General features: G+C 68.1%; 53 protein-coding genes and 1 tRNA gene (2 of these 54 only partly in view). 25 read left to right on the forward strand and 29 right to left on the reverse strand.

Annotation, left to right across the window (positions count from 1 at the left end; all coding sequences use genetic code 11):
- Positions 1–368 carry the 3' end of a selenide, water dikinase SelD gene (gene selD, locus AAEX57_RS00975; RefSeq protein WP_342090356.1) on the forward strand. It extends 643 nt beyond the left edge of the window, so 368 of the gene's 1,011 nt are visible here — the last part of the coding sequence; its start codon lies off the left edge, out of view; its stop codon occupies positions 366–368.
- 33 nt (positions 369–401) lie between these two features.
- Here selD and nrfD read toward each other — a convergent pair whose 3' ends face one another.
- From nrfD to AAEX57_RS01000, 5 genes are all read right to left on the reverse strand, one after another.
- Positions 402–1,502 (reverse strand): NrfD/PsrC family molybdoenzyme membrane anchor subunit, encoded by a 1,101-nt coding sequence (nrfD, locus tag AAEX57_RS00980; protein ID WP_342090357.1) that lies wholly within the window; start codon positions 1,500–1,502, stop codon positions 402–404.
- Complete coding sequence (locus AAEX57_RS00985) at positions 1,499–2,551, reverse strand: 4Fe-4S dicluster domain-containing protein (RefSeq protein ID WP_342090358.1); 1,053 nt, start codon at positions 2,549–2,551, stop codon at positions 1,499–1,501. The genes nrfD and AAEX57_RS00985 overlap by 4 nt, the downstream gene beginning before the upstream one ends.
- On the reverse strand, positions 2,548–5,934 hold the full coding sequence (gene fdh / locus AAEX57_RS00990; protein ID WP_342090359.1) for a formate dehydrogenase: 3,387 nt from the start codon (positions 5,932–5,934) through the stop codon (positions 2,548–2,550). Before fdh ends, AAEX57_RS00985 begins: the two co-directional genes overlap by 4 nt.
- Positions 5,935–6,222: 288 nt before the next feature.
- The gene (locus AAEX57_RS00995) at positions 6,223–7,185 is read right to left on the reverse strand and encodes an MBL fold metallo-hydrolase (protein WP_342090360.1); all 963 of its coding nucleotides are present in this window, start codon (positions 7,183–7,185) and stop codon (positions 6,223–6,225) included.
- 36 nt (positions 7,186–7,221) lie between these two features.
- Positions 7,222–8,604: an aldehyde dehydrogenase family protein gene (locus AAEX57_RS01000; protein WP_342090361.1), complete on the reverse strand. Its 1,383-nt coding sequence runs from the start codon at positions 8,602–8,604 to the stop codon at positions 7,222–7,224.
- Positions 8,605–8,835: 231 nt separating this feature from the next.
- Here AAEX57_RS01000 and AAEX57_RS01005 point away from each other — a divergent pair, with 231 nt between their 5' ends.
- The 5 genes from AAEX57_RS01005 to AAEX57_RS01025 are packed head-to-tail and all read left to right on the forward strand — an operon-like array spanning position 8,836 to position 14,045.
- A complete protein-coding gene (locus tag AAEX57_RS01005; protein WP_342090362.1) occupies positions 8,836–9,621 on the forward strand; it encodes an SDR family oxidoreductase in 786 nt (261 codons plus the stop codon).
- The gene (locus AAEX57_RS01010; RefSeq protein ID WP_342090363.1) at positions 9,618–10,586 is read left to right on the forward strand and encodes a PDR/VanB family oxidoreductase; all 969 of its coding nucleotides are present in this window, start codon (positions 9,618–9,620) and stop codon (positions 10,584–10,586) included. Before AAEX57_RS01005 ends, AAEX57_RS01010 begins: the two co-directional genes overlap by 4 nt.
- Before the next feature lie 24 nt (positions 10,587–10,610).
- Entirely contained in the window at positions 10,611–11,828 is a 1,218-nt protein-coding gene (locus AAEX57_RS01015) for a cytochrome P450 (protein ID WP_342090364.1), read from the forward strand.
- A 50-nt stretch (positions 11,829–11,878) separates the two neighbouring features.
- Positions 11,879–13,315, forward strand: a complete 1,437-nt coding sequence (locus AAEX57_RS01020; protein WP_342090365.1) for an MFS transporter — start codon at positions 11,879–11,881, stop codon at positions 13,313–13,315.
- Positions 13,316–13,319: 4 nt separating this feature from the next.
- A complete protein-coding gene (locus AAEX57_RS01025; RefSeq protein WP_342097733.1) occupies positions 13,320–14,045 on the forward strand; it encodes an IclR family transcriptional regulator in 726 nt (241 codons plus the stop codon).
- Here the strand turns inward: AAEX57_RS01025 and AAEX57_RS01030 are convergent.
- The 3 genes from AAEX57_RS01030 to AAEX57_RS01040 are packed head-to-tail and all read right to left on the reverse strand — an operon-like array spanning position 14,042 to position 15,614.
- Positions 14,042–14,911 (reverse strand): bile acid:sodium symporter family protein, encoded by an 870-nt coding sequence (locus tag AAEX57_RS01030; RefSeq protein ID WP_342090375.1) that lies wholly within the window; start codon positions 14,909–14,911, stop codon positions 14,042–14,044. The two genes, AAEX57_RS01025 and AAEX57_RS01030, sit on opposite strands and share 4 nt — an antisense overlap.
- Positions 14,908–15,237: a DUF202 domain-containing protein gene (locus AAEX57_RS01035; protein WP_342090376.1), complete on the reverse strand. Its 330-nt coding sequence runs from the start codon at positions 15,235–15,237 to the stop codon at positions 14,908–14,910. Before AAEX57_RS01035 ends, AAEX57_RS01030 begins: the two co-directional genes overlap by 4 nt.
- On the reverse strand, positions 15,234–15,614 hold the full coding sequence (locus AAEX57_RS01040) for a YidH family protein (protein WP_342090377.1): 381 nt from the start codon (positions 15,612–15,614) through the stop codon (positions 15,234–15,236). Before AAEX57_RS01040 ends, AAEX57_RS01035 begins: the two co-directional genes overlap by 4 nt.
- Positions 15,615–15,717: 103 nt before the next feature.
- On the opposite strand from AAEX57_RS01040, the gene AAEX57_RS01045 reads away from it, so the two are divergent.
- Positions 15,718–16,644: a 1,4-dihydroxy-2-naphthoyl-CoA synthase gene (locus tag AAEX57_RS01045; RefSeq protein WP_342090378.1), complete on the forward strand. Its 927-nt coding sequence runs from the start codon at positions 15,718–15,720 to the stop codon at positions 16,642–16,644.
- A 102-nt stretch (positions 16,645–16,746) separates the two neighbouring features.
- Here AAEX57_RS01045 and AAEX57_RS01050 read toward each other — a convergent pair whose 3' ends face one another.
- A complete protein-coding gene (locus AAEX57_RS01050) occupies positions 16,747–17,364 on the reverse strand; it encodes an HAD family hydrolase (protein WP_342090379.1) in 618 nt (205 codons plus the stop codon).
- Positions 17,365–17,426: 62 nt separating this feature from the next.
- The gene (locus tag AAEX57_RS01055) at positions 17,427–18,356 is read right to left on the reverse strand and encodes a LysR family transcriptional regulator (protein WP_342090380.1); all 930 of its coding nucleotides are present in this window, start codon (positions 18,354–18,356) and stop codon (positions 17,427–17,429) included.
- A 136-nt stretch (positions 18,357–18,492) separates the two neighbouring features.
- On the opposite strand from AAEX57_RS01055, the gene AAEX57_RS01060 reads away from it, so the two are divergent.
- The 11 genes from AAEX57_RS01060 to AAEX57_RS01110 all read left to right on the forward strand — a co-directional run bounded on the left by AAEX57_RS01060 (position 18,493) and on the right by AAEX57_RS01110 (position 30,663).
- Positions 18,493–19,761 (forward strand): MFS transporter, encoded by a 1,269-nt coding sequence (locus AAEX57_RS01060; RefSeq protein ID WP_342090381.1) that lies wholly within the window; start codon positions 18,493–18,495, stop codon positions 19,759–19,761.
- Entirely contained in the window at positions 19,758–20,495 is a 738-nt protein-coding gene (locus tag AAEX57_RS01065) for a molybdate ABC transporter substrate-binding protein (protein ID WP_342090382.1), read from the forward strand. Before AAEX57_RS01060 ends, AAEX57_RS01065 begins: the two co-directional genes overlap by 4 nt.
- The gene (locus tag AAEX57_RS01070; RefSeq protein WP_342090383.1) at positions 20,492–21,517 is read left to right on the forward strand and encodes an amidohydrolase family protein; all 1,026 of its coding nucleotides are present in this window, start codon (positions 20,492–20,494) and stop codon (positions 21,515–21,517) included. The genes AAEX57_RS01065 and AAEX57_RS01070 overlap by 4 nt, the downstream gene beginning before the upstream one ends.
- 24 nt (positions 21,518–21,541) lie before the next feature.
- Positions 21,542–22,231 (forward strand): 4-carboxy-4-hydroxy-2-oxoadipate aldolase/oxaloacetate decarboxylase, encoded by a 690-nt coding sequence (ligK, locus tag AAEX57_RS01075; RefSeq protein ID WP_342090384.1) that lies wholly within the window; start codon positions 21,542–21,544, stop codon positions 22,229–22,231.
- A gap of 36 nt (positions 22,232–22,267) precedes the next feature.
- Positions 22,268–23,230 carry a Gfo/Idh/MocA family oxidoreductase gene (locus tag AAEX57_RS01080; protein ID WP_342090385.1) on the forward strand — a complete coding sequence of 321 codons (963 nt, stop codon included), beginning with the start codon at positions 22,268–22,270 and terminating at the stop codon, positions 23,228–23,230.
- Positions 23,227–24,237 (forward strand): aldo/keto reductase, encoded by a 1,011-nt coding sequence (locus tag AAEX57_RS01085; RefSeq protein WP_342090386.1) that lies wholly within the window; start codon positions 23,227–23,229, stop codon positions 24,235–24,237. Before AAEX57_RS01080 ends, AAEX57_RS01085 begins: the two co-directional genes overlap by 4 nt.
- 149 nt (positions 24,238–24,386) lie before the next feature.
- Complete coding sequence (locus AAEX57_RS01090) at positions 24,387–25,598, forward strand: 4-hydroxybenzoate 3-monooxygenase (RefSeq protein WP_342090387.1); 1,212 nt, start codon at positions 24,387–24,389, stop codon at positions 25,596–25,598.
- A 1-nt stretch (position 25,599) separates the two neighbouring features.
- Positions 25,600–26,619: an amidohydrolase family protein gene (locus AAEX57_RS01095; protein WP_342090388.1), complete on the forward strand. Its 1,020-nt coding sequence runs from the start codon at positions 25,600–25,602 to the stop codon at positions 26,617–26,619.
- A 20-nt stretch (positions 26,620–26,639) separates the two neighbouring features.
- Positions 26,640–27,956, forward strand: coding sequence for a protocatechuate 4,5-dioxygenase subunit alpha/beta (locus AAEX57_RS01100; RefSeq protein WP_342090389.1), 1,317 nt, complete (start codon positions 26,640–26,642; stop codon positions 27,954–27,956).
- Between the two features lie 214 nt (positions 27,957–28,170).
- Positions 28,171–29,901, forward strand: coding sequence for an FAD-dependent oxidoreductase (locus AAEX57_RS01105; RefSeq protein ID WP_342090390.1), 1,731 nt, complete (start codon positions 28,171–28,173; stop codon positions 29,899–29,901).
- A 12-nt stretch (positions 29,902–29,913) separates the two neighbouring features.
- Entirely contained in the window at positions 29,914–30,663 is a 750-nt protein-coding gene (locus AAEX57_RS01110; RefSeq protein ID WP_342090391.1) for an IclR family transcriptional regulator, read from the forward strand.
- Positions 30,664–30,673: 10 nt separating this feature from the next.
- Here the strand turns inward: AAEX57_RS01110 and AAEX57_RS01115 are convergent, their stop codons facing one another.
- The 7 genes from AAEX57_RS01115 to AAEX57_RS01145 all read right to left on the reverse strand — a co-directional run bounded on the left by AAEX57_RS01115 (position 30,674) and on the right by AAEX57_RS01145 (position 38,974).
- A complete protein-coding gene (locus AAEX57_RS01115) occupies positions 30,674–31,525 on the reverse strand; it encodes a shikimate dehydrogenase (protein ID WP_342090392.1) in 852 nt (283 codons plus the stop codon).
- Entirely contained in the window at positions 31,522–33,312 is a 1,791-nt protein-coding gene (locus AAEX57_RS01120; protein ID WP_342090393.1) for an FAD-binding protein, read from the reverse strand. Before AAEX57_RS01120 ends, AAEX57_RS01115 begins: the two co-directional genes overlap by 4 nt.
- Entirely contained in the window at positions 33,309–34,115 is an 807-nt protein-coding gene (locus tag AAEX57_RS01125; protein WP_342090394.1) for a sugar phosphate isomerase/epimerase family protein, read from the reverse strand. The genes AAEX57_RS01120 and AAEX57_RS01125 overlap by 4 nt, the downstream gene beginning before the upstream one ends.
- Complete coding sequence (locus AAEX57_RS01130) at positions 34,108–35,895, reverse strand: FAD-dependent oxidoreductase (protein ID WP_342090395.1); 1,788 nt, start codon at positions 35,893–35,895, stop codon at positions 34,108–34,110. The genes AAEX57_RS01125 and AAEX57_RS01130 overlap by 8 nt, the downstream gene beginning before the upstream one ends.
- 62 nt (positions 35,896–35,957) lie before the next feature.
- Positions 35,958–37,310, reverse strand: a complete 1,353-nt coding sequence (locus AAEX57_RS01135; protein WP_342090396.1) for an MFS transporter — start codon at positions 37,308–37,310, stop codon at positions 35,958–35,960.
- 79 nt (positions 37,311–37,389) lie between these two features.
- Positions 37,390–38,316, reverse strand: a complete 927-nt coding sequence (locus AAEX57_RS01140; protein ID WP_342090397.1) for a LysR substrate-binding domain-containing protein — start codon at positions 38,314–38,316, stop codon at positions 37,390–37,392.
- A gap of 4 nt (positions 38,317–38,320) precedes the next feature.
- Entirely contained in the window at positions 38,321–38,974 is a 654-nt protein-coding gene (locus tag AAEX57_RS01145; protein WP_342090398.1) for a hypothetical protein, read from the reverse strand.
- Between the two features lie 148 nt (positions 38,975–39,122).
- Between AAEX57_RS01145 and AAEX57_RS01150 the strand changes: the two genes are divergently transcribed.
- Genes AAEX57_RS01150 through AAEX57_RS01165 form a run of 4 tightly spaced genes read left to right on the forward strand, consistent with a single transcriptional unit; the run spans position 39,123 to position 42,730 of the window.
- On the forward strand, positions 39,123–39,905 hold the full coding sequence (locus AAEX57_RS01150; protein ID WP_342090399.1) for an SDR family NAD(P)-dependent oxidoreductase: 783 nt from the start codon (positions 39,123–39,125) through the stop codon (positions 39,903–39,905).
- Positions 39,906–39,917: 12 nt separating this feature from the next.
- Positions 39,918–41,453, forward strand: a complete 1,536-nt coding sequence (locus AAEX57_RS01155; RefSeq protein ID WP_342090400.1) for an FAD-dependent oxidoreductase — start codon at positions 39,918–39,920, stop codon at positions 41,451–41,453.
- The gene (locus AAEX57_RS01160) at positions 41,450–41,746 is read left to right on the forward strand and encodes a YciI family protein (RefSeq protein WP_342090401.1); all 297 of its coding nucleotides are present in this window, start codon (positions 41,450–41,452) and stop codon (positions 41,744–41,746) included. Before AAEX57_RS01155 ends, AAEX57_RS01160 begins: the two co-directional genes overlap by 4 nt.
- Positions 41,747–41,788: 42 nt before the next feature.
- Complete coding sequence (locus AAEX57_RS01165; protein ID WP_342090402.1) at positions 41,789–42,730, forward strand: NAD(P)-dependent oxidoreductase; 942 nt, start codon at positions 41,789–41,791, stop codon at positions 42,728–42,730.
- A gap of 111 nt (positions 42,731–42,841) precedes the next feature.
- Here the strand turns inward: AAEX57_RS01165 and AAEX57_RS01170 are convergent, their stop codons facing one another.
- The 11 genes from AAEX57_RS01170 to upp all read right to left on the reverse strand — a co-directional run bounded on the left by AAEX57_RS01170 (position 42,842) and on the right by upp (position 54,670).
- Positions 42,842–44,320, reverse strand: coding sequence for an aldehyde dehydrogenase family protein (locus AAEX57_RS01170; RefSeq protein ID WP_342090403.1), 1,479 nt, complete (start codon positions 44,318–44,320; stop codon positions 42,842–42,844).
- Positions 44,317–44,988 (reverse strand): HD domain-containing protein, encoded by a 672-nt coding sequence (locus AAEX57_RS01175; protein WP_342090404.1) that lies wholly within the window; start codon positions 44,986–44,988, stop codon positions 44,317–44,319. The genes AAEX57_RS01170 and AAEX57_RS01175 overlap by 4 nt, the downstream gene beginning before the upstream one ends.
- A 34-nt stretch (positions 44,989–45,022) precedes the next feature.
- A complete protein-coding gene (locus tag AAEX57_RS01180; RefSeq protein ID WP_342090405.1) occupies positions 45,023–46,276 on the reverse strand; it encodes an NAD(P)/FAD-dependent oxidoreductase in 1,254 nt (417 codons plus the stop codon).
- Between the two features lies 1 nt (position 46,277).
- Entirely contained in the window at positions 46,278–46,598 is a 321-nt protein-coding gene (locus AAEX57_RS01185) for a 2Fe-2S iron-sulfur cluster-binding protein (protein WP_342090406.1), read from the reverse strand.
- Positions 46,599–46,654: 56 nt separating this feature from the next.
- Complete coding sequence (locus tag AAEX57_RS01190) at positions 46,655–47,419, reverse strand: SDR family NAD(P)-dependent oxidoreductase (protein WP_342090407.1); 765 nt, start codon at positions 47,417–47,419, stop codon at positions 46,655–46,657.
- A complete protein-coding gene (locus AAEX57_RS01195) occupies positions 47,416–50,292 on the reverse strand; it encodes a PEP/pyruvate-binding domain-containing protein (RefSeq protein ID WP_342090408.1) in 2,877 nt (958 codons plus the stop codon). Before AAEX57_RS01195 ends, AAEX57_RS01190 begins: the two co-directional genes overlap by 4 nt.
- 3 nt (positions 50,293–50,295) lie before the next feature.
- Positions 50,296–51,555 (reverse strand): cytochrome P450, encoded by a 1,260-nt coding sequence (locus tag AAEX57_RS01200; protein WP_342090409.1) that lies wholly within the window; start codon positions 51,553–51,555, stop codon positions 50,296–50,298.
- A 109-nt stretch (positions 51,556–51,664) separates the two neighbouring features.
- Positions 51,665–52,429 (reverse strand): IclR family transcriptional regulator, encoded by a 765-nt coding sequence (locus AAEX57_RS01205; RefSeq protein WP_342090410.1) that lies wholly within the window; start codon positions 52,427–52,429, stop codon positions 51,665–51,667.
- A complete protein-coding gene (locus tag AAEX57_RS01210) occupies positions 52,419–53,138 on the reverse strand; it encodes an HD domain-containing protein (RefSeq protein ID WP_342090411.1) in 720 nt (239 codons plus the stop codon). The genes AAEX57_RS01205 and AAEX57_RS01210 overlap by 11 nt, the downstream gene beginning before the upstream one ends.
- Before the next feature lie 172 nt (positions 53,139–53,310).
- Positions 53,311–53,796, reverse strand: coding sequence for an NUDIX hydrolase (locus AAEX57_RS01215; protein WP_342090412.1), 486 nt, complete (start codon positions 53,794–53,796; stop codon positions 53,311–53,313).
- 232 nt (positions 53,797–54,028) lie between these two features.
- Positions 54,029–54,670 (reverse strand): uracil phosphoribosyltransferase, encoded by a 642-nt coding sequence (upp, locus tag AAEX57_RS01220; RefSeq protein WP_342090413.1) that lies wholly within the window; start codon positions 54,668–54,670, stop codon positions 54,029–54,031.
- Between the two features lie 143 nt (positions 54,671–54,813).
- Between upp and AAEX57_RS01225 the strand changes: the two genes are divergently transcribed.
- From AAEX57_RS01225 to AAEX57_RS01235, 3 genes are all read left to right on the forward strand, one after another.
- Positions 54,814–55,500 carry a tRNA adenosine deaminase-associated protein gene (locus AAEX57_RS01225; RefSeq protein WP_446721045.1) on the forward strand — a complete coding sequence of 229 codons (687 nt, stop codon included), beginning with the start codon at positions 54,814–54,816 and terminating at the stop codon, positions 55,498–55,500.
- A 26-nt stretch (positions 55,501–55,526) separates the two neighbouring features.
- The gene (locus AAEX57_RS01230; protein ID WP_342090414.1) at positions 55,527–55,955 is read left to right on the forward strand and encodes a nucleoside deaminase; all 429 of its coding nucleotides are present in this window, start codon (positions 55,527–55,529) and stop codon (positions 55,953–55,955) included.
- Positions 55,956–56,043: 88 nt separating this feature from the next.
- Positions 56,044–56,128, forward strand: a tRNA-Ser gene (locus AAEX57_RS01235).
- Between the two features lie 70 nt (positions 56,129–56,198).
- Here AAEX57_RS01235 and AAEX57_RS01240 read toward each other — a convergent pair.
- Positions 56,199–56,386: the 3' portion of an oligosaccharide flippase family protein gene (locus AAEX57_RS01240; protein ID WP_342090415.1), read on the reverse strand. 1,384 nt of this gene lie beyond the right edge of the window; only the last 188 of its 1,572 coding nucleotides appear in the window; its start codon lies beyond the right edge, outside the window — the gene reads right to left on this strand; it ends in the stop codon at positions 56,199–56,201.

The raw sequence follows: 56,386 nt of genomic DNA on the forward strand, positions 1-56,386 counted from the left end.
AGGCCTCCCAGGCGGCGCTCGACGCGGGGATCACGGCCGCGACCGACGTCACCGGTTTCGGGCTGCTCGGCCACCTGTTCAAGATGTCGCGCGCCTCCGGCGTGAGCGCCGTGATCGACGCGTCCAAGGTGCCCTACCTGGACGGGGCGCGGCGCAGCATCGACGAGGGTTTCATCCCCGGCGGCAGCCGCCGCAACCTCGACTGGGTGCGCCCGCACCTGTCCGCCGACGGCCTGAGCGAGGAGGAGTTGATCCTGTTGGCCGACGCCCAGACCTCGGGCGGGCTGCTGCTGGCCGGCGAGATCCCCGGCGCCACGGTGATCGGCGAGTTCGTCCCTCAGCAGGAGGCCGCGGTCATCGTGCGCTGACCGGATCTGAGGTCAGGCACTGTTCCCCACCACTCAGGCGGGCCACTCGCCGCCGGGTTGGTCGACGCCCTTGCCCGCGGCGCGCTTGGCCTCGGCGCGACGACGCTGCGGGCGAACCGTGTAGATCGGGTCCTCGGCCGACTGCACCCCGGCATGCCAGAAGGCGTAGCGGGTGCAGAACGAGCCGCCCAGCAGGCACAGGCCCGAGGCGATGTTGAGGGCCTTGTTGTGTCGGGCAACGGCGGAACCCACCAGACCGGCAACGGTCAGCGCCTTCGCCGCCGTGTGGAAACGGCCACCGGCGCCTTCGTGCAGCGGGGTGCCCTCCTCGCCCAGGCGTTCCTCCAGCAGCCGGTCGGCGCCCAGGTCACAGGCGGCGGCGATCACGGCCAGCTGGCGTACCGGGCCGGTCTCCTCCACCGGAGAGGTGATCATCGCCAGGCCAGAGCCGGCCGCCGTCGCGGAGGAGACGAAGATGAAGGGCAGCTCGCGGTAGCTCTCGTGCCACAGGGGAGTGGCGGTGTCAGCCAGCAACACCGCGGTGTAGGCGGCCAGCGGCGGGCTGAAGAAGGCCGATCCGGCCGTGGCAAGGCCATCGGCCCACTTCAGCCACGGCGCGACGGCCTGGTGCAGGTGCAGTTTCTGCCGCACCAGCTCCATCCGCGGGTCCGGATCGCGCAGGATCGCCAGCCCGGTGGCGGCGCCCGTGGTCACCGAGAAACCGGTCAGGATCCAGCTGCCGACACTCATCGGCGAGGTCAACTTGGCGGTGCGCATCATGTTCAGGAAGCGCTCCGGCCGCCCCAGATCCGCGATCAGCGCATTGCCGCCCAGCCCGATCGCCACCAGCGACGAGATCCTGGAACGGCGACGCAGCTTGGCCCGCCCGGTGATCGACGCCCCGGCACCGATCAGCGCCGAACCGGCCGCCAGCCCACCGAGGAAGAGGTAGTCGGCAATCTCGTGCTCCCACGGCGCGGGTTTGACGATGTTGCGGCCGTAGTAGCTGGTGAACTCCGCCTCCGGCACGGTGGCATGCGGGTCGCCGCGGCGCTTGCGTCGTCGCCCCTTGCCGCGCAGCGGATTGCGCGGGAACTGGGCGCCGCGGTCCTCGTCGAGTGCGGTGAATGTCACTGGTACCTCCCGTTGCCGACGAAGACCGACAGGGCGACGCCGATCATCGCGGTGCCCGCAATCCCTGCCATGGTGAACATTCGCGGCAGGTCGGCGGTGGTGACCACCGGGTCCGGCGGCAGGCCATAGGCCTCTGGCTCATCCATCAGCAGGAAGACCGATCCGGTGCCGCCCACCCCGTCGTCGGGATTGGCGCCGTAGAGCCGGGCCTCGCCGTGGCCCTGCTCATGCAGCACTCTCAGCCGTTCGCGGGCCAGCGCCACCATCTCGTCGTGGTTGCCGAACTTGATGCTGGTGGTGGGGCAGGTCTGCGCGCAGGCCGGGGTGAGGCCGTCGGTCAGCCGGTCGTAGCACAACGTGCACTTCTGCGCGATGCCGCCGTTGAGGACGGGCTGGCGGGTGGCGTCGCCCAGCTCGACGGTGCCGTTCTCCCGCTTCCCGATCACCCCGAAGGGGCAGGAGGCGACGCAGTAGCCGCAGCCATTGCACACGTCGGATTGCACGACGACGGTGCCGAACTCGCTGCGGAAGAGCGCGCCGGTGGGGCAGACGTCCAGGCAGCCGGCGTGCGTGCAGTGCTTGCACACGTCGGAGCTCATCAACCAACGCACCGCCTGGATGCCCTGCGGGGAGGCCTCGACGGGCTCGGCCATCGTGGTTGCGTCACCGCCCGTCGTGACTGGCTTCCCGGGCATCTGCGGCATTCCCAGCAGCACCGCGCCCGACTCCTTCGCGGCGATCTGCTGCTGTGGGGTCTGCTCGATGAAAGCGACGTGGCGCCAGGTGTTGGCGCCCAGATGGTTGGAGTTGTCATACGAGTCGCCGGAGAATTCCAGGCCGTGATCCTCCGGGCCGCGGGCCGGCACCCGGTTCCACTCCTTGCAGGCCACCTCACAGGCCTTGCAGCCGATGCAGATGGAGGTGTCGGTGAAGAAACCCTTGCGCCGGTGCTCGCCCTGCCAGTTGGCGTCCTTGATCGGGTCCGTGGCCGAGGCCAGCTGCTGGTCCCAGTAGTCGCTCAGCCGGTTCCACACGTCGAGTGCCTTCACGCCCGGCCTCCCTGCTGCTGATGGTCGGGGTGGTGGGTGTGTTCCTGGGCCTCGGCGGCGCAGAACTCACACTCGTCGTCCAGACGCAGACCGGCGGGCAGCTCCAGCGACAGGTTGTCCACCGCGTCGCTCGACGTGTCCAGGGTCAGGCCAGCGCGTCGCTGGTAGTCGGCGACGAGTTCCAGGTTGGCCGCGCCCTGTGGCCGACGCCCGGGGCGGATGGCGCAGGAGGCCACCTTGCCCTCCTGGATCTGCACATTCGGATCCAGCGCAATGCCCAGCAGGTCGTTCACCGAGTCACCTTCGACGACGGCCCGCTCACCCTTGGCCCAGTGGTACGGCAGGCCAATCTGGTGCACCACCCGGCCGTTGATGGTCAGCGGCGTCACCCGTCGGGTCACCATCACCCGCACCTCGATCGCGGCGCGTGGGGAGATGATCGTCGCCCAGCCGCCGTGCTCCAGACCCTCCGCCTCAGCCAGCTCCGGCGAGATCTCACAGAAGAGTTCGGGCTGCAGTTCGGCCAGGTAGGGCAGGTAGCGGCTCATTCCGCCGGCCGTGTGGTGCTCGGTCAGCCGATAGGTGGTGAAGACGTGCGGGTAGACCTCGGAGCCCGCGCCCGTCCCCGAGACCGCAAACAGGTTGTCCGCGCGACGGAAGATGCTGCGGGTCGGGCTGGACTGCACCGGGTACAGCGGGTTGACGACGGGTGACTCCTGCGCCTCGTAGTGGGTGGGCAGCGGCCCGTCCACCAGGCCCTTCGGCGCGTACAGCCAGGCCTTGCCGTCGGACTGCATGATGAAGGCGTCGGTGCCGTCCAGACCCGCGCCGCCGCCGGTACCGGGTTCGGCGCGGAAGCCGGGGGCCTTGGTGGCCGGGAAGTCCGGCACGTCATCGCCGACCCATTTCTGTTGGTCCTCGTCCCACCAGATGAGCTTCTTGCGCTCGCTCCACGGACGGCCGTCGGCATCGGCCGAGGCCCGGTTGTACAGCACCCGACGATTCGCCGGCCAGGCCCACGCCCACTCCAGATAGGGGGCGGGCTGCTGATCCTTCGGCACCTTGAGTGCTGCCCGGTTCACCCCGCCGGCAAAGATGCCGGAGTAGATCCAGCAGCCGCCCGCGGTGGAGCCGTCCGCCTTCATCTCGCCAAAACCGTTGAGCATCTCGCCGTCGTGCTCACCGCCGACGTGGCAGCCGTTGACCTCGCGCAGCACCGCCTCGGCATCCACCTCGCCGTGTTCGTCGGTGGGATAGTCCCAGGTGAGGTCCAGCAGCGGCCGGTCCCGGGGATCGGTGGAGTCGGCCAGCTTGGCGCGGATCCGCACGCCCAGTTCGTGGAAGAAGTCCAGGTCGCTCTGGGCCTCGCCGGGCGGGTTGGCGCCCTTCTCGCGCCACTGCACCAGCCGGTGGGTCTGGGTGAAGGTGCCGGCCTTCTCCGCATGCGAGGCGGCGGGCAGGAAGAAGACCTCGGTGGCGATGTCCTCGGTCTTCAACTCGCCGGTCTCGATCTCCGGGGAGTCCTGCCAGAAGGTGGCCGACTCGATCATCTGCAGATCCCGTACGACGAGCCACTTCAACTTGGCCATCGCCAGGCGCTGCATCCGGCCATGGGCGGAGGCGACGCCAGGATTCTGGCCCAGCAGGAAGTAGCCGTCCACCTTGCCGTCCAGCATCGCCATCACCGTCTGGTAGGTGCCGTGCGCGCCGGTCAGCTTGGGCAGGTAGTGGTAGGCCCAGTCGTTCTCCTTGGTGGCGTGCTCACCCCACCAGGCCTTCATCAGGTTGACCGTGTAGGTCTCGGCGTCGGCCCAGAATCCCTTCTGCTGCTTGGAAGCAATCGCGTCGACGTACTCGCGGAAGCTGTCGTGCTTGCCGGCCATTGGCATCGGCAGGTAGCCGGGCAGCAGGTTGTACAGCGTCGGGATGTCCGTCGAGCCCTGGATCGACGCGTGCCCGCGCAGCGCCATGATCCCCGAGCCGGGACGGCCCACATTGCCCATCAGCAGCTGCAGGATCGTCGACGTGCGGATCACCTGCGCGCCATTGGTGTGCTGCGTCCAGCCCACGGCGTAGCAGAAGGCGGTGGTGCGCTCCCGGCCCGAATTCTGGACGATGGCATCCGCCAGGTAGTCGAAGTCCGCCCGACTGATACCACAGGCCTGCTCCACCATCTCCGGGGTGTAGCGGGCATAGTGCCGCTTGAGGATGTTCAGCACGCAGTTGGGGTCCTGCAGGGTCGGATCGGTCTTGATCCGAGCGTGCTCCAGCGGCGCACCGCCGGCACCCTGGGTCTCCGACTGGCCCGCCTTGGCTTCGGTCTGGCCGTCATGACCCTGGGGGGAGTCCACCGTGTCGCCACCCTCGGTGGCATAGGCCCAGCTCTTGGTGTCGTAGGCGTGTTTGGCCTCGTCGTAGCCGCTGAAGAGGCCATCGAGGTCCTCGGTGTCCTGGAAGTCGTCGCTGACCACGCTGGCGGCATTGGTGAAGGTGAGCACGTACTCCTTGAACCACAGGTCATTGCTCAGCACGTGGTTGATCAGGGCGCCCAGCAGCACGATGTCGGAGCCGATCCGCAGCGGGATGTGCCGGTCTGCCTGCGCCGAGGTGCGGGTGAAGCGCGGATCGACGTGGATGATCCGGGCGCCCTTCAGCTTGGCCTCGGTGACCCATTGGAAGGCAACCGGATGGCACTCGGCCATGTTGGAACCCTGGATGATGATGCAGTCAGAGTTGGCCAGATCCTGCGTGTACTGGGTGGCGCCGCCGCGCCCAAAGGAGGCTCCCAGACCGGGAACCGTGGCGGAGTGTCATATTCGGGCCTGGTTCTCGATCTGGATGGCGCCCGCCGCGGTGAAGAGCTTCTTGATCAGGTAGTTCTCTTCATTGTCCAGGGCCGCACCGCCCAGCGACGCGATGCCCATGGTGCGACGAAGATCCTTGTGGCCGGCCTCGTCCTGCTCCTGCCACCAGTCGTGCCGGGCCTGCAGGAAACGGTCGGCGATCATGTCGATGGCCGTGTCCCGGTCCAGATCCTCCCAGTCCGTGGCGTACGGGCGACGGTAGCGGACCTTGGTGATCCGACGGGGAGAGCTCACCAGCTCCTTGGAGGCGGCCCCCTTGGGGCACAGCCGGCCGCGGTTGATCGGGGAATCGGGATCGCCCTCGATCTGGATGATCTTGCCGTCCTTGGCAAAGATCTTCTGGCCGCAGCCCACGGCGCAGTAGGGGCAGACGCTGCGGGCGACGTGATCGGCCTGTGCAATCCGCGGCTCGATGTTCACGGTCTTCTCGGAGACAACGGAGGGCCCGCGGCCCAGCACGTCCCCGGAGCCGAGCTGGCGCAGCACCGGCCAGTCGAGCAACTTCTTCGGGCTGACCATGGCACCTCCTGCAGCTGACGTGGTGCACTCAGCATAACCAGCACCTCCGACAGATTTCACTACCCGGGAGATGAACAGCCTGCTCCCCGGCCTGTTGCCTGGCTCCCCGGACCGTGGCCTTGCTCCTCCCGGTGCGGGAATGCGCCGCACCGGCCATGGCAGGGCAGCGGTTCGAGGAGGACAGCCGGAGTTTCGGAAGCGGCGCCGAGTGCTCCGAGACTGCGGGCCGGGTGGTGGATCCACCTTCCACGGGACTGGTTCCGGTTTGGCAGTCACGCCATGGCAAGGTCAGGGGGTGGGTGCAGGCCCGTCATCACCCGGGGCGTGCCCGACACGCAGCACCATCCCGCTCTTGGCGACACGGATCGGGCCCCGATAGGCCGAGGCCGCCTGGTCCACCCACCACGAGTCCTCGGCGCGCCCGGCCAGGTGCGACAGGACCAGCTGACCGACGCCCGACAGACAGGCGACCCGGCCCGCGTCGGCCGGCGTCGTGTGCGACTTCAGCTGGTGGTTCAGGAAGGCGCCGGAGAATCCCTGCTCCCGGTAGAAGTCGACGTTCACGGCCTCGTGTACCAGCAGGTCCGTCCCGCGTGCCAGCTCCACCAGTGCGGGGCAGAAGGTGGTGTCCCCCGAGATCGTGACCGATCCGTGGAGCGTCTCGAAGCGGTAGGCATAGGCAGGCTGCACCGGAGGATGGTCGACGCTGGTTGCCAAGACCCGTACACGACTGTCCTCAAAGACGACGGTGGGTTCGCTGAACGAGTCGTCGAGCTCCCGAACTTCCAGCAGACGCCCCAACTCGGGGCGACCCTCGTCCTGGATCCGGATGTCAAGGTCATAGGAGAAGCCCCGCAGGATCGAGTCCATCAGGCCTCGGGAGCCCGCCAGGGAACCACTGGCGCGCTCCGGGTCGGGGCCCGGGCCGATCACGGGGACCGGCGCCTCCAGCCCGTCCACGGGTTTTCCCCAGTTGAACAGCAGGTAGCCAGGCAGTTCCGCCACGTGGTCCGAGTGCAGGTGGGTGATGAACATGCCAGCCAGGTCCCGACCCCTCAGGCCCGCCTCGTGGGCGGCGCGGGTGCAGCCCAGGCCGAAGTCGACCAAGTAGAAGCGGTCATCGACCACGACGGCAGTGGCGATGCCGTTCTCGGGGCCGCGGATGGCGGGTCCGGCCGCCACGCCGAGGGTGATGACGCTCAGGCCGCGGTGGGTCCCCAGGTCAAGGGTCTCCTGGCAGTCGGGGTGCATGGTCTTCCTAGGGTTCGAGGTGTTCAGGGGGGGCGGTCAGGGTAGACAGTGGGGGCGTTCGTTGACGACCCGGGTCTCCAAGTAGTGCTCCAAGCCCCACACGCCGCGCTCCCGGCCGACACCGGACTGTCGCCAGCCACCGAAGGGGGCGTCGGGCTCCACCTGGGTGTGCTGGTTGATCCACACGGTCCCGGCCTCGATCCGCTCGGCGACGCCGCGGGCCCGTTCCAGGTCCGGGCTCCAGACGGAGGCGCCCAGGCCCCACTCCTGTTCGTTGAGGCGACCGGTGAGCTCGTCAACGTCGTCATAGGTCACCACGGGTAGTGCGGCGCCGAACTGCTCCTCGCGGACCAGGGGTGCCTGGTCGTCGAGGCCGGTGATGATGGTTGGGGCCATGAAGTGGCCGGGCAGGTCACAGCCCCGGCCACCGCCGATGACCCGTCGACCGCCGATCGCCAGGGCCTGGTCCACCATCTCCTGCACGGAGCTCAGCTGGCTGGCATTGTGCATCGGGCCCATCGTGGTCGACGGTTGTAGCCCGGGGCCCACGACGAGACGCTGCGCCTCGGCCACCATCGCGTCGACCACTTCCTGCGCCCGGTCCGCGGGGACGTAAACCCGCTTGACCGCCATGCAGACCTGCCCCGCATTACGGAAGGCCGACCTGACCAGGGCCTGCCCGGTGAATCCGGCATCCGCATCCGGCAGGATGATGGCGGGGTCATTGCCGCCCAGCTCCATCGTCACGCGTTTCACGGTAGGTGCGGCTTGGGCGAGGATCCTGGTGCCCACGTCGGTCGAGCCGGTGAAGGAGATCTTGCGGACCCGCGGGTGCTCGGCAAGAGCCACGTTGACGGTGCGGTCGCTGGACGTGGCGCACTGCAGGACACCGTCCGGCAGATGGGCGGCCATCTTCTCGACGAGGGACATGGTCGACAGCGGGGTGGTGGGCGACGGCTTGGAGACCACGGTGCAGCCGGTGGTCAGGGCGGGCGCCAGCTTGACCAGCAGCAGGGAGATCGGGAAGTTCCACGGGGTGATGGTGCCGGTGACGCCCACGGGTAGGCGGTCCACGCGCACGCTGCGATCCTCGCGGTCGGGCAGCTGCAGGCTGCGCTCCCAGTCGAGGGCAGCGTAGTGATCCAGCATCCCGGCCCCGATGAGGAATTCGCCACGCGCCTCGGCCAGGGGCTTGCCCTGTTCCCGCGACAGCAGGGTGGCCAGCTCCTCGACGTCCCGGCGGATCGCGTCGGCACACTGTCTCAGCGCGTCGACGCGTGCTTCGTGGCTCTGGGCCCAGGAACGCATCCCGGCAGCGGCGCGCGCCACCATCCGGTCGACGTCGGCCGGGGAATGCTCGGGTGCCTGCCCCACCACATCCAATGTGGCCGGGTCCAACACGTCGTAGTGCTGATCCATTGCTCGCCTCCGGTTTCCGCCCGTCGATCAGGTCTTGGCTGGTTCAAGGCTTGCAAACGCCGACGGCGGCGCGAACGGGAATTTCTACTGAGTGGAAGATTCTGATCCACATGGATGTGATGAAGCTCACACTGGAGGAGTTCGCAGGTCCCAGCGCCATCCCCGCGTCGATGCCGACCGGGAGGGGGAGCGGACCCGCCGAGGACCACACAACGAGCGAGGAGAGTGCAGATGCCCAACACAGACCCCAAGCCCTTGGTCATCACCGGGGCCGCCTCGGGAATTGGCGCCGACACCTGGCGTCGCCTGTCGACGGCAGGCCACACGCTGGTGGGCGTCGACCGGACGCCGGTGGAGGACTTCGTCGGGCAGTTCATCGTGGGGGACCTGTCCACCACCGAGGGGATCGACGCGGTCGTCGAACAGCTCCCCGAGCAATTGTCCGGCCTGGTCAACATCGCCGGCGTGCCCGGCACCGCCCCCGTGGAAACGGTGCTCGCCGTCAATGTCTTCGCGGTCCGCGACCTGACATCGGCCTGCCTGCCACGCATCGAGGACGGCGGCTGCGTTGTCAACCTCTCATCCTCGGTCGCCGACGACTGGCGCGCCCATGCGGCCGCAGTCCGGGAGCTCGCCCTCTGCCCCCGCGACGAGCTGGAGCGCGCCCGGCAACTCGTGGCCGATGCCTCCTACCTGTGGTCCAAGCGTGCGGTCCGGTTGCTCACCGAGCACTTCGCCGCGCAGCTGGTGGAGCGCCGTATCCGGGTCACCTCCGTCAGCCCGGGCCCGGTGCAGACCCCGATTCTGGACGACTTCCGTCGCGACCACGGCCAGGACAAGGTCAACGGCGCCGGGCAACTGCTCGGCCGCTTTGGCAGCCCCGAGGACATCTCCGTCGTGGTGGCCTTCCTGGTGGGGGAGCAGGGCCGTTGGGTCAACGGCACCGACATCCGCGTCGACGGTGGTCTGGGTGCCTGGCGCAGCGAGCACGCGGCCCGCTCCGAGGAACAGGCATGAGCACCCCCACCCCGGCCGACGGGCAGCTGGAGGTCCGGGTCCGGCAGTGCGAGGAGCTGGCCAGCGGCGTGCGTCGCCTCACCTTCGAACGCACGGACGGATCCGACTTCCCCGCTTGGGAACCTGGTTCGCACGTCGACGTCGTGATGCCGGACCATGTGCGCCAGTACTCGATCTGCTCCTCGCCGCGCCAGCGTCGACAGCTCCAGGTCAGCGTGCTGCACGTGTCGGACTCCCGGGGTGGCTCAGCCTGGGTGCACGAGCAACTGCGTGAGGGGCAGGTGCTGCGGATCTCCGCCCCCCGCAACAATTTCGTCTTCCAGGACTCCCGCAAATACCTGTTCATCGCAGGCGGGATCGGCATCACCCCGATCATCCCGATGATCGAGCGGGCCGAGGAGCTGGGGCGCGAATGGACCCTGGTCTACGCCGGCCGTTCCCGCTCGACGATGGCCTTCCTGCCCGAGTTGGAGGAGCACCACCCGGACAGGGTCAAGGCCTATCCGGCCCACGAGACGGGCCGGGTCAACCTGGCCGACCACCTCGCCATGCCCCGCGCGAAGATGCTGATCTACGCCTGCGGCCCCACGCGGATGGTCGAGGAGATCGAGGACTGGGCCCGGGGCTGGCCCCCGGGCGTCCTGCACACCGAACGCTTCCAGGCCGCCTCCCTCGATGCCGGCGCCAGCATGGAGGCCTTCGAGGTGGAACTGGCCCGTAGCGGCCGCACCGTGGAGGTGGCCACGGACCAAACCGTCCTGGAGGCGCTCGAGGAGTCCGGCACTCGGATCCTGTCCTCCTGCCGGGCGGGTGTCTGCGGTACCTGCGAGACGGAGGTGCTGTCCGGTGAGGTGGACCATCGCGACGTCGTCCTGTCCCCGGCCGAGCAGGAGGCCAGCCAGACGATGATGGTCTGTGTCTCCCGCGCCGCCAATGGCTGCCACCGCCTGCGCCTCAACCTGTGACCACCGCCCCGTGAGGAGACATCCATGAGCACCAGGACCACTGCCCCCGTGACCGACATCGACCCCTTCTCCCTGGAGTCGATCACCGACCCCCACCCGATGAACGCCCGGCTGCGCGAGCTGGGGCCCGTCTTCTGGGTGGAGAAGTACCAGTGCTTCGGCGTCGCCCGCCATGACTGGGTCTACGAGATCCTCACCGACTTCGAGACCTACATCTCCGGCGGTGGCGCCGGCCCCAATGACATCCGGCAGGACCCCGAGTGGCGTCCCCCGTCGATCCTGGAGTCCGACCCGCCCACGCACACCGCAATGCGCCGCGCCCTGACCGGCGTGATCAACCCGGCCAAGATGCGCCAGCTCCGCGGCGGTTTCGAGGAACATGCCCAGGAGCTCGGCGACAGCCTTCTGGGCCGCGATCGGGTGGATGGCATCAAGGACATCGCCGAGCCCTACCCGCTGAAGGTCTTCCCGGACGCCGTTGGCCTGCGGCCAACTGGCCGCGAGAACCTGCTGCCCTACGGGTCCATGGTCTTCAATGCTTTCGGCGCCGACAACCAGATCCGGCAGGATGCCTTCCGCGAGGGTGAGAAGGTCTCGGCCTGGATCATGGACTCCTGCGCCCGGGAGAACCTGTCGACGACGGGTCTCGGGGCCGAGATCTGGGCCGCGGCGGAGCAGGGCCTGGTCTCACCAGAGCAGGCGACCTTGCTGGTCCGCGCCCTGCTCAGCGCCGGCGTGGACACGACGGTCTTCGGGATCGGCAACACCCTCTACTGCCTGGCCAGCAATCCGGAGCAGTGGGAGGCGCTGCGAGCCGAGCCGCAGCTCGCCAAGTTCGCCGTCGACGAGGCCCTGCGCGTCGAGTCCCCCTTCCAGAAGTTCCATCGGACCGTCGCGGTCGACACCTCGATCGAGGGCGTCGAGCTGCCCGCGGGAGCCAAGGTCCTGGTCTTCCTGGGCGCCGCGAACCATGATCCGGACAAGTGGGGGGCCGATGCCAGCTCCTTCGACCTGCAGCGGTCAGCCTCCGGCCACGTCGCCTTCGGCATGGGCCTGCACCAGTGCGTCGGGCAACCGATCGCCCGCCTGGAGATCGAACTGGTCCTGACGGCGCTGGCCTCCCGCTTCGAGCGGATCGAGCTGGCCGACGAGCCCGTCCCCTGGATCCACAACGTCCTTCGTGGCTGGGAATCCCTGCCGCTGTCACTGACCCCTGCGGCACGAGTCCCGGACCACGCCTGAAGCACCAGCTCCAATCCCCACCAGTTCGAATGCCCAAAAGGAGGCATGTCATGTCCACCACCCACGTCCGTGGCGTCAGCGACGACGCTGCGGCCGACCCGGCGCTCTGGTCACCGGGCAGGCGAAATCGATATGCGTGGATGATCACGCTCCTGCTGACCCTGCTGATGATGCTCAACTGGGCGGACAAGGCCGTGATGGGACTGGCCGCTGTCCCGATCATGAAGGAGATGGGCATCACCCCCGGCCAGTTCGGTCTGGTCAGCTCCGGGATGTTCCTGGCCTTCACGATCTCCCAGTTGCTGGTCGCCCCGCTGTCCACCAAGGTGCCCAGCCGCTGGCTGATCCTGGCCATGTGCGGGATCTGGGCCATCTCCAACCTGCCTGTCGTGATCTTCGCGAGCCTGCCGGCGCTGTGGGTCTCGCGGCTCCTGCTCGGCGCCGGTGAGGGCCCATACGCGCCGTTGTGCATGCACAGCGTCTACAAGTGGTTTCCCACCAAGCGAGGGGCGACCCCCGCCGCCATCGCCTCGTCGGGCGTGACCATCGGGATCGTCGCCTTCGCACCCATCCTCGCCGTGTTGATCAGCTCCTTCGGTTGGAAGGTGGCCTTCCTGAGCCTGTCGGGCGTCGGGCTCGTGTGGGGTCTGGTGTGGATCGTGGTGGGCAAGGACGGTCCCTACACCTCACTGGCCGCGGAACGCGAGATCGAAGGCCCGGATGCCGCCGGGCAGACCGTGCCCTCGCTCGCCGAGGAGCCGGTACCCTTCCTGCGCTCGATCCTCAACCCGACCTGGTTCTTCGCCGTCCTGGTCTCCTTCTTCGGCTACTGGGCTTTCGCGCTGTGCACCTCGTGGGGGCCCGCCTACTTCGAGACGGTGCTGGGCTACTCCCGTCGGGCCGCCGGGAGCATGATCGCCCTGCCCGCCGCCTGGGGCTTCATCTGCACCATCGCGCTGAGTAACCTCACCCAGCGGCTCGACCTCAAGGGCGTGCCGACCCGCTGGGCGCGCGGCCTGGTCGTTGGGCTCGCCGGGCTGCTGGCCGGCACCAGCCTGGCCGTGTCCACCTATGTGGGCAATCCCGTGCTGGCACTGGTCCTGCTATCCGTAGGCTTCGGCACCGCGCCGGCCCTGTTCGCCGTCACCTACCTGATCGTCGGGGAACTGACCACCATCGCGCAGCGCCCGGCCCACCTGAACGTCGCCAATGCCGGGCTGTCGATGGGCGGTGTGGTGGCCCCGTCGGTGGCCGGTTTCCTGATCGGGGCTGCCAGCACGCCCGCCGACGGTTATGTCAGCGCCTTCCGGCTCACCGGCGTCCTGCTCGCGGCCGCTGGCCTTGGCTGCCTGGTCTTCGTGAACCAGCAGCGGGAACAGCGCAAGCTCGGTCTGTTGGCCCATACTGAGGAAACAGACCTCGACGGGCCGATGGAGGGGGAGACCGGTGGCGGGGAACACATCACGGCCGGGCGTCAGCCAGGCTGAACGGGTGGTGCAGCTCCTGCGCACCTTCGACCAGCAGCACCGGCGGCAGACCTTGACCCAGGTCTGCCGCCGGTCCGGCATTCCCCTGGCCACCTGCCACCGGATGCTGCGCGAGATGACGCGACTCGGGCTGGTGGCCCAGCAGCAGAACGGGCAGTTCACGATCGGTCACCTCGTCTGGGAGCTGGGGATGCTCTCCCCGGTCCAGCGGGGGCTGCGGCAGGTGGCTTCCCCCTTCATGCAAGACCTGCTGGCCGCCACCCGGCAGATCGTCAACCTCTTCGTGCTGGACACGGATCGGGCCCTGCTCGTCGAGAGGATGTCCGGCTCCGCAGTGGGGGAGCCATTCGCGGTGCCGGGGGACAGGTTGCCCCTGCACACCAGCGCCGCCGGGAAGGTTTTCCTGGCGCACGGGGCACTGGGCGAGGACCCATTGAGCGTGCTGGCCCTCACCAAGGAGACCGCCCATTCCATCGCCAGCTCATCGCTCCTGCGGGAGGAGCTCGGCCTGATCGGGCGGCGCGGTTGGGCCACCACTGCCGAGGAACAGGTGGACGGGGCCTGGGGTCTGGCGGTCCCCGTCTTCGGGCTTGGCGGTGAGGTGGTGGCGGCGCTGGGCATCGTGACCGTCGCGCCGCTGGAGGACCCGAGTCGCGTCGTGCCCGCTCTCAAGGTCACCTCCGCGGCGATCTCCCGTGCCATGGTCGGTCGGGAGATGCGTGAGAACTAGGGTTCCGCGGCATCCGGGCGCGGTGTGCCTCGTCGCCCCAGCAGCCCGGCCACGGGCAGCAAGACTGCCAGGGCCATGAAGCCGCTCAGCACCACGCAAGTGACTGCGGAGGAGCCCGGCAGGTTGGCCGATGCCACCAGCGTCCCCGCTGCCATGTTGCGTTGTGAGACGGACAGGGCGACGCTCAGCCCCGAGACCCCCAGGAGGCGTCCGAGGAGCCAGCCCGCAAGGCAGGTCAGCACGATCATCCCCGTGATGGCAACGATCGCGACGGTGCTGGCCAGCTCCGCGATCTCCCGGTGGTCCGCGACCGCCTGGTTCACCAGCATCACCACCATGGAGACCCGCGCGATCCGGCCCACCACGGGGGCGCCCACCCCGGCCAGGCGCGGAGCCCTGCTGGCGAGTGCGGAACCGGCCAGCAGGGGGAAGACCATCGTCCAGCAGAGCAGCAGTGCCAGGTCCGCCGCCTGGACGTCCATGCCGGACAGGAGCCGGGGCAGGACGAGGGGCAGGAAGACGGTGGTGGCCACCAGGCTGGTGAGCATCAACCCGGAGGCGACACCCATGCTGGCCCCGGCCAGGGCGGACAGTTGGAGGGAGAAAGGGGCGCCCGCGGCGCAGGCCAGTGTGACCAGCCCGCTGCGTGCCTCGGGGGTGACGGGGAACAGGGCGCACAGTCCCACGGCGAGCAGTGGGGCCACCACGAAGTTGCCCACCATCCCGGCCAGCACCAGCCGCCCCTGCTGCAACGGGGCCAGGATCTGACGGGGGGTGAATCGCAGGCCGACCGACGCGGTGCTGGCGACGGCGAACAGGGGCACGGCGACGGCGGCCACCATCCCGGAAATCTGGTCAAGGGTCATGCCAGGAGCACCCACAGACCACTGAGGCCGAGCAGGAAGGTGGCGCCACCCAGCACGTGCACCTGGGGCAGGCAGTCCGAGCCCGTCACCGCGTCGACACCGCCCAAAGATCGTCGGTGGCTACGCGACAGCGACAGACGCACGGCGACGACGGCGATCCCGGAAAGGACGACCAGGGGCAGGATCATCGGCGGGCCGTGGGTGAGCCAGCGCAGCATCAGACAGGTGACGCCCAGATGGGCGAGCAGGGTGCGTTCCCAGGCGAGGGTGGTCCGCTCCGGTTGCAGGCCGGAATCGGTGCGGGGTGACCACTGCGGGTGGCTCACAGCAGGTGCCCCACAAAGACACCGAGGGCGACCGAGACACCCAGGGCGAGCACGGCCCCGATCCACGGGAGTGGGAGGGGGCGACCGTGCCGCATGGCCCGCTCGATCTGCGCCCAACGAATGGTGGCGCTCGCGGCCAGGAGCATCCCGGTGGCGAGCAGGGCCGCCACCAATGCGGTCCTGATGCCTTCGGGGAAGGCGTCACCTGCGAAGGCCTCCAGCCCCACGCCGCCGGCGAACAGGGCCAGGGAGGTGCGGATCCAGGCGAGGAAGGTGCGCTCATTGGCCAGCGAGAACCGTGGGTCCGGTTCGGTGCCCCCACCTAGAATCAGCTGGGATAATCCCCGTCGCCGTTGGCGGTCATCCTCATGATCCATGCTCTCCAGACTAGGAAGCAGACCGGGGACGTGGGGGTTGGCCTTCCACTCAGCGACAGTGTCGGCAGAGGTGTGTGGTCGGAGGCCCGATAGGCTCCCGTCCATGGTCGACAACCCCTTCAAACCCGAACTGTGGGACGAGGTCCCCGGCTTCGACTTCACCGACATCACCTACCACCGCGCCAAGGACGTGCCGTGCGTTCGCGTGGCCATCAACCGGCCCGAGGTGCGCAATGCCTTCCGGCCGCACACCGTCGACGAGCTCTACACCGCCCTGGAACATGCCCGGACCAGCGCCGACATCGGCTGCGTGCTGATCACCGGCAACGGCCCCAGTGCCAAGGACGGCGGCTGGGCCTTCTGCTCCGGCGGCGACCAGCGGATCCGCGGCAAGGCCGGCTACCTGGCCGAGACCGACGCCGGCGCCGCGGCCAATGACGGCTCCGCCAAGCCGTCGCCGATTGATCAGGCCAAGCTGGGCCGGTTGCACATCCTGGAGGTGCAGCGGCTGATCCGTTTCATGCCCAAGCCGGTGATTGCGCTGGTCAACGGCTGGGCGGCCGGCGGCGGCCACTCGCTGCACGTGGTCTGCGACATGACCCTTGCCTCCGCCGAGCACGCGAAGTTCAAGCAGACCGACGCCGACGTCGGCTCCTTCGACGCCGGATTCGGCTCGGCCTACCTGGCCCGCCAGGTGGGGCAGAAGGTGGCGCGCGAGATCTTCTTCCTGGGCCAGACCTACGATGCGCAGCGCGCCTACGAGATGGGCACCGTCAACAAGGTGGTGCCGCACGCCCAGCTGGAGGACGAGGGGCTCGCCTGGGCCAAGATCATCTGCGGCAAGTCCCCGACGGCCCAGCGGATGCTCAAGTACGCCTTCAACGCGATCGACGACGGCCTGATCGGCCAGCAGATCTTCGCCGGCGAGACCACTCGGCTGGCCTACATGACCGACGAGGCCGTCGAAGGTCGGGACTCCTTCCTGCAGAAGCGTGACCCCGACTGGTCCGACTTCCCGTACTACTACTGAGTTTGCTGGTGGGCCTCGACGGGCTCGGCCATCGTGCATGCGTGGCCTGCGCAGGGACCGGACCACGGTCCCCGAGCATGTCGAGGGCTGCCTGCGCTCGCGTCAGCCCAGCAGACCGGCGTTGCGGATGATCCGGGTCAACGCCTCCACGTTGAAGCGGTCCTCGAGGTACACCGCCTGCAGCCCTGCCGCGCGGGCACCCTCGGCGTTGGCGGCGACGTCGTCGATGAACAGAGCCTCGGCCGGGGCGATCCCCAGGGTGTCGAGGATGTGGGTGAAGAAGTCGGGCGACGGCTTGGCCACCCCCATCTCGTAGCTGTAGAAGGCGCCGTCGGTGTGCTCGGCATAGGGCAGGTTGTCCTTCATGTGCTCGCCGCGGATGGCCTGCTGGTTGGTGGCCAGGTAGACCTTGGTGCCGCGTTCGCGCACCTGGTCCATCAGGTCCAGCACCCCGGGCAGCGGGGTGGTGTCATTCCACAGGTGGAAGACCTCGTCGGCGGTCACGGGCAGCGACAGTTCGGCGAGCAACGCCTCGACCTCTTCGCGCAGCCCGTCGCGGCGCACCAGCAGGGGCTTCTCCCGGGCGAAGAGCTGGACGAAGAAGTCGTCGGAACTGATCGGGTTGCCCAGTTCTTCAAGCCGGGCGGTCATGCCCAGGCGGAACCCGGGATTGGTCTGCAGGACGCCGTCGCAGTCGAGCAGCAGGGTGGTGAGTGGCATGGTGGGCAGCTCCTGGTGGCAGGGGTCGTGGCTCCAGTCTCTCGTGGGGTCCAGGTCACGTGTCAGCGGGGTCTCAACTCTGGCGGTCCGCCACCCGCTGCGGGGTTGACCCCGCTCACCGCGTCGACGATGAGGTCCAGCAGCCAGGACTGCTCCGGGGAGCGGGCGTGCGCGTGCCGGCTCCAGGCGGACAGGGTGACCGGCTTGATCTGCCAGGGCAACGGCAGGCAGCGCAGCCCGCCGCTGCTGGCGAAGGTTTCCGCCACGTATTGCGGGACGATTGCCACCAGTTCGCTGTTGCGCAACAGATTCGGCAGGGCCGAGTAGCGCGGCACCTCCACCCCCACTCGTACTCGACGGTCGCGCTGCTGCCGGGGCGGGGCGGTGTGCCCGATCGCGCCCTGCACCACCACATGCTGCTCCGCCTCGAAGCGATGTCGGGTCAGTTCGGCGTCGATCCGGGGGTGGGTGTCCGAGAGCATCGCGACGTAGTGCTCCTGGAAGAGCTCTCGACGTTCCAACCGTCGGGAGTCGAAGTCTGCGCCGGAGATGAAGCCGTCCAGTTCGCCTCGCAGCACCTGATCTTCCACCTGATCCACGTGCAGTGGCTGGATCTTCAACGTCGACGCGGGGGAGCGGCCGTGCAGCGCCCGCCAGAGCAGCGGCAGCAGGAAGGCCTCGCCGGCATCGGACAGGGCCAGGTGGAAGGTGGTGGCCCGGTCCGGATCAAAGTGGGTGTCGGTCTGGAAGACCGCGTCGATGGCATTGAGCGCCTCGACGAAGACCGGGTAGGCCCGGCGTGCGCGGGCGGTGGGGGTCACGCCGCGTCGTTCGCGCAGGAAGAGCTCGTCGCCCATCTGCCGTCGCAACCGGTTCAGGGCGTGGGTGACGGTGGGTTGGGAGAGTTGTAGTCGTTGGGCGGCGGAGGTGACCGATCCCGTTTCGTAGATCGCGACGAAAGCTCTGGTCAGGTTCAGATCGGCCGATGCCATGCCAAAACAATAGATCAGATCTATGGCAGTTGCGCGTAACTTCGATCCCACTTTTGTTCTCACGGGAGATGCTCTGTGAAATAGTTCACAGCAAGCGCGTGACGATGGAGTCGCGCCGAAACCTTGAGGAGGATCGATGGCGACCACCCAGTTCGCCCCCGCAGCCGGGGGAACTTCCGGTCAGCTTGATCGTTGGCCCGTGGCCCTGTGCTGGCTCACGGTGCTGCTGGACGGTCTTGACCTGGTGATGCTGGGCGCCGTCATTCCCACCCTGCTCAAGACCCAGCACCTGGGCTTCACCGTTGCCGGAGCCACCTCGGTGGCCACCGCCTCGCTGGTCGGTGTGGCGATCGGCGCCGCCCTGGTCGGTTCCCTGGCTGACCGGGTCGGGCGGCGCGTGGTGCTGCTGGGCTCGATCCTGCTCTTCTCGATCTTCACCCTGGCCATCCCGTTCTCCACCTCGGTCGCCATGTTCGCCGGTTTCCGCGCCATTGCCGGCGTCGGTCTGGGCGCCTGCCTGCCGGTCGCGCTCACCTTCATGAGCGAGCACATGCCCGACGAGAACCGCTCGCACGCCAGCACCCTGACCATGACCGGCTATCACGTCGGCGCGGTGATCGCGTCGCTGGTGGCCATCGCCGTCGTGCCCGACTGGCACATCCTGTTCTACCTGGGCGGTGTTGCCGGCCTGCTCCTGCTGCCGCTGGTCTGGTTCAAGCTGCCCGAGTCGCATGCTTTCCTGGCCGCCCAGCAGAAGGACGACGGCCAGAAGGCCAGCATCTTCCACCCGCGGTTGATGCGCGCGAATGTCGGCGTCTGGGTCGGCTGCTTCATGGGCCTGTTGCTGGTCTACGGCCTGAACACCTGGCTGCCGCAGCTGATGCAGAAGGCGGGCTACAGCATGTCTGGCTCGCTGGTGATGCTGTTCATCCTCAACCTGGGTGCCGTGGTGGGCCTGCTGGTGGCCGGCAAACTGGCCGACCGGCGCGGGGTGCGCTCCACCATCCTGATCTGGTTTGCCGCCGCCGCGGTGCTGCTCGCTGCGCTCAGCATCAAGATGTCCAGCACGGTGGCGCTGAACATGGTGGTGCTGGTCACCGGCATCTTCGTCTTCAGCGCCCAGGTGTTGATCTACGCCTACGTCACCCACGCCTTCCCCGCGGAGGTGCGCAGCACCGCGATGGGTCTTGCTGCGGGCATCGGCCGGCTCGGCGCCATCGTCGGGCCGCTGGTCACCGGCGCCCTGGTGAACGCCGGCCTGGCCTACCCGTGGGGCTTCTACTTCTTTGCCGGAGTCGCCGTGCTGGGCCTGCTGGCGATCTTCACCCTGCCGCACGAGCAGGATCTGGCAAGGCTCCACATCAGCGACGACGAGACGCTCACGCATCAGGGAGCGCCGGCATGAGTCACGGCGACGAGGAGATCCAGCTGCGGGGTGTGAGCTCCATGGCCACTCGGCATTTGCTGGCTGCCCTGGCCGAGCTGGCTGCCGATCGTGGTGTCGCCCAGATCGCCTTCACCGCCGGTGGTGGTGTGGCGGTTGCCGACGCGGTCCGGGCCGGGGAGTCCGCCGACGTGGTCGTGCTGGCCCAGGGTGCGGTGAACAAGCTGGCCACTGAGGGTCATCTGCTGGCCGGGAGCGTCCGTCCGGTCTTCGTCTCCGACGCCGTGCTGGGGGTGCCCGCCAACCGTGACACTAGGGCTCCGGAGACCTCCGACGAGCTGTGCGGCCTGCTGCTGGCCGGGCAGCGGATCGGCTATTCCACCGGCCCGAGCGGTCAGGCCTTCCTTGCCATGCTGGACGAGCTGGGCATCCGCGACGAGCTTGACGGACGGCTGGTGCAGGCCCGACCAGGGTTGCCGGTCGCCGGGATGCTCGCGGCTGGCGAGATCGACTTGGGGCTGCAGCAGCTCAGCGAGATGGTCGGCACCGACGGTGTCACCGTCCTGGGCCCGCTGCCCGCCCCGCACGCGATCAGCTCGGTCTTCAGCGCCGCCGTCGGCGGCGCCAGCCAGCACCCCGAGGCTGCCGCGGCCTTCGTCGACTTCCTGACCGACCCGCAGAACCAGTCCTTGGTGGAGCGTCACGGGATGACGCCTGCCACCGCCATCCGCAATGAGTGCAAGGAGCGTTCATGATCATCGACTGTCACGGCCACTACACCACCGCGCCGAAGCCGCTGGGTGACTGGCGCGGCCAGCAGATCGCCTTCGTCGACGGCAAGGGCGACAACCCCGCGTCGGATCCGGTGATCACCGATGACCAGATCCGTGAGTCGTTGGAGGCCAACCAGCTGAAGCTGATGAACGAACGCGGAACCGACCTGACCATCTTCAGCCCCCGCGCGTCGTTCATGGCGCACCACATCGGTGACCTGGAGGTCAGCAAGCGCTGGGCCACCATCTGCAATGACCTGTGCTACCGGGTCAGCCAGCTCTACCCGGACCGGTTCGCGATGGGTGCGATGCTGCCGCAGTCGCCCGGCGCGGATCCGGCCACCAGCCTGCCCGAGCTGCGACGCGTGGTGGAGGAGCTGGGCGCGGTCACGATCAACCTGAACCCCGACCCGTCGGGCGGCAAGTGGACCGCCCCGCCGCTGACCGACAAGTCCTGGTACCCGATCTACGAGGCGATGGTGGAATACCAGATCCCCGCCATGATCCACGTCTCCACCTCCTGCAACCCGGCCTTCCACACCACCGGCGCGCACTACCTCAATGCGGACACCACTGCCTTCATGCAGCTGATCCAGGGCGACCTGTTCTCCGACTTCCCGGAGCTGAAGTTCGTGATCCCGCACGGCGGCGGCGCGGTGCCCTACCACTGGGGACGTTTCCGTGGCCTGGCCATGGCGCTGAAGAAGCCGGAGCTGGAGGAGCACCTGCTGAACAACGTCTTCTTCGACACCTGCGTCTACCACCAGCCGGGCATCGACCTGCTGACCAGCGTCGTGCCGGTCAAGAACATCCTGTTCGCCTCGGAGATGATCGGCGCCGTCCGCGACATCGACCCGCGCACCGGGCACTACTTCGACGACACCTTGCGCTATGTGCAGGCCACCGACCGGCTCACCGACGAGGAGAAGACCCAGGTGCTCAGCCAGAACGTGCGCACCGTCTACCCCCGCCTTGACCAGCAGCTGACCGCCCGCGGCCTCTGAACCGCCGCCACCACAGGAGAATCCATGCGACTCAACAATCTGGGCATCGTCCACCGCAACATCCAGCGCGCCGACCCGGCCGCCGTCGAGGAGCTCTCGAAGTACGGCGTCGCCAGCATCCACGAGGCGATGGGCCGGGTAGGGCTGATGCGCCCCTACATCCGCCCCGTCTGGAAGGGCGCGAAGATGTGCGGCCCCGCCGTGACCGTGCTGCTGCAGCCCGGCGACAACTGGATGTTCCACGTCGCCGTGGAGCAGGTGCAGCCCGGCGACGTGCTGATCGCCGGCTGCACCACCGAGAGCGAGGACGGCTTCTTCGGTGACCTGCTGGCCACCAGCCTGCAGGCCCGTGGCTGCAAGGGCCTGGTGATCGACGGCGGTGTTCGCGACGTGGATGACCTGGAAGAGATGCAGTTCCCGGTCTTCAGCCGCGCGATCAACTCCAAGGGCACCATCAAGGCCACCCTGGGCAGCGTGAACATCCCCGTCGTCTGCGCCAATGCGCTGGTCAACCCCGGCGACGTGGTGGTCGCCGACGTCGACGGCGTCGTCGTGGTGCCCGCCGAGCTGGCCGGCCCGGTTGCCGAGGCCGCCCGCAAACGGGAAGAGTTCGAAGGGCAGAAGCGGGAACGCTTCCGCTCCGGCGAACTCGGCCTGGACATGTACAAGATGCGCGAGGGACTCGAGGCCGCCGGCCTCACCTACCTCGACTGACCAGACACCCGACCAACCCAGCAAAGGATTTCAACCATGAGCAATGCACCCGTTCGCGTGGCAGTGGTCGGCGCCGGTGGCGCCTTCGGCATGAAGCACCTGGAGGGTCTGAGGAACATCCAGGACGCCGAGGTGGTGGCCGTCGCCGGGTCTGCCGATGACGACCTGGCGGCGCTGGCCCAGAAGACCGGCGTCGAGCGCGCCGTCGCCGGTCTGGACGCCGTGCTGGAGATGGACGACGTCGATGCGGTGATCCTGGCCACCCCCACCCCGGTGCACGCCAGCCAGATCATCCAGACCCTCAAGGCGGGCAAGCACGCGCAGGTGGAGATCCCCGTCGCCGACTCGCTGCCCGACGCGCAGGAGGTGCTGGCCGCCGCCGAGGCCTCCGGCACGGTGGCGATGGTGGGGCACACCCGGCGCTTCAACCCCTCGCACCAGTGGGTGCACAACAAGGTGCTGGCGGGCGAGTTCAACATCCAGCAGATGGATGTGCAGACCTACTTCTTCCGCCGGAAGAACATCAATGCCAAGGGTGAGCCCCGCACCTGGACCGACCACCTGCTGTGGCACCACGCCGCGCACACCGTCGACCTGTTCGCCTACCAGGCCAACTCGCCGATCGTCGAGGCCCATGCCATCCAGGGCCCGATCCATCCCGAGCTGGGCATCGCGATGGACATGTCCATCCAGCTGAAGGCCGCCAACGACGCCATCTGCACGCTCAGCCTGTCCTTCAACAACGACGGCCCGCTGGGCACCTTCTTCCGCTACATCGGCGACACCGGCACCTACATCGCCCGCTACGACGATCTGGTCAACGGCAAGGAGGAGCCGATCGACGTCAGCCAGGTGGATGTCAGCATGAACGGCATCGAACTGCAGGATCGGGAATTCGTCGCCGCCATCCGCGAGGGGCGGGAGCCGAACTCCAGCGTCCGTCAGGTGATGGGCTGCTACGAGGTGCTCGGCCAGCTCGAGGAACAGCTGAACCGATGAGCTCCGCACCGGTCAGCACGCTGCCCACCCGTCGCGTCGGACCCTTCGAGGTCTCCGCGATCGGGCTGGGCTGCATGAACCTCAGCCACGCCTACCAGCCGCGCCCCAGCGAGCAGGATGGGGAAGCACTGCTGAACGAGGCGATCGACCTGGGCGTCACCTTCCTGGACACCGCCGCGCTCTACGGCGGTGGCCGAAACGAGGAGCTGGTGGGTCGCGTGCTGCGCACCCGCCGCGACGAGGTGGTGCTGGCCAGCAAGGGCGTGATGCAGCTGGTGGACGGCACGAAGGTGATCGACGGACGTCCCGAGGCGATCAAGCGGATGTGCGACGAGTCGCTGCGGCGGCTCGGCGTCGACGTGATCGACCTGTACTACCTGCACCGCTGGGACAAGCAGGTGCCGATCGCCGAGAGCGTCGGGGCCGTCGCGGAGCTGGTGGAGCAGGGCAAGGTGCGAGCCATCGGCCTGTCCGAGGTGTCGGTGCAGCGGCTGGGCGAGGCGCAGCAGGTGCACCCGATTGCCGCGGTGCAGAACGAGTACTCGTTGTGGACCCGCAATGCGGAGATCGCCATGATCGACGCCTGCGAGCGCGACCGGATCGCCCTGGTGGCCTTCAGCCCGCTGGGTCGAGGGATGCTCGCCGGCGCCGTTCGTGACCCGCAGCAGCTGCCCGCCGGTGACATCCGCCGCCCGATGCCGCGTTTCCAGTCGGAGAACTTCGGCCACAACCTGGCCCTGGTCGACCAGCTGGCCGAGCTGGCCCGCGAGGCCGGCAGCACCCCCGCCCAGCTCTCGCTGGCCTGGCTGTTGAAGCGCAGCGCGTCGGTGGTGCCGATCCCCGGAACCACCAGCAGCGAACACCTCCGGGAGGACGTCGCCGCGGCCCAGGTTCGGCTCGACGAAGACCTGGCCCGCCGGGTGGACGAGCTGATCAACCAGCGCACCGTCGCCGGACCGCGCTATCAGGATGCCCAGCTCGACGAGGTGGACGCCGAAACCTTCTGAGCATCACGCACCAGACAACACAACACACACAACACCAGGCACACCCCGTCGCGACGCAGCCAACGCCGTGACGCGCACCAACACACCCAAATACCGGCCCACCGGCCAGCACACGTCGCAGAATCAGCACTAGTCAGGAGAAGAGCGCCATGGACAAGGAAGTCATCACAACGCGCGTCGGAATCGTCGGGGCGGGCCCCGCGGGGCTGATGCTCTCGCACCTGCTCGCCAAGGAGGGCGTCGACAATGTGGTGCTCGACATTCGCGAGCACGACGTCATCGCCAACACCCACCGGGCCGGCATCCTGGAGGCCGGCAGCGTCCGGATGCTCACCGACACCGGCGTCGACGGCCGGGTGCTGACCGAGGGCTATGAGCACAGCGGCATCTACCTGCGCTTCAACGGCGAGAACCACCACATCGACTTCAAGGAACTGCTGGGCCAGACCGTGTGGCTCTACCCGCAGAACGAGGTCTTCGTGGATCTGGCGGCCGCGCGGCGGCGCGACGGTGGGGATGTTCGCTTCGGCGTCTCCGACACCCAGGTGATCGGGATCGAGACCGACTCCCCGGTGATCGCCTTCATCGACGCGGACGGCGTCGCCAAGGAGATCCACTGCGAGATCGTGGTGGGGGCCGACGGCTCCCGCTCCAAGTGCCGAGACCTGATCCCGGAGAACAAGCGGATCAAGTACACCAAGCGCTACCCCTTCGCCTGGTTCGGCATCCTGGCCAAGGCGCCGTTCAGCTCCGACGAGTTGATCTACTGCCGCTCCGATCTGGGTTTCGCGCTGATCAGCCAGCGCACCCCCGAGGTGCAGCGAATGTACTTCCAGTGCTCGCCCGACGAGAAGGTGGAGGACTGGGACGAGGAGCGGATCTGGGACCATCTGGATGCCATCGGTGCCGGCCCCGACGGCTTCAAGCTGAAGCGTGGCGAGATCTTCGAGAAGGTGATCCTGCCCTTCCGCTCCTTCGTCCAAGAACCGATGCAGTACGGCAGGCTCTTCCTGGCCGGTGACGCCTCGCACACCGTGCCGCCGACCGGCGCCAAGGGCCTCAACCTGGCCTTCGGCGACGTCGCCCTGCTGGCCCCCGCGCTGGTGGAATGGGCCCGGACCGGCTCCACCGAGCAGCTGGACACCTACTCCGAGCGGGCCCTGAAGCGAGTCTGGAAGAGTCAGAACTTCTCCTACTGGATGACCCAGATGCTGCACACCCAGGCCGACGCCGAGCCCTTCGACAACAAGCGGCAGCTGGGCGAGTTGGAGTCGGTGATCTCATCGCCCAAGACGATGAGCTACCTGGCCGAGTGCTACACCGGCTGGCCCTACGACCTGCCCGAACTGATGGAGGACTGAGATGGCCCAGAACGACAAGCCCACGACGGGCGACTTCACCAAGACCGACGGCTGGTTGGACTGGTACGAGGGGCCCAGCAAGCCCGCCTTCCAGCTGCCGGCGGGCGCCGTCGACGCCCACTGCCACGTCTTCGGGCCGGGGGAGCAGTTCCCCTACGCCCCGCAGCGCAAGTACACCCCCTGCGATGCCTCGGCCGATCAGCTCTTCGCCCTGCGCGACCACCTGGGCTTCAGCCGCAATGTGATCGTCCAGGCCACCTGTCACGGCGCCGACAACCGCGCCTTGGTTGATGCGGTGCGGCGCAGCGAGGGCCGTGCCCGGGGCGTCGCGACGGTGAAGCCCGACGTGACTGCCGAGGAACTGCAGGAACTGCACGAGGCCGGGGTACGCGGCGTGCGCTTCAACTTCGTGAAGCGGCTGGTCGACGCGGTGCCCACCGAGGCGCTGGGCACCATCGTCGAGAAGATCGCCCCGCTGGGCTGGCATGTGGTGATCTACTTCGAGGCCGCTGACCTGCCCGACCTGTACGACTTCTTCAGCTCGATCCCGACCACCGTCGTCGTGGACCACATGGGCCGTCCGGACGTCACCAAGGATGTCGACGGGCCCGAGTTCGGCCTCTTCCTCAAGTTCATGCGGGAGAACCCGAATGTCTGGTCCAAGGTGAGCTGCCCGGAGCGGCTGACGGTGACCGGCCCCAAGGCGCTGGACGGTGAGCGGCAGGCCTACACGGATGTCGTGCCCTTTGCCCGACGGGTGGTGGAGGAGTTCGCTGACCGAGTGCTGTGGGGCACCGACTGGCCGCACCCCAACCTGAAGGACCACATGCCCGACGACGGGCTGTTGGTGGACTTCATCCCCCAGATCGCCCCCACCCAGGAGCTCCAGCGCAGGCTCCTGGTGGACAACCCAATGCGCCTGTACTGGCCGGAGGAGGCGCTGGGAGATCAGTCCGCCGACCTTGGCAAGCCCACCGCAGAGCTCCGTCACGGCGTCGGCGATGACGTCGGGCAGGCCTGACCAACCGAAGGGAAATGACCATGAGCATCAACCCTGACCGTCCCTATGTCGACGTGCCCGGCACGATCATCTTCGACGCGGAACAGGCCCGCAAGGGCTACCACCTGAACCAGTTCTCCATGTCCCTGATGAAGCCGGAGAACCGGGAACGCTTCCTGGCCGATCAGCGCGCCTACCTGGACGAATGGCCGCTGACCGAGAAGCAGAAGCAGGCCGTGCTGGACATGGACCTGAACGCCATGATGGCCGAGGGCGGCAACATCTACTTCCTGAGCAAGATCGGCGCCACCCACGGGTTGAGCTTCCAGCAGATGGCCGGCTCCATGACCGGCATGTCCGAGGCGGCCTACCGGGACATGATGGCCAGCGGTGGCCGTCGCCCCGAGGGGGTGCGGTTGAAGGACCTCGACGGGTGGACCCCGCCCGCGCCCCGGGTGAAGGCGGAGACGCTGAACCCCGAGGCCAAGGCCCGGATCGGCGCCACCGTCTTCACCTCGCACGTGCCGGCGATCGGCGCGGCGATGGACCTGGGCAAGACCGAGGAGCCCTACTGGAAGAAGGTCTTCGACGGCTATGTCGCCTCCCGGGAGTGGATGAAGGACAACACTCCCGACGTGGTGATCCTGGTCTACAACGACCACGCGACCGCCTTCGACTCGTCGCTGATCCCCACCTTCGTGCTGGGCACCGGCGCGCACTACCCGGTAGCCGACGAGGGCTACGGCCCCCGTCCCGTGCCGGATGTGGAGGGCTACCCCGAGCTGGCCGCGCACCTGGCGCAGTCGATGATCCAGGACGACTTCGACCTCACCCTGGTCAACGAGATGGTGGTGGACCACGGCCTGACTGTGCCGCTCAGCCTGCTCTTCGACGACGTCGAGAAGTGGCCCTGCAAGGTGATTCCGCTGGCGGTCAACGTGGTGCAGTACCCCGTCCCGTCCGGCCGTCGCTGCTACGAGCTGGGCAAGGCGCTGCGCCGTGCGCTGGACACCTGGCAGGGTGATGAGCTCAATGTGCAGATCTGGGGCACCGGCGGCATGAGCCACCAGTTGCAGGGCCCCCGCGCGGGCCTGATCAACCGGGAATGGGACAACGCCTTCCTGGACATGCTGATCGAGGATCCGATGGGCCTGACCGAATGGCCGCACCTGGACTACGTCGATGAGGCCGGCAGCGAGGGCATCGAGCTGGTGATGTGGCTGATCGCCCGCGGCGCGATGGACGACCAGTTCGGCGGCGAGCACCCGTCGGTGCGGCACCGCTTCTACCACGTGCCCGCCTCCAACACCGCCGTCGGGCACCTGGTGCTGGACAACCCGTCGGGGGCGGCCGGCTGAGCCGGTCCTCCGAGAGCGACGCGTGATCCCCGGGCCTGCGCTGGCCCGGGGATCACTGTATTTCGCCACCCAACACCCAGCCGCGACGGCCGGAATCACCGCAGCGGAGACGAGGAGCGCAACGGTATCCCGTTCATCGGGAAACCCTGCTGTCTCGCTGGTGATGGCAGGGGAGTCTTGTGCACACCCCACCGATCTCATCGAAGGAGACGCCATGACCAGCACCCCGATCCGTACCGACGTCCTGGTGATCGGCTCCGGGGCGGCCGGCATGGGGGCGGCGCTCAAGGCCTCGGAGCAGGGTCACTCCGTGCTCGTGGTGGAACAGGAACGCCATCTGGGTGGGACGACGGCCATCTGCGGTGGTTGGGGATGGGTGCCCGGCAACAAGGGGGCCGAGCCGCAGGACAGCCGGGACCAGGCCAAGGCCTACATCAAGGCGCTGGCTGGCCACGGCTACCGGGAGGAGCCGGTGGATGCCTTCCTGAACAGCATTCCGGAGGCCCTGGACTTCTATGAGCGGCAGGGCGTCCGGATTGTCTACGGGGCCATGTCCCCCGACTACCAGATGGACGCACCGGGGGCGATGGAGAAGGGCCGGGCCGTCACCTTTGAGCGAGCCGACGCGCGCATGCTGGGCGAAGATCGGCTGCGGGTGCAGCCCTATCTGATGCCCTACACCGTCTTTGGCTACATGCCCGAGATCGGCACCGACATCGCCCGGATGGTCAAGGCCAACCAGAGCGTCGGCAACTTTGCTTATGCCGCCCGCAATGTGCTCACAGCCTGGGGCCAGACCCTGCTGGCCCGGCGGGCCTGGACGCGCACCAACGGCAATGCGCTGATGACCTGGATCTTCGCGGCGGCCAGGGAAGCAGGCATTCGGATGTGGACCGGTACCCGGGCGGAACGCTTGCTGACTGACGAGCGAGGAGTGGTGGTGGGGGCGGAGTTGTCCGGTGGGCACGCTGGCCGGGTGGAGGCCCGGCTGGGAGTGGTGCTGGCCTGCGGCGGTTTCGGTGGCAACGCGGAGCTGCGGCGGCGCTACTTCCAGCACGATCCGGACGGCGACGACCACGTCACCCCGACGATCGGGCACGATGGCAGCGCCCTGCGTCTGGCCGAACCCTTGGGCGGGTACATCGACAATTCACCGCACCAACCCGCGTCGTGGGGGCCCATCACCCCCTTCCACACCCTGGTGCGGCGCAAGCAGACCTACTTCCCCCATCTGCGGGCCTTCGGGCTGCCCGGACTGATCGCGGTGGACCGCACCGGGCGCCGTTTTGCCAACGAGTCACTGTCCTACCACGACTACGGCATCGAGATGATCAAGAATGACGCGGAGCGGGACCGCACCTATGTCTGGATCATTGCCGACGCCACGGCGATGCGGAAGTACGGCATCGGCTATGCCAAGCCGTGGCCCTTCCCTCCTGCGATCTTCCAGAAGGAGGGCTACTTGCGCCGCGCCACCACAGTGGAGGCCCTGGCAGGGCAGATCAACGTCGATCCGCAGAGCCTGCGCCGGACCATCGAGGAATTCAACCAAGGGGCCGCGCGGGGCGAAGACCCCGCCTTCGGGCGCGGCTCCTTGAAGTACCACAATTTCAAGGGTGACCTGGAGCACCGGCCGAACCCCAACCTGGCCCCGCTGACCAAGGCGCCGTGGTACGCCGTCCGGGTGATGATGGGCGATCTTGGCACCTATGCCGGTCTGGCGGTCAATTCCCGCAGCGAGGTGCTCGACGAGGGAGGCCGGCCGGTTCCCGGTCTGTACGCCGTGGGCAGCGCCGCGGTCAGCGTCTTCGGCGGCGGCTACCCCGGCTACGGGGCGCACGTCGGGCCGGCGCTGGTCTTCAGCTATCGGATCGGCCGCGACATTGCCGCGCACGCCGCGGAGCGCGGCAGGGGAGAATGGTCTGGGCAGCCAATGGCGACATGAGGAGGGCGGGCCATGGCGAACTCACCGTCGGGCGAATCGATGCTGGAACGGATCGTGCGCATCCTGGAGGCCCTCGACGGCAACACCCCGTCCCTGCCCGTGGCGGAGCTGGCGCGGCGCACCGGGCTGCCGTCCAGCACCACCTACCGGCTGGTGGATGAACTGATGGCCTCGGGGCTCTTGGACCGGGTGGGGCGCGAGGTGCAGGTGGGGCTGCGGCTGTGGGAGCTGACCACCCGGAGTTCGTCCGCCCTGGGCCTGCGCGAGGCGGCCCGGCCGCACCTGGATGACCTGCGACGGGTGCTGCGCGCGCACGCGCTGCTGGGGGTATTGGACCGGCACGACGTGCTCTACGTTGACCGGGCGCTGGCCCGTAGTTCGGCGGTCAACCTGGCCACGGTGGCGGGGCGGCTGCCCGCGCATGCCAGCTCCGCCGGGTTGGTGTTGATGGCCCATCAACCGTCGGCCGTCCAGGAAGCCTGGCTGGGGTCGCGGTTCACCCGCTACACCCCGAAGACGCCCACCGACCCGACGCAGCTTCGTCGGGTGCTGGCCGCGGTGCGCCAGCAGGGGTATGCCGAGGCGGCGGGGCTGCTGGTGGGGCCCTCCACCGGGCTGGCGGTTCCAGTGGAGGGCCCCGACGGGCAAGTGATCGCCGGGCTGGGGATCGTCGTGCCGGTGGGGGAGACCGACGCGACCCGCACCGTTCCGGTGCTGCAGGCCGCGGCCCGGGGGATCACTGAGCGGATGCGGGCCGGCTGAAGGTCTGGTCTCAGACCAGGCCGACGAGTTCGGCGGCCATCGCGTCGGCATCCGGCTCGTGGCCGGTGATCAGACGGAATGCGTCGACGGCCTGACCCACCGCCATCCCGCTGCCCGGCAGCACCCGGCAGCCCGCGGCCTCGGCATCCAGGATCAACCGGGTGCGCAGCGGTCGGTAGACCACGTCGGAGACCCACAGGCCGGGGTGCAGGGCGGCGGTGTCGAAGGGGGTCCCCGGGAGCTTGGCGGAACCGACGGGCGTGCAGTTCACCACACCGCTGGCCCGCGCCAGCAGCTCGGCCACCTCGCCGGGAGCGGCGGCCCGCACATCACCCCCAGTGGTGGCGGCGGTGCGCTCGGCCAGCGCCTGCGCCCGAACCGGGTCCACATCCACGATCACCAGTTGCCGGGCGCCCAGCCCCACGAGGGCATGGGCGACCGCGGAGCCCGCTCCACCAGCCCCCATCTGTACCACCAGATCCATCGGGGCATCGGGCAGGCCGCGTCGGAAACCGGCGGCATAACCCGTCGCGTCGGTGTTGTGCCCGACGGCGCCTTCGGCGGTGAAGACGACGGTGTTCACCGCGCCGATCGCCTCGGCCTCCGGTGACAGGGCGTCCAGCTCGGCCATCACCACCTGCTTCACCGGGTAGGTGATGTTCAGCCCGTCATAGCCCGCCAGCTGGGCGGCACGCACCAGCTCACCCACCCGCTCCGGGGTGATGCCCCGCTCGTCCAGATCGAGCAGCCGGTAGACATAGTGGAAGCCCTGCCGCTCGCCCTCGGACTCATGCAGGTGGGGGGTCATCGACGGGCCGATCCCCAGCCCGATCAGGCCGGCGAGCTTGCTGGTGGTGGTCATGACCTTCCTCCGGTCTGGGATTGCTCAGTTGGGTCGTCGACACCGGCGGCATGCAGCGCGGCAAGCCAGCCGAAGGTGAGCCCGGCGCCCACCTGGGCCCCGGCTCCGGGGTACTCGGAGCCCATCGGGCTGGCGGCGTCATTGCCCGCCGCGTACAGCCCGGGGATTGGCTGGTCCTGCTCGTCGAGCACCTGGGCCCGGCCGTTGGTGCGAATGCCGAAGGCCGTCGCCAGCGGCGTGGGCACCACCGCGATGGCGTAGAAGGGTGCCTTGGAGACCGGGCCGATGTTCGGGTTCGGTTCATGCTCCGGGTCCCCGGCCACCCGGCCGAAGAGCAGTTCGCCCTTGCCGAAGTCCTCGTCCTTCCCTGTGGCGGCAAAACCATTCCAGCGTTCGACGGTGGCCTCCAGCCCATCGGCATCCACACCGATGCTCTCCGCCAACTCCCGCAGCGTCCGACCGCGATGCAGGTAGCCCTGCCGGATGTAGCCCTCCAGCAGCTTCTGCGGCAGTCGCGGGGTGACCACCATGCCCAGCCCGTAGCGGGACAGGGCCCGGGAATCCACCACCAACCAGGCCGGGATGGTGGGCACCGTCTGGTGCGACTCGTACATGGCCCGGACGAAGCGGTGGTAGGAGACGGACTCATCGACGAAGCGTTGCCCGGCGCTGTTGACCGCGATCAGGCCCGGCTTGGCCCGGTCCCAGATGTGCGGGAAGACGGCGGTGGACCCGTCCGCGCGGGTGCCGATCGAGCTGGGGAACCACAGGGCATTCTCGCCATTGTCCGTTCCCGACGAGGCACCGACGGCGGTGGCCAGCCGCATGGTGTCGCCCGTGGCACCCTCGCAGGCACGGCTGAACTGCGGCGTGGGCTGCGGGAGGTACTGCGCGCGCAGCTCGGGGCTCTGGGCAAAGCCACCCGCGGCCAGCACGACGCCACGTTCGGCGTGGATGCGCAGAACCCGGCCCTGGTGCTCGACGACGGCCCCGGTGACCCGGCCCTGCTCGTCGCGGATCAGCTCGGTGGTGCGGGCATTGCGCCACACCTCACCGTCGCGCTGCAGGAACTTGTGGTACAAACGCGCCACCAGCCCATTGCCCATCACGAGCCGGGTGCCGCGTGGGTAACGGGTCAGGTCAGCCGCCCAGCGCACGCCCAGCCCCAGCGCCGTCGCGGCTCCTCGGGCGGTGCGGCCCGGCTTGCCGGTGAACATGCCCAGCAGCTTCGACACTTCCGGCCGGCGCACCATCAGCGTCCCGCCAAAGAGCGCGAATTCCGGGACGGGGCGGCGGACGTGGCGGAAGTTCACCGGGCCCAGCAGCCGCCCGTCGAAGGGTTCGGGTTCAAGCGCCCGGCCGGTCTGTCCCGTCTCGGGTAGTTCGGAGTGGTAGTCGACGACGGACGGGGACGGCAGGAAGCGCACGCCCAGGCCGGCCAGGTGCTCCAACATCCGGGGGGCATTGTCCATATAGGCCTGCCGCAGTTCCCGCGGAGACTTGTCGCCGATCAGGGTGTCCAGGTAGCGGGTGGCGCGTTCGGCATCGTCGGTATTGCCGGCCTCGCGCTGGAAGCGATTGTTCGGCACCCAGCAGGTACCCGCCGAGTAGGCGGTGGTGCCGCCGATCCAGTCGGTCTTCTCCAGGGTCAGCACCCGCAGCCCGGCGGCTGCGGCGGTCAGCGACGCGGACAGCCCAGCGGCGCCGGTGCCCAGCACGAGCAGGTCGACGCTCCGGTCCCAGACGGGCGCATCGGCAACGGATGAGGCTGTGGCCGGGGTGATCATCGTGCCAGCACCTCCCGGGCCGCCTGCAGCAGACGGCGCGCGAAGGGCCCGTCGCCGAGCTCCTCCCGCAACGGGTTGGGCACCTCGACGCTGATCGGCGCGGTGGCGGGGAAGGCGCTCAGGAAGGCCGTGAAGTCGACATCGCCGTCGCCGGGAACCAGCCGCTCGGCCCGGGACTCGTGCAGGCGTCCGGCCAGGTCCTCGGGGGCAGCGGCCCGGGCGTCGCAGATCTGCACCAGCGGCGAGAGATCGGCGGCGGTTCGGGCATCGGCCACGGTGCCCTGCGCCCGCTGGAAGTGCAGCGCGTCGGGCAGCACCCAGCAACCCGCGGCCCGGGCCAGTTCCGCCGCCTGCGGCAGGGTGGAAACGGCCTGGTAGGAGATGGCCTCCAGGGTCGGGGTGATCCCGAAGGGGCGGGCATTGTCGGTGAAGGCCTGCAGGGTGTGCAGCAGCCGCTGTTGGTCGGTGTCGCTGGCGGCGACGGTGAAGGTGCTGGCGCCCAGATTGGCCCCCGCTTCCAGAGCAGGCAACCAGGTCTCCCGGGTGAGGGTGCCGTCCAGCACCAGGAATTCCACGTCGCGCACCCGCAGGCCGGTGGCTCGCAGCGCGTCCAGCGTGCGTCGGGCATCCGGCGACCCCGGGGTGAGATCGGTGAACTTCTCCGTGGCGGTGACCGGCGCGACGCGGATGCCGACGAAGTCGTAGCCCGCGGCCGCGGCGGTCTCCACCAGGTCGGCCGGGTGCGCGCCCAGCAGCGAGAGCGGGGCCAGCCCGATCGGGTGGTTGCAGGCGGGTTCAGTCATGGTTCTTCTCCTGGGTGCGGGCGGCCAGCCGGTGGAGCAGCTGTCCGCGGTAGTCCGGGCCGGGGGCGGGGCTGCCGTCGTCCTCATAGGTGGCGGTGGTGCCGGCGAGCTCACGGCCCACCAGATAGCCAAAGGTCATGGCCGGGCCCAGGTTCACGCCGCCCGACGGGTAGTGGCCGCCCATCACGGACGCCATGTCATTGCCGGCGACGAAGAGCCCGTCGACGGTGCTGCCATCGCGGCGCAGCACCCGGGCCGCGGCATCCACCGCGATCCCGGCGAAGGTGCCGAAGGATCCGGGCAGCACCTTGACCGCGTAGTAGGGGCCCCTGCCGAGCGGTGCCAGGGTCGGGTTGGGCGTGACCTCGGGGTCCCCGCCGTAGCGGTTGAAGGGGGTCTCGCCGCGGCCGAAGTCGGGGTCGATTCCCTGTCTGGCATTGGCATTGAAGGTCTCGACGGTTTCGACCAGTCCGGCCTCGTCGATGCCGCACTGGCGGGCCAGCTCGGGCAGGGTGGCGGCCTTCTTCAGGTATCCCAACGCGCGGTAGGGGAAGACGGGCAACGGCCGGGGCTTGGCGAAGCCAAGCATGTAGTGCCGCAATACGTGGTGGTCGCAGATCAGCCAGGACTCCACCGGGTCGCCCTCCGGCACGGCGTCCACCATGCCCTGGACGTAGTCGAAGTAGCCGTTGGCCTCATTCACGAAGCGCTTGCCATTGGCCAGGACGCCGATCACGCCCGGTTTGGCCCGGTCGGCAATGTGCGGGAAGACTCCCTGGTGCCCGCCCGGGAAGTCCACCAGCGAGACCGGGCACCACGCGGCGGGGCTGAACCCCGAGTCGTCCAGGTAGCCGCCCACCTGCTCCGCCAGCCGCAGCCCGGCGCCATCGCAGGTCTCGGGGGCCAAGGTCCAGTGTTCCCGGCCAGTCGGGGTGCGAGGGAAGGTGTGGCGACGCAGCTCCGGGTTGGCCGGGTAGCCGCCGGTGGCCAGCACCACACCTCGGGAGGCGGTGAGCGTCTCGCGCTTCCCATCATGCTCCACCACGACCCCGGTCACCCGTCCGTCGTGCTCGACGAGCTCGGTGGCGCCGGTGCCGGTGCGCACCTCGACGCCGAGGTCATCGGCGGCCTGCAGCAGCCGTCCGACCAGGGCGACGCCGTTGACCATCTGCATGTTGCGGCGGTGCACCAACAGGTCGAAGGCATGGGTGGCGGTGCGGCGGGCCGCGTGCAGGAAGCTGCTGGGCTTCTTCAGGGCGGTCAGGAATTTGCCCAGATCCGCGCCCGCCATGATGCCCATGCCGACGAAGCTGGTCATGTAGAACTGATGTGCCAGCCGGGCCCGAACCTCCGGCTTCAGGGCGGTGCCGTAGAAGGGCGACGCGGCAACCGAACGGTGGCCGGTGCCGGCGCCGGGCAGCTTGCCGTAGATGTCGTTGATCTTGTTGCCGGGGGTGAACTTCAGCGGCGTGAGGTTGTGGAAGAAACCGACCATGTGACCGGTGTTCTCCAGGAAGGCCTCGACCCTCTCCTCGTCGTAGTCAACGCCCAGCACGCCGCGCAGGTAGGTGCGGAAGTCATCCCTCGGTTCGTCGACGCCGTCAGCCTTGGCCAGCGGGTTGCCGGGGGTCCACATCCAGCCGCCGGAGCGGGCGGTGGCACCGCCGCAGACCCCGGCCTTCTCCACCACCAGGACGGACAAGCCGTGGTGGGCGGCGGTGACGGCGGCGGCCAGGCCACCTGCCCCGCTGCCGATCACGATCACGTCGTGGTTGCTCATGCTCCCTCCAGATCCAGGGCGACGGCCGCTCACCAGCGGCGCTCGATGATCGCGGATTGCCATCACTCGGCCTTCTGGTGCTTGCCCAGGTGTTCGGTGGGCGTCCGGTAGGTCTCGCGGGCGGTGAAGGCGCCGATGGCGGCGATCAGGCAGACGACCGTGACGATCCAGGCCGCGGGCTGCCAGTGGGTCTTGTCATTGCCCACCAGGCTGGACGCCAGCGACGGGGCGAAGCCGCTGACCACCAGCGCAAACTGCAGGCCGACGGCCATGCCGGTGTATCGCACCTTGGTGGAGAACATCTCGGTGAAGAAAGCCGGGTAGATGCCGTTCGGCATCGAGTAGAAGATGCCCACCATCACCACACCGGCCAGGAAGACAAGCGGGATGTTCCCGGTGGAGATGCTCAGGAAGTAGAGCCAGATCATCGGGATGATGCCCAAGGCGCCAATGATGAAGATCGGTCGTCGACCCCAGCGGTCGGCGGCCAGGGCGGCGAAGGTCTGGCCGAAGAGCGCCACCACATTCGAGGCAATGGCGATCCACAGCATGGTGGTGCGGCTGATGCCTGCCACTTGCGAACCATAGGCCAAGCCGAAGACCTGCATCATCGTGTTGGTGGTGGTGAACAGGCCGCAGGCGGTCAGCCGCAGGATGTCGCGCCAGTGGTCGCGGAAGGCACCGAGCACGGGAAGGACGTGGTCCGTCTCCTCGCGGACGTCCTCCTCGAAGATCTCCGGCTCCTCCAGGGTGCGTCGCACGAAGAAGGCCACCACCAGCACCAGAACCGAGCTGAGGAAGGGAATTCGCCAGCCCCAGTGCAACAGCTGCTCGTCCGGCATCGCCGCGACCGGGATGAAGACCAATGAGGCGAGGATGAAACCGAAGGCGATCCCGTTCATGGTCCAGGAGCCCAGGAACGCCCGGCGGTGGGCGGGGGCATGCTCGATGGTGAGCGTCGAGGCACCTGCGGTCTCGCCGCCGGCGGAGAAGCCCTGCACCAGGCGGCAGAGCACCAGGATGGTCGGCGCCAGCCAGCCGTGCCCGGTGTGCTGCTCGAACCAGGCGTAGCTGGGGATGAAGCCGATGGCGATGGTGCCGAAACCCATCAGGAGCAGGCAGACCACCAACATGTTTTTGCGGCCGATCTTGTCCCCGAAGTGGCCCAGCACCAGCGCGCCGATCGGGCGGGCGATGTAGGCGACGCCGAAGGTGGCCAGCGAGGCGACCGTGGCCACGGCAGGGTTCCCGGCCGGGAAGAAGATCTTGCTGAAGACCAGGGAAGCGGCCGTCGCGTAGATGAAGAAGTCGTAGTATTCGAGTGTTCCGCCAAGGAAGCTCGCGACCGCGGCCTTGCGGGCCATCGGGGTGATGGTCGCCTCTGGGGCGGCCGGGTGGATTGCTGCGTGGGTCATCGGGACTCGTTCCTCGTTGAATGTCCTTTGGGTTGCTGACCCAGCCATTGTTCGGTCGAGGATTACCCCAAGTCCAGCTCTAAATTTCTCTCTCAGTATGTCGCATTTCAACGTAATCTTCGTCGAAGAGCTCCTCGGCGAGCTCGGTGACGGTGCGGGCAGCGGGGCTCAGTCGGTCGGGGGCCCAAGCCAAGGCACTGCCCAGCAGGATCACCTCTTCGATGGGGCGGTAGTCGACGCCGTAGGGCAGCAGCTCGCTCATGGCGCTGGGAAGCAAGGCCACGCCGACCCCCGCGGCGCACAGGGCCAGCACCACTTGGGTGTCGTTTGCCTCCTGCACCACCCGGGGGCGAAAACCCGCCTGCTGGCAGGCCTGCAGGGTGGCGTCGCGGACGGAGGAGCCGGAGTCCCAACGGGCCATGATGAAGGCCTCGTCGCGCAGTGCGCGTAGGGGGATGACGTCGGGGTGGGCCGTCAACAGGCGGTGGCCCTGGGGCATGACCACCCCCAACGGTTCCTCCATCACGGTCATCACCGTGATGCCGTCCTCGTTGACGGGGAGCCCGACGAAGGCGATGTCGGCCGCTCCCCGGCGCAGCTGTTGCAGGGCACCCACTGTCATGTAGCCGCCGGCCAGATGCAACTTGATGTCCGGATAGCGGTGACGAACTGCATGGGCCAGGATCGGCAAGGTCCGGTGGTTGACCGCACCTGCAAAGGCCAGGGTGACCGAACCGTAGGTGCCCGGGACGGCCTGGCGTGCAGCAGCTCGCGAGTCCTCCATCTGGTTCAGGATCGCCCGGGCATGCGGCAGGAAGGCACGGCCACTGGCGGTGAGGGTGACCGTGCGGGTGGTGCGCTCGAAGAGTCGGACATCCAGCTCCTTCTCCAGCTTGCGGATCGTCTGACTCAGCGGTGAGGCTGACTGGTGCAGCCGATCGGCCGCCCGCCCGAAGTGCAATTCCTCCGCGACGACCACGAAGGCTTCCAGTTCTCGCTGGTCCATTGGCCTACCGGACGGCCGGTCGGTTCCAGCTCGCCTTGGCCGGGGCGAAGGGGCTGCGCATGTGGATCGCCCAGCTGGAATGCGGGTGTATTCGCAGCAACGCCGTCTCCAGCCAGGAGCGTTGACGATCCGTGAGTGTGGGCAGGACGGCTGCCAGATCCGCGTCGTCGCGGGGATTGGGGCGCAACGCCTTCCACAGCAACTGCACCTCGGGCGCTCCGGTGGGGATCCCGTCGATGTCGATGGTCGCCTTGTCCCATGGCATCTGCAGGCGCGGATCTCGCCGATACAGCCAGGCCTTCGGGGCTCCATCCTCCACATGCAGCTCGGCCACCCAGGCGCCGTTCTCGTGCCACAGGGCTCGCTGCAGGTCGGCGTCGTCAGGCACGTCGGCCAGCGGCAGAAGGGCCCCGTCCAGATCAGCCCAGACGGTCACCCCATCGGGCAGGGAGACGCACAGCGGCCGTAGGTCGCCAGCGGCGGTACTCAGGTCAAGATCCTGGCGATCGGACTCCTGGTGCAGGTGAAGATCCACCGCAGAACCGCCGCTCACCCACCAGCGGGCTTGGCATCCGGCAAGACGCTCCGCGGCCTGGCGCGGAGTCCATGGCCGCCACGGGGTGTCGGCGGAGGGTGGCAGGTCGGCTCTCTGGTCCATGGCTGCATCTTGCCACTCGGCTGAAAGGGGGAATGGCGCGACCGCGTAGACGTGACGATTCCCGATCATCGGGAACTGGCCTGTCTCGTCGGGGCGGGAGCCACCTACCGTCGTCGCACTGGTTGGGGCACAGCAAAGGAGCGTCGGCATGGACTGGTTGGGTCTTCAGGGAAGAGTAGTGGTGGTCACCGGTGGTGGCAGTGGGATCGGTCGGCGGGTCTGTCTGGAGCTGGCCTCGGTCGGGGCGGTGCCCGTCGCCGTCGACGCCAATGGCGAGGCCGCCACCCAGACCGCGGCATTGGTGGCCGCGGCGGGGGCGACCGGGAGCGCGCACGCCGTGGACGTGACCGATGCCGACGCCTGTCGACGGGTCTTCGCCCAGGTGGTTGAAGACCACGGATCCTTGCACGGGCTGGTGAACGCGGCGGGAATGATGCGCGCCGGAAGCCTGGCCGAGCTGGACACCGCCGACTGGGAACTCGTGATGCGGGTGAACGTGACCGGCTGCCTGATTGCTGCCCAGGCGGCCCTGCCGCACCTGGCCGAGGGGGCCGCGCTGGTTCACATCGCGTCGATCTCGGGCAGCAACCCGCAACCGTCTTCGGGGGCCTACAGCACCTCCAAGGCGGCGGTGAAGATGCTCAGCCGAGACCTCGCCTTCGAGCTCGGCCCCCGAGGTGTGCGCTCCAACACGGTCAGCCCCGGGCTGGTCCGTACCCCGATGAGCGAAGCCTTCTACCAGGCTCCCGGGGTGTTGGAGAAGCGAGAGGCCTCGGTGCCGCTGCGGCGAATCGCGGGCCCACAGGACATGGCCGACGCCGTGCTGTACCTGCTGTCGGCGCGCGCGTCCTATGTCACCGGGCAGGACATCATCGTGGATGGCGGCTTGGGACAGGCATTGATGTCCTTCCTGCCCCGGCCCGGCTACTGAGGAGCTCGACGGATGCGAAAGCACGACAAGGGCGTGACGGCCACCACGGCGGACGTCCTGGTGATCGGCGGCGGCGGATCTGGGCTGGCGGCAGCCATCGAGGCCGCTGAGCAGGGCGCCTCGGTGCTGGTGCTGGAGGCAGGCGAGGAGTTGCGGGGCAGCACGGGACGCAGCGTCGGATCCATCGCGGCCAGTTGCACCCCGGACCAGCGCCAGCAGGGAATCCAGGACTCTTTGGAGGAGCATCTGCGCGACTATCGGAAACTGTCCGGTGCACTTGCCGAACAGGAGGATCCGGAACTGGTGGAACTGCTGATCCACAATGTCACCGCCACGCTGGCCTGGCTTCGCGGTATGGGGATGGAGTTCTACGGGCCGGTGGGGGAATCACCGCACAGCGTGCCGCGCCTGCACAACATTCTGCCGGGTTCCCGTGCCTACATTCATCACCTGGCACGACGGGCTCGCTCGGTGGGGGTGCAGGTGCTGCTGGGCACCCCCGTCGAAGCCCTGCTGAGCGACCACGGGCGAATCGTCGGGGTCCGGGCCAGCGGTCGTGAGTACCGGGCGGAGCGCGCCGTGGTCATTGCCTCCGGTGACTTCTCGGCCAGCGAGCGGATGAAGACGGAACGGATCAGCCCGCGAGTCGCTGGCTTCCAGCCCGTGAATCCGTTGGCCAATGGCGACGGCCAGCGGATGGCGGAGGCGGTGGGTGCGACCGTGCTGAATGCGGACCTGTTCGACGTGCCCAGCATGCGACTCTCGCCGCCCGCCTCCGAAGGGCTCTATGGACTGGTGCAGAAGGTTCCCCCGGTTCGTACCTTCACCGGGGTGGTGCGCTGGTCGTTGGCCAACCTGCCCAACCGCTTGGTGCGGTCCCTGATGATGGGCTTCGTCACCACCTTCCTCTCACCCCGGGAGTCGATGTTCACCGACGGCGCGATCCTGGTGGACCGTGCGGGACGGCTGCGCAGCGAGACGGAGGAGAACATCAACCTGAGCGTGGCTGCCCTGGGGGGACAGGGTGGCTTCCTGATCGGCGATGCCACCCTGTACCAGCGCTACGACGCTGCTCCCAACCACGTCGCCACCGCTCCCGGCGTCGCGCATGCCTACATGAGCGACTTCCAGCGGGCGCGGCGCGATGTGTACACCGAGGCCCCGACACTTGACGGCCTTGCCACCAGCCTGGGGCTGCCGCCGCAGGCCGTTGCCCAGGCCGTGGAGGAGGGCAACGAACGAAAGCGGGCCCGTGGGGGGCCCGAGCTGGGGTGGGGGCCGTGGTTTGCCCTCGGCCCGCTCCATGCCTTCCTGATCCAGACCAATGGGGGGTTGGCAGTCAATCGTGACCTGGCCGTGCTCGATGCTTCCCATCAGGCCATCCCCGGGCTGTTCGCGGCCGGCAATGCCGGGCAGGGCGGGCTCGCCCTGTTCGGGCACGGACACCATCTTGGGTGGGCCTTCACCTCGGGTCGGCTCGCGGGCCGGTCCGCCGCCCACCAACCACGTCAGCACGAAGACCAATCGACCCAAGGAGAAGACCGATGAGCAAGACCTACCTGCTGCAGTACACCTACGGCGATGGCGACCGAATGGTGGTGCTGGAGGAACACAAGGCCTACATGCGTGAGCTGGTGGAGCGCCGAGTCAATGTGGTGGCCGGTGCCTACGGCCCCGACGAGACTCCCGGCGCCGTGTTCGTGATCCGGGCGGGAAGCCCCGACGAGGTGGCGGCGCTGAGCGATGCCGACCCCTTCCACAGCGGGGGTTTCGTTGCCGAGCGGTGGATCACCGAGTTCATCCCGATGTCCGGGGAACTGGTGGAGCAGGTCAAGGGCTGAACGCGGGGGCGACAGGCAGGGCCGTCTTGGTTAGCGTCGCAGGTGAAGACCGCGACGAGGGGAGTCACCGTGAATGTCGGACTGATTGGCTATGGCGAGGTGGGCCGGATCCTGGCCGAGGACCTGCGCGAGCGGGGTGTTGCGGTGGCTGCCCACGACCTCAAGCACGAGGACCCGACGCTGCGGGAGCATGCCGAGCGGCTGGGCGTGGTCTGGGCCGATTCACACGCCGTCGTGGCCGAGCAGGCCGACGTCGTGATCTGCGCCGTCACCGCCAGTCAGACCGGGGCCGCCGCCCGGGCCACCGCTCCCGGCCTGCGCCCCGGCACCTTCTACCTGGACTTCAACTCGGCTTCGCCGGGCATCAAGAAGGAGGCCTCCTCAGCGGTGGGCGAGGCCGGCGGCCGGTACGTGGAGGGCGCCGCGATGACCTCGGTGCCGCCCTACCGCAGCGCGGTTCCGCTGCTGCTGGGCGGCCCGGATGCGCGGGATCTTGAACCGGTGCTGCATGGGCTGGGCCTGTCCGGTGCTCGTTTCCACGACGAGCGGCTCGGCGTCGCGTCGGCCACCAAGCTCTGCCGGTCGGTGATGATCAAGGGGCTGGAGGCGATGGTGGTGGAAAGCTTCACCGCCGCCCGGGCGCACGGCGTCGAGGACGCGGTGCTGGCTTCGCTGGCCGAGACCTTCCCCGGGATCGACTGGGAGGCGCAGGGGGCCTACTTCTTCCAGCGCACCATCGAGCACGGGCGTCGCCGTTCGGAGGAGATGTTCGAGGCTGCGCTCGCGGTGCGCGAGGCCGGCCTGGAGCCGCTCTCGGCCACCGCGACGGCGCATCGCCAGGCGTGGATGGCTGATCTGGGTGATGAAGGCGTCTTCGGCCAGCGCGGCTCCGAGGGCTTCGCCCGCAGTCAGGACTGGCGCACCGAGGCCGACCGGATCATCCAGCGGCAGCGGACGTCATCGACGCTTCCCGAACCATCCTGAGCCGTCGGAAATCACGCGCTACCCCTTCTGATGAGGGAGAACTGATCCGTGCCCGGTACCCACAGGGGGTGCCGGGCACGGTGCGCCTCGTCAGGCGAATTCGCCCGGGGTTCAACCACGACGGTGGATCGACTTGAAGCTCAGGTAGGCGTGCAGGCCCTCGATGCCGTACTCGACGCCCAGGCCGGAATCGTGCCGGCCGCCGAAGGGCGCGTTGTGGTTGGACTGGAAGAAGTTGAGGCCCACTGATCCGGTGTCCATCCGCTCCGCCACCTCTTGCGCCTTCTGCTGGTCTGCGGAGAAGACCAAACCGCCCAGTCCGAAGCCCGTCGAGTTGGCAATCCGGATGGCCTCGTCCACGTTTTCGTAACGCAGGATGGTGATCACGGGGCCAAAGATCTCCTCGCGCGCCACCCGCATCCCGGGCGTGACGTCGGCCAGCACGGTCGGCTGGACGAAGAAGCCAGCGCCATCACGGGCCGCACCACCCGTCGTCACCCGGGCGCCTTCCTCACGGGCGGAGTCCAGGAAGCCCAGCACCACGTCGCGCTGGGAGCGGGTGGCCGACGGCCCCACCACGATGCCCGGCTCGAGGGGGTCGCCCTGAGCCCAGCCGGCCACGGTACTGGTCACCATCTCCACCACCTCGTCGTAGCGCTCGGCGGGCGCCAGGATCCGGCTGGAGATGTAACAGGTCTGGCCGCCATTGCGCATACAGGAGCGCAGCAGCACCGACGACATGTCCTCCAGGTTGGCGTCCGGCAGCACGATCGCCGAGGACTTGCCGCCCAGCTCCAGCGTGACCGGCCGCAGCAGTTCGCCGCAGGCGGCGGCAATCTTGCGGCCCACGCCGGTGGAGCCGGTGAAGGCCACCTTGGCGATGCCGGGGTGTCGCACGAGCGCGTCGCCCGTAGCCCCAGCGCCGGTGACCAGGTTGATCACCCCGGCGGGCACCCCGGCCGCCTCTGCCGCCTCGATGACGAAGCGGATCGACAGGGGAGTGGATTCGGCCGGCTTGATCACCATGGTGCAGCCCGCCAGCAGTGCTGGGGCCATCTTGATCACCATCAGGTTGATCGGGAAGTTCCACGGGGCGATCAGCGCGCACGGCCCCACCGGGTCCCGTCGCACCACCGTCTCACCCGAGCCATTGGGGAAGGGGCGCACATCCTCGCGCTCCAGGTATTCGGCGTAGCCGGCGAAGTGACGCAGGATGCTGGCGGCATTGGCCGCGGCGCCATTGGTCTCGGCAAGCGGGCTGCCGTTCTCCCGGGTATTGGTCCACGCCATCAGCTCGGCGCGCTGCTGCACCTCGTCGGCCATCCGACGGATGATCTCGGCCCGTTCCGACGGCGCCATCCGAGGCCACGGACCCTCCTGGAAGGCCCGCACCGCCGCACTGACTGCCAGGTCCACGTCCTCGCGGTCGGCCTCGGGCACCGAGGCCCAGATCTCCTCGGTGGTGGGATCCACCACGTCGATCCGCTCGGTGCCCTGCGCGCTCACCCAGTCGCCCTCGATGTACAGGTCGTCGACGTGGGCGTACGGCAGGTGCAGCGCCGCCCGCAGTTCCTTGGACGAGCTGGTCATCGCAGCACCGCCGTCTTCAGCATGGCGGTGGCGCGCTCCAGCTCGGCGGTGGCCATTTCAATGGCCGGCTGGGTCTTCAACTCCGGAATGATCTCGCGCACCAGTCGGTCGGCGTATGGCGCGGGTGCCATGTCGAACCAGCCGCTGGCCAGGGCAATGCCCGTCGTGGTGAAACGCCACAGGCGGTCGGCATCACGCACCAGGGCATCCTCCAGGCTGAGGGCGTCGGGCCGGGTGTCATGCCCGTCGATGATCTTGTTCACTTCGGCGATGAAGTCCGCCGAGTACCCCAGATCAGGCAGCACCTCCTCGGCGATCAGGCAGCTCTGACGCTCGTGCTCGAAGCGGATGTCGGCCTTGCGCCAGTCGCCGCGGAAGCCCTCGGAGATGATCCGGGTCTCGTCCACCCGACCCCAACCGGTGTCGTGCAGCAGCAGAGCCACCCGCACCACCAGCGCGTCGGCCTCGGGAAAGCAGTCGCACAGCCGCTCGGCGTAGGCCAGCGAGATGGGCAGGTGGATGTCATTGGCCCGCGATCGGGTCTCGGGCACCACTCGCTCCCAGATCGGATCCAGATCGGTGCCGCGCGGCGGGGTGGTGATGATCGGCGACGTGTCGGGGGCCACCGGGCTGGTGACCGGCAGCGGGGGCAAGGACTGGGTGGGCATGGTTCTCCCTAGGGATGGCGTGCCTGAAACGACGTCAGGACGGAAGGACGGTGATGGTCTTGAGCGGAACGGACGGGTCGCCCGCCTGGTCGTAGGGCACATTGCCCCGCTTGAGCAGGGCATTCTTGGCGGCCATGAAGTCGACGGGGGAGTTGACACAGTCAGCCGCGATCAGCTGCTCACCGCGGTAGTAGAGCACCGTGAACCGGCCCCTCGCCTCGTCGTGGCGCACCAGGGTGCGGTCGGCTCCGGTGGAGAGTCCGGCGATCTGCAGTTTCAGCTCGCCCTGGTTGGACCAGAACCACGGGATGCTGACGTATTCCTCGCTGCGGCCGGTGATCGAGTAGGCGGCAACCTTGGCCTGCTCGACGGCATTGTTGACGCTCTCGAAGCGCACCCGGTCACCCTCTGGCGCGCCGGGCACCGGGTTGGGAAGGTTGGCCACGTCACCCACCGCGACGGTGACGCCGTCGGAGGCCACTGAGTAGGCGTCCACCCGAACGCCGTTGTCACAGTCCAGACCGATCGACTCGGCCAGTTCTGTGTTGGGCAGAACGCCGACGCCCACCAGCACCAGGTCGGCCGGGATGACGCTGCCGTCGATCAGCTTCACACCACCGACGTGGTCGCCACGGGCGGTCAGCTCGCTGACCTGGGCATTCAGCCGGATGTCGATGCCCTGGTCGCGGTGATGCTCCAGCAGGTACTGCGATGTCTCTTCGCCCACCGCGCGGCCCACCAACCGCGGGCCAGCCTCCAGCAGGGTCACCTTGCGACCCATCGAGTGCAGGCTGGCGGCGGCTTCGATGCCGATGAAACCGCCACCGATCACCACCACGTCCTGCACATTGGGCACCCGGGCCTTCAGCTCCAGTGCATCGTCCGCATTGCGGAGGTAGAGCACACCCGGCAGGTCGATGCCGGGAAGCAGCAGCTTGCGGGCCCGGGCACCGACGGCCAACGCCAGACGGCTGAACGGGAACTCGGCACCAGACAGGGAGTAGGCGACACCGGAACCGTCGTCCGCCTTCTCGATCCGCAGGATGCGCTCGTTCTTCACCACGGTGATCCGGTTCTCGTCCCAGTAGCTCTCGGCGCGGTAGATCAGGGATTCCTTGGTGATCTTGCCCTGCAGGTATTCCTTGGACAGGGCGGGGCGCTGGTAGGGACGATGGTTCTCATCACCCAGCATGGTGATTGGTTCCTCGTAGCCGAGCGCCCGCAGGGAACAGGCCAACTGCACGCCCGCCTGCGAGGAACCGATGATCAGCAATCCGTCGTTGGTCATTTCACACCTGCGTCGCCGGGGTGGTGACGTGCAGGTCCATGCCCTCGCACACCTTCAGCTGGCAGGACAGCCGCGAGTTGTCCTCGCGGTCCTCGGCGGTGCCATAAAGCATCTCGTCCTCCATCTCTTCCATCTCGGGCAGGCTGGGCAGGTCCGCCTCGTCGACATAGACATGGCAGGTGGCGCAGGAGAGCGAGCCGCCGCATTCGGCGACGATGCCGGGCACGCCATTGCGGACGGCGGTCTCCATCACGGAATCGCCAACATTGGCCTCGATGGTGCGGGTCTCGCCGGCGGCGTCGGTGTAGCTGACGGTGGGCATGGTGTACTCCTTCATTGCTGGTCGTTGGCGACGGCTGTTGGCCGGGCCGGTGCGGATCAGAGGAACTGACGACCTCCGTCGACGATCACAGTCTGCCCCGTGACGAAGTCCGAATCAGGACCTGCGAGGAAGAGCGCGGCGCCGACGATGTCGGAGGGTTGGATGGGCCGTTTCAGGGAGCCGCGATCAACCCCATAGGTGGCCGCATCCTCCATCAGCCCCAGGCTGGCCTCGGTGAGGGTGAAGCCCGGCGCGATGGTGTTCACGCCGATGCCCCGCGCCCCCAATTCCTTGGCCATGACGCGGCTGAGCGCAATCACCCCACCCTTGGACGCCACATAGTGCGCCCACTGGGCGGAACCGCTGAAGACGGTGGCCGAGGCCAGGTTCACGATCCGGGAACCCTCGCGCAGGTAGGGGCTGGCGCCCCGCACCACCAGCCACGGGCCCTTCAGGTTGACCGCCATCACCCGGTCCCACTCGGCGGGATCCAGGTCTTCCAGCGGCGCGCGAGTGATGCCCGCGTACAGCGCCGCATTGTTGATGATCGCGTCAATGTGGCCCTGCCCGAAGGCGGCGATCTGTGTCATCGTCGCCTCGATCGAGGCCGGGCCGGTGACGTCCATCCGGCCGTGCCACGCCTCGACGCCTTCAGCCTCAACCAGCCGGGCGGTCTCGGCGACGCCCGCCTCGTCCACGTCCACGACGGCTACCCGGTGGCCGCCCCGCCGGGCGAACCCGAGCGCGAATTCGCGCCCGAGCCCGCCCGCGGCGCCCGTCACGACGACGGTGCGCAGTTCCTGCTGGTTTGCCCCGGTCATGAGAGCACCTCCACCCGGCCGGTGTTGCCGTCAACCCGCACCTTGTCGCCGGTCTTGATCACGGCGGTGCCGGTGCCGGTGCCGGTGACGGCCGGCAGACCGTACTCCCGGCAGACGATGGCGGCGTGGCTCATCATGCCGCCGATGTCGGTGACGGTGGCGCGGATCTTGCCGAAGATCGGGCCCCAGGACGGTGCCGTGATGGTGGCAATCAGGATGTCACCGGGCTGCACCTGGTCAAGATCATCCGAGTCGTGCACCACGCGGGCGATTCCCTCGACACAGCCGGGGGAGGCGGCCATGCCGGTGACCACACCCTCCTCGTGGTTCTCGTCGTCATTGCCCAGCCACTGCTCCACCTGCTCGGTGGTGATGCCGTAGAGCATCATGGTGAACGGCTCGGTGATCTGGGCCGGCGGCGTGTTCAGCGCCGGTTGCGGACGAGCGGTCTTGAGCGCGTCAATGATCTTGCGGCGACGCTCGATCTCGGCCGGCCAGTAGTGCGGGCCGGTGGCGACGGCACCCACGCCCCAGGCGGTGGTCAGGTCATAGAGCGCGTCGCGCACCTCATTGCGGTTGAGATACAGGATGTCGGCCGGATCTGACCAGAACTCGGCCCGGACGAAGACCCGCGACAGCTCGCGCACCTTGCGCCAGAAGACGCCCATCGTCCAGTGCTCGATGTAGAAGTTGTGGTTCTCGACGTAGGGGTAGGCGGTGGCCGCCAGACCACGCTTCTGGTCGAAGGTGGCCAGGGTGTCGCCGTTGAGCGTGGACCGGTAGCCGTCCACCACCTGGTCGCGTTCGGCCAGCAGGTGCTCCATCGGGCGGGCAATGTCCTGCCCGTCGCGCAGCCGCCGGATGTAGTCGGCAATGTAGCCCAGCGGGATCTCCTGGTGCTCCAGCCAGTACTTGTCGTGGCCGTAGAAGCCATTGCCAACGGTGAAGTTGAACCAGGGGTCCTTGGCCTGCTCCCACCGGTCCAGCCAGCCCTGACCACCGTCGGCCGCGGCGATGGCAGCCAGCACCTTCTCCGGGAAGCGGGTATCCGCAAAGGCAGCATCCAGGTTCTTCTCGACGGCCAGAGCGGCCAGTTCCTTCAACTCATCGTCGGGCTTGAACAGCTCCATGTCCACGCCCTGGACCATCTTGGCGATGGCCTGGTCCGGGATGCCGGGGAAGGTTTCCTTGCAGAAGCCGAAGAAGTCCAGGTAGGCGATGTAACCCAGGTTCAGGAACTCGAAGTGGTACTGCCAGTTCCGATAGCAGAGCTGGATCAGTCGGTCGAAGTTGTCCAGCAGCACCTCGGTGCCATCGGTGGCGCGGCCAGAGACGTGGTCCTCCCAGCTGACGGCGTCGGGCAGGTTCTCGAAGGTCAGCGCCTCCATCTCCTGGATGGTGCCCTTCACCTTGACGTGCCACTTCTCCAGCAGCTCATTCCAGTTCTGGAAGTAGTGGCCGGCGCGACGCTCGAATTCCGGCAGGCGGCTGGCGATCTGATCTTCCGGGACTCCGATCGGGGACATGTACAGGTAGCCCAGGTGCATCTTGAATTCGATGCCATTGGCATTGGGGATCAGCAGGTGCCGGGCGTTGTACTGGCCCAGGCACTTCACCGCGAACTCGCCACCGATGGTTTCAAAGGGCTTGAAGACCGTCGGCCAGTGCGAGCTGTCACAGAACCAGAACTTGTCGTCGTCGGCGCCGCTCAGGTTCGAGAAGCGCAGGTGGTAGGGGTACAGCTCCTCCCAGCCCTCGGCACCGGCCGGGACGGGGATCTCCGAGGGCTTGGGGAAGCTCTTCAGCCTGCCGTCATGACCCTTCAATGAGCGGACCGACGAGCCGGTGCGCGCCGCCCCGTCCACACCCTGCTCATCCTCCACATTGGCGTGGACGGTTTCCGGGCGGGCCTGCAGCAGCAACAGGTTCTCCCCGTCGGGCAGGTCCGCGTCCAGCGCCCACTCGATGTCCTGCGGGCACTCGTAGTGCTTCTCCGCCGCAATCGCCATTTCGGTGATCGCCAGGATCTGCTCGGGCGTCAGGCTGCACACCTCGCGCCGCTCGGGAGAGACGTCCAGGTGCACCAGCCGGCCCAGCGTGGGATCGCTGACCAGCTCGGCGTGCTTGTCCCCGATGTGGGTGGAGACGATGGTGCGCATCACCTTGTCCACCAAGATGTTGTCCGGCGTGACCTCGCCCGAGACCACCATCTCACCAACGCCGTAGGAGGAGTCGATGGCCACCTTGGAACGGTCGCCATTGGTCGGATTCAGGGTCATGGCGACGCCGGAGACCTTGGAGTTGACCATCTTCATCACGGCTACGGCCATGCTCAGGCCCTCATGTGGAATGTTGTTCTTCTCGCGGTAGATCAGCGAGCGGGCGGTGTAGAGCGAGGCCCAGCAGCGACGGATGTGGCTGAGGGTGCTCGCCTCACCGTTGACCCACAGGTAGGTGTCCTGCTGGCCGGCGAAGCTCGCGCCCGGCAGGTCCTCTGCTGTGGCCGAGGAGCGCACGGCTACGGGGACCGGGGCGTCGAAACGGGACTGCAGTTCGCGGTAGGCTTGGACATGTTCCTGACGGATCTCCTCGGGCACCGGCAGGTACATGATCCGGTCACGAATGGCAGCTGAGACGACGTCCACCTGGCCGAGGTTCTCGATGTTCAGCCGCTCGAGGCGGGCGAGGATCTCGTCCTCGATCCCCGACTGGCGTAGGAATTCGTCGAAGGCGTCGGTGGTCACGGCGAAGCCGGGCGGGACGGGCATGCCGGCCTCGGTCATCGATACCAGGGAGGCGCACTTGCCGCCGAGGCGTTCGATGGTGGCCGGGGCGCCCTCGTCGAAGAACTGGTAGAAGCGGTGTTGGGACATGAATCAGGCCTCCCAAGTGACGGGGACGGAAGTGGGGACGCGGAACGAGATGTTCTCGCGGAAGTTGATCTGCTCGGGCGCGACGATGCGCAGCGACGGCACCAGACGCACCGCCTCCTCGAGGGCGATCTTGGCCTGCAACTTGGCGAGCATGTTTCCCAGACAGAAGTGGATACCGAAGCCGAAGGCGAGGTGCTCGCGGGCATTGGGTCGGGCAATGTCGAAGCTCTCCGCGTCCTCGAAGCGATCCTCGTCGCGGTTCGCGGAGCCCATCACCAGCAGCAGCTCGGCACCCTTGGGGATCTCCACGCCGCCGACGGTGGTGTCCTTCAGGGCCTTGCGCCGCCAAGCGGTGATCGAGGGGCTGAAGCGCAACACCTCGTCTATGGCGGCGGGGATCTTCTGGGGATCGTCGACCAGCGCCTGCCACTGCTCGGGGTGGGCCAGCAGCACCCGGAAGGCGTTGGAGATCAGCGTCGTGGTGGTCTCGTGGCCGGCGAAGAGCAGGCTGTAGCACAGCGACGCGATCTCGTGGTCGGTGATCTCCTCCCCGCTCTCCTGCGCCTTGACCAAGTCACCCACCAGCGAGTCCGGATGGTTCTCATGCGCCTCGCGCACCAGCCGCAGACAGTCCTGCCAGTAATCCACCAGCTCGTGGGCGTAGGGGATCTGCTCCTCGTCGGACAGGTCCCCCCATGTCATCGCGGCGCGTGCATCCGACCAGCGCTTGTACTGGTCCACCTCATTGGTGTCGGCGCCCAGCAGGGTGAGGATGGTGATGGTCGGCACGTCGTAGGCCAGGTCCTGGAAGATGTCGCCGGACCGCTCCGGCTTGGCGAGCATCTGGGACAGCTGGTCGTCGACATTCTGGCGGATGGCTGGCTCCAGCACCTTGTAGCGACGCGGGGTGAAGGCCTTCTGCGCAATTTTGCGGATCCTGGTGTGCTCCGGTGGCACGCGCGCCGACAGACCGGAGTAGGCGGTGAAGCCGCCGTCGGCCATGATCTGCTTGGCCTGTGGGCCACGCTGGCGCACCGGCGCCTGCGCATTCTCGCTGCTGAAGCTCTCCCAGTCGTCGAAGACCGCCTTGATGTCGTCGTAGCGGGTCACGACCCAATAGCCGACCCGCTCGTCGAACATGACAGGTTCTTCCTTGCGGAGTTCCGCGTAGGAGGGAAAGGGATCCTTCTGGTCGAAAGGCTTGAAACCGTGGTGCATCGGGCAGCCGGAGACGGTAGGCGTGGAATCCGTCGAGTTGCTCATGAACGCTCCTTTGCGTGAGGTGTGTCAAGAGTCACCGGTGGAGGGCGGACGCGACAATGCCGAACTTCCGTTCAACGGAAGTCCTGGTACTTGACCCAGCGGCGCGCCGTCAGAGTTCGGTGAGATTCCCGAGTTGTTCGGCCACCCCGCGCAGGGCAGGAAGATGCGTCCGCATGGAGCTCGCCTGGGTGACGTTCATCACCAGCCCGACGGCCGCCGGCATCAGCCCGTGGCGCGGAGTGACAGGCACGGCGATCGAGCAGGAGCCCAGCCGCACCTCCTCCTGCGTCGTGGCGAAGCCGCGCTCCTTGGCCTTCGCCAGTTCAACTCGCAGTTGCTCCGCATCGGTGCGGGAGTGCCTGGTTCGGCCCTCCAGCTCCAGACCCAGGTAGTGCTCGATGAATGTTGGGCTCTCGTAAGCCAGCAAGACCTTCCCGACGGCGGTCAGGTGCAGCGGCAGCCGTCCGCCGACGCGGGAGGCGCGTGGCACCCGCTTGGAGCTGTACACGCGCTCCAAATACAACGCATCGTCGCCTGCCCGGACGGCCATCTGGGCGGTCTCCTGAGTGAGAGCGAAGAGATCCTGCAAATGCAGTCGCGCGGCGCCCCGGGCCCGACGCAGGCTGTTTTCGCCGATGGTCCACAGCAGCAGGCTGACGGAGTAGTTGCCGTTGGGCAGGCGCAGCAGCGCGCCGCCAGTGACCAGTTCGCCCACCAACCGGTGTGCTGTCGGCAACGGCAGGTCGCAGGCTTGGGCGATCTCCGTCAGGGACAGGCTGGGGCGAGCTGTCTCGAAGGCACCGAGGATGTCCAGCACCTTGCTGGCCACCGATCGCGGTGGATGAGCCTCGGGGGCCGGGGTGTCAACGCTCACCGGGGTCCCGTCGGAGCTCCTGCTCGGCCTCCAGCTCGACGAGCTGTGGGCTCGCGTCGATCCCCGCGATGGCGGCGAAGGCCTGCGCCATGGTGCGGGCGGTGTCGGTAAACAGGTGGTCGTGCACGCGGCTGCGGATCAGCTGGGTGGCCTGGCGGCGGTCCAGTCCGAACCAGTCCATCACCGTGTCGACACCGTGCGGGGTGATCCGCCACAGCTTGTCCGCATCCTTCACCAGCGAGTCGTTCAGGGAGAGCGCTTCCTTGCGAGTGTCGTGTCCGTCGATGATCTCCGCGATCTCGTCGATGACGCTGGGGTTGTGCCCCATCTGGTGCAGGATCTCGCGCGCCAGCCGGGCGCCTTCTCGCTCGTGCAGCAACACCAGATCCGGTCGATTAGTCCCCGGGGCGATGCCCAGCAGGATCTCATCGCGCGGCACTTGGGACCAGCCGACGTCGTGCAAGAGGATCGCGGGCAGCACCACCTCCGGATCCGCGTCGGGATGACACGCGACCAGCGCCCGCGCCAGGCCGTAGGCGTACAGGGTGTGGCTGTCGTTGTTCCGCACCGTGAGGTAACCCTTGGCCAGTGCCCAGATCCGGGCGTGCGGCTCGGTCAGTTCGATCGGCGTCAGTTCCGGTCCGTCGGGCAGGTTCTGGACGATGTCGCTGCCCAGGGCATTGCCGGTGGCGGCTCTCTTTACGGTCATGGCTTCATCTAACGGCCCCGTCGGGTTGCGGGCAACCGGGATGCTCCCGGTGCGGACCGTGGGGACGGAGTCGGCAAGGTCGGACATCGGGGTTACGTCGGCAGGGAGGACACCACGGTCCCCGAGCCTGGCAAGGGGTGGGTGTCCGCCCTGGCGCCCATTCTCCGCGGGGTCAGCCGATCACCGCGGGATTGCGCTCGCCATCCTCCAGATAGACGCAGGAACGGGCCTGCAGCCCGACGGCCACCCGACGGGAGATGGCGGGCCGCAACAGTTCCAGCGCCTCTGCGGGCGGCACGAAACGGTACTCGGAAATCTCGTCGGCCTGCACCCGGATGCCGGCGACGTCGGCCGCGGCCACGGTGCCGCAGTGGAAGAGGAAACGCAGCCCCAGCTGTCGGCCCTCGTGTGGCCGGGTGTCTACCACCACCAGCCGCCCACGGCGAACCCTGAGCCCGGTCTCCTCGAAGACCTCACGCTGGCAGGCCTGCCAGGGCGATTCCCCGTCGGACTCCATCTGGCCACCGGGAATGCTCCATCCCGACTTGTAGGTGGGCTTGACGATCAGCAGTTTGCCCTGCCCGTTGAGCAGGATTGCCCCGCATGAGATGGGTACCGCGGGCGGTGTGGGCGGTGCCGAGGGATGAGTGTGGGCCACGCATCCAAGGATGCTCCTTCGCCGGCTGCGACGCACATCCGAAAGCCGGGCGTCGCCCAACTTGGCAGCCTGGTGGACACAGAAGTTGCTACGACACGTTCAAACCGATGAAAAGTTGTCAATTTGTGCGCGCCTCTGGGCAACCCATGCCCCATGGCCCCGGAAACAGCGAGGGCCCCCGCCAGATGCGGGAGCCCTCGTCGGAGAAAGTAGGAGGAGAAAGTAACAAAGGTCAGTCGGCCAGGCCGTAGAGCCGGTCGCCCGCGTCACCCAGGCCCGGGACGATGTAACCGTGTTCGTTCAGCTTCTCGTCGACGCCGGCGATCACCAGGGTGCAGGGCACCTCCAGGTGTTCCACCAGCTTGCGGAAGTTCTCGATGCCTTCCGGAGCGGCCAGGATGCAGATGCAGGTGATGTGGTCGGCGCCCCGGTTCACCAGGAATTCCACGCAGCCGCCCAGCGAACCGCCGGTGGCCAGCATCGGATCCAGGACGTAGCACTGGCGGGCGGAGAGGTCCTGCGGGAGCCGTTCCGCATAGGTCATCGGCTCGAAGGTCTCCTCATTGCGCACCATGCCGACGAAGCCCACCTCGGCGGTCGGCATCATTCGCATCATGCCCTCGAGCATGCCCAGGCCGGCGCGCAGGATCGGCACCACCAGCGGCTTGGGGCTGCTCAGCGCCAGACCTTGGGTGGTGGCCACGGGCGTCTCGACGTCGACGGGGGTGACCCGCACCTCACGCGTCGCCTCATAGCTGAGCAGGGTCACCAGTTCCTCCACCAGATGTCGGAAGGTTGGTGAGTCGGTCTTCTTGTCCCGCAGCAGGGTGAGCTTGTGGGTCACCAGGGGATGGTCGAGTACGCGCAGTTCCACGCCCCAACTGTCCCACACCGGCGACGATCCGTGCAGTGCGGGGTCGGGCCGTCGATGCCCGGTTGAGGCTGGGCTGCAAAGCTCCCCGAATTGGGGTTGACTGGTCTGCGAGGATGGAAGCGCAGCTAATCGGCCAAGGAGGAATCGTGACCCCGTTCGACGATGAGGTGGACCCCTTCGAGGCTGGCGAGAAGACGCCGTCTCCCTATCTGGACGAGGATGTCGACGACTTCGACGAGTCGGACACCGTCGAGGATGACGACGATGACGACGATCTCGACGATGACGACGACGATGAGGAAGACGACGACGAGGACGATGACGACGACCTCGACGACGATGATCTGGATGACGCCACCGAGGACGAGATCGACCTGGTGGTGGCCCTCTACCGGGAGGATTCCCAGCCCGTCGCCGTCCCGATGGCCAGTGATCTGGCCAATGACCTCGACGAGTTCATGACCCAGCTGCGCCGTATCCCCGGTGACGGGGGAGCGGTGGGCATGGTCTCCATCGCGGGTGAGTTCTTCGTCCTCTGCCGGGTGCGCGGTCGCACAGTCCAGGTGCTGCTGAGCGACGCCGTGGCCGCGAACGACTGGCCGATCGCCCGCGACGTCGCCGACTACCTGGGTGAGGACATCCCCGATCCCGACGACGAATCCGAGGCGATGGGAGATCTGGGGATCCTGGCCGACCAGGGCGTCAGCGAGTTCGACATGGAGGCGATCGCGGAGAACCTGGACGAGGACTCCGACGAGTTGCTGCGCGGCATCGCCAAGCGGATGAAGTTCCTGCCCCAGTTCGAGCGGGCGATCACGGGCCAGCGCTGAGAGTGGCGAGCCGTTGGGACGCGGCGATGGACGCCGCGCTCGATCAGGCCCGGCTGGCCGCCACCCACAATGACGTGCCGATCGGCGCAGTCGTGCTCGGCCCCGACGGCCAGATGCTGGCCCGGGCCGGCAACGAGCGGGAGCTGACCGGCGACCCGACCGGGCATGCGGAGGTGCTGGCCTTGCGCCGCGCCGCCGAACGGTTGGGGGAGTGGCGTCTGGAGGGCTGCACCCTGGTGGTCACCCTGGAACCCTGCACCATGTGCGCCGGCGCCATCGTGCTCTCCCGCATCCAGACGCTGGTCTTCGGGGCCTACGACGAGAAGGCCGGTGCCGTCGCCTCGCTCTTCGACGTGGTCCGTGACCCACGGCTCAACCACCGCCCCGACGTCCGGGGCGGGATCCGTGCCGACGAGTGTGGCGCCCTCCTGCGCGACTTCTTCGGTCGCGGCTGAGGGCCGAGACAAGCGCAACCGCGATGGTCGAGCCTGCCGAGGCCCCTCGATTGGCGAACACCCGGTGAACTGTGGCAAACTTTTCCGCGGTGACGTGTCTGAGCGGCCGAAAGAGCTCGCCTCGAAAGCGAGTGTGGTGAAAGCCACCGAGGGTTCAAATCCCTCCGTCACCGCAGATGAGAAGGCCCGGAATCCCTCAGGATTCCGGGCCTTCTGCGTTGTCCAATCAGTACCCGGGGGCGCTCAGCCGGTGATCGTCCCCTCCACCGGCGCCCGCATTGCGCGCAGGCTGGCCCGCACGCGTCGGTAGACCAGCGGCAGGTAGATCCCCAGGAAGCTGAAGCCGCCCACGGCCAGGCCGATCATCGAGTCGATCCGCAGGTTGCCGGTCAGCGTCAGGGTGTCGATCCAGCGGGACAGGGCCAGGCTGA

Source organism: Luteococcus sp. H91 (assembly GCF_038433135.1).
Lineage (GTDB): Bacteria > Actinomycetota > Actinomycetes > Propionibacteriales > Propionibacteriaceae > Luteococcus.

Bases quoted from the DNA above. Each gene is read 5' to 3' on its own strand.
- AAEX57_RS00995 (WP_342090360.1), bottom strand. From the start codon at position 7,185: ATGCACCCCGACTGCCAGGAGACCCTTGACCTGGGGACCCACCGCGGC.
- AAEX57_RS01000 (WP_342090361.1), bottom strand. From the start codon at position 8,604: ATGGATCAGCACTACGACGTGTTGGACCCGGCCACATTGGATGTGGTG.
- AAEX57_RS01005 (WP_342090362.1), top strand. From the start codon at position 8,836: ATGCCCAACACAGACCCCAAGCCCTTGGTCATCACCGGGGCCGCCTCG.
- AAEX57_RS01010 (WP_342090363.1), top strand. From the start codon at position 9,618: ATGAGCACCCCCACCCCGGCCGACGGGCAGCTGGAGGTCCGGGTCCGG.
- AAEX57_RS01015 (WP_342090364.1), top strand. From the start codon at position 10,611: ATGAGCACCAGGACCACTGCCCCCGTGACCGACATCGACCCCTTCTCC.
- AAEX57_RS01020 (WP_342090365.1), top strand. From the start codon at position 11,879: ATGTCCACCACCCACGTCCGTGGCGTCAGCGACGACGCTGCGGCCGAC.
- AAEX57_RS01030 (WP_342090375.1), bottom strand. From the start codon at position 14,911: ATGACCCTTGACCAGATTTCCGGGATGGTGGCCGCCGTCGCCGTGCCC.
- AAEX57_RS01040 (WP_342090377.1), bottom strand. From the start codon at position 15,614: ATGGATCATGAGGATGACCGCCAACGGCGACGGGGATTATCCCAGCTG.
- AAEX57_RS01045 (WP_342090378.1), top strand. From the start codon at position 15,718: ATGGTCGACAACCCCTTCAAACCCGAACTGTGGGACGAGGTCCCCGGC.
- AAEX57_RS01050 (WP_342090379.1), bottom strand. From the start codon at position 17,364: ATGCCACTCACCACCCTGCTGCTCGACTGCGACGGCGTCCTGCAGACC.
- AAEX57_RS01055 (WP_342090380.1), bottom strand. From the start codon at position 18,356: ATGGCATCGGCCGATCTGAACCTGACCAGAGCTTTCGTCGCGATCTAC.
- AAEX57_RS01060 (WP_342090381.1), top strand. From the start codon at position 18,493: ATGGCGACCACCCAGTTCGCCCCCGCAGCCGGGGGAACTTCCGGTCAG.
- AAEX57_RS01065 (WP_342090382.1), top strand. From the start codon at position 19,758: ATGAGTCACGGCGACGAGGAGATCCAGCTGCGGGGTGTGAGCTCCATG.
- AAEX57_RS01070 (WP_342090383.1), top strand. From the start codon at position 20,492: ATGATCATCGACTGTCACGGCCACTACACCACCGCGCCGAAGCCGCTG.
- ligK (WP_342090384.1), top strand. From the start codon at position 21,542: ATGCGACTCAACAATCTGGGCATCGTCCACCGCAACATCCAGCGCGCC.
- AAEX57_RS01080 (WP_342090385.1), top strand. From the start codon at position 22,268: ATGAGCAATGCACCCGTTCGCGTGGCAGTGGTCGGCGCCGGTGGCGCC.
- AAEX57_RS01085 (WP_342090386.1), top strand. From the start codon at position 23,227: ATGAGCTCCGCACCGGTCAGCACGCTGCCCACCCGTCGCGTCGGACCC.
- AAEX57_RS01090 (WP_342090387.1), top strand. From the start codon at position 24,387: ATGGACAAGGAAGTCATCACAACGCGCGTCGGAATCGTCGGGGCGGGC.
- AAEX57_RS01095 (WP_342090388.1), top strand. From the start codon at position 25,600: ATGGCCCAGAACGACAAGCCCACGACGGGCGACTTCACCAAGACCGAC.
- AAEX57_RS01100 (WP_342090389.1), top strand. From the start codon at position 26,640: ATGAGCATCAACCCTGACCGTCCCTATGTCGACGTGCCCGGCACGATC.
- AAEX57_RS01105 (WP_342090390.1), top strand. From the start codon at position 28,171: ATGACCAGCACCCCGATCCGTACCGACGTCCTGGTGATCGGCTCCGGG.
- AAEX57_RS01110 (WP_342090391.1), top strand. From the start codon at position 29,914: ATGGCGAACTCACCGTCGGGCGAATCGATGCTGGAACGGATCGTGCGC.
- AAEX57_RS01115 (WP_342090392.1), bottom strand. From the start codon at position 31,525: ATGACCACCACCAGCAAGCTCGCCGGCCTGATCGGGCTGGGGATCGGC.
- AAEX57_RS01120 (WP_342090393.1), bottom strand. From the start codon at position 33,312: ATGATCACCCCGGCCACAGCCTCATCCGTTGCCGATGCGCCCGTCTGG.
- AAEX57_RS01125 (WP_342090394.1), bottom strand. From the start codon at position 34,115: ATGACTGAACCCGCCTGCAACCACCCGATCGGGCTGGCCCCGCTCTCG.
- AAEX57_RS01130 (WP_342090395.1), bottom strand. From the start codon at position 35,895: ATGAGCAACCACGACGTGATCGTGATCGGCAGCGGGGCAGGTGGCCTG.
- AAEX57_RS01135 (WP_342090396.1), bottom strand. From the start codon at position 37,310: ATGACCCACGCAGCAATCCACCCGGCCGCCCCAGAGGCGACCATCACC.
- AAEX57_RS01140 (WP_342090397.1), bottom strand. From the start codon at position 38,316: ATGGACCAGCGAGAACTGGAAGCCTTCGTGGTCGTCGCGGAGGAATTG.
- AAEX57_RS01145 (WP_342090398.1), bottom strand. From the start codon at position 38,974: ATGGACCAGAGAGCCGACCTGCCACCCTCCGCCGACACCCCGTGGCGG.
- AAEX57_RS01150 (WP_342090399.1), top strand. From the start codon at position 39,123: ATGGACTGGTTGGGTCTTCAGGGAAGAGTAGTGGTGGTCACCGGTGGT.
- AAEX57_RS01155 (WP_342090400.1), top strand. From the start codon at position 39,918: ATGCGAAAGCACGACAAGGGCGTGACGGCCACCACGGCGGACGTCCTG.
- AAEX57_RS01160 (WP_342090401.1), top strand. From the start codon at position 41,450: ATGAGCAAGACCTACCTGCTGCAGTACACCTACGGCGATGGCGACCGA.
- AAEX57_RS01170 (WP_342090403.1), bottom strand. From the start codon at position 44,320: ATGACCAGCTCGTCCAAGGAACTGCGGGCGGCGCTGCACCTGCCGTAC.
- AAEX57_RS01175 (WP_342090404.1), bottom strand. From the start codon at position 44,988: ATGCCCACCCAGTCCTTGCCCCCGCTGCCGGTCACCAGCCCGGTGGCC.
- AAEX57_RS01180 (WP_342090405.1), bottom strand. From the start codon at position 46,276: ATGACCAACGACGGATTGCTGATCATCGGTTCCTCGCAGGCGGGCGTG.
- AAEX57_RS01185 (WP_342090406.1), bottom strand. From the start codon at position 46,598: ATGCCCACCGTCAGCTACACCGACGCCGCCGGCGAGACCCGCACCATC.
- AAEX57_RS01190 (WP_342090407.1), bottom strand. From the start codon at position 47,419: ATGACCGGGGCAAACCAGCAGGAACTGCGCACCGTCGTCGTGACGGGC.
- AAEX57_RS01195 (WP_342090408.1), bottom strand. From the start codon at position 50,292: ATGTCCCAACACCGCTTCTACCAGTTCTTCGACGAGGGCGCCCCGGCC.
- AAEX57_RS01200 (WP_342090409.1), bottom strand. From the start codon at position 51,555: ATGAGCAACTCGACGGATTCCACGCCTACCGTCTCCGGCTGCCCGATG.
- AAEX57_RS01210 (WP_342090411.1), bottom strand. From the start codon at position 53,138: ATGACCGTAAAGAGAGCCGCCACCGGCAATGCCCTGGGCAGCGACATC.
- AAEX57_RS01230 (WP_342090414.1), top strand. From the start codon at position 55,527: ATGGACGCCGCGCTCGATCAGGCCCGGCTGGCCGCCACCCACAATGAC.